The organism is Alcaligenes sp. Lyrl_28, assembly GCF_051948705.1.
GTDB classification, from domain to species: Bacteria; Pseudomonadota; Gammaproteobacteria; order Burkholderiales; family Burkholderiaceae_B; genus Alcaligenes; species Alcaligenes ammonioxydans.
The window spans coordinates 229,475-286,081 of record NZ_JAYJLG010000003.1; the positions used below are offsets into that span (position 1 = coordinate 229,475).

53 protein-coding genes (2 of these 53 only partly in view) are annotated in these 56,607 nt (G+C 57.5%); 25 read left to right on the forward strand and 28 right to left on the reverse strand.

The annotated features are described in order from the left end of the window. The 3 genes in view from VF694_RS08805 to VF694_RS08815 are tightly spaced (at most 44 nt apart) and all read right to left on the reverse strand, a layout consistent with a single transcriptional unit that may run on beyond the window. Positions 1-265 carry the 5' portion of an NUDIX hydrolase gene (locus VF694_RS08805; protein ID WP_440164120.1) on the reverse strand. Its footprint begins 149 nt before the window's first position, so 265 of the gene's 414 nt are visible here — the first part of the coding sequence; its start codon is at positions 263-265; its stop codon lies off the left edge, out of view. Positions 266-309: 44 nt separating this feature from the next. Beyond that, entirely contained in the window at positions 310-699 is a 390-nt protein-coding gene (locus tag VF694_RS08810; RefSeq protein WP_440164122.1) for a YbaN family protein, read from the reverse strand. A 3-nt stretch (positions 700-702) separates the two neighbouring features. Beyond that, on the reverse strand, positions 703-1,293 hold the full coding sequence (locus tag VF694_RS08815) for a peroxidase-related enzyme (RefSeq protein ID WP_003801546.1): 591 nt from the start codon (positions 1,291-1,293) through the stop codon (positions 703-705). 177 nt (positions 1,294-1,470) lie between these two features. Between VF694_RS08815 and argG the strand changes: the two genes are divergently transcribed. After that, positions 1,471-2,805 carry an argininosuccinate synthase gene (argG, locus tag VF694_RS08820; protein ID WP_003801544.1) on the forward strand — a complete coding sequence of 445 codons (1,335 nt, stop codon included), beginning with the start codon at positions 1,471-1,473 and terminating at the stop codon, positions 2,803-2,805. 263 nt (positions 2,806-3,068) lie between these two features. Here argG and VF694_RS08825 read toward each other — a convergent pair whose 3' ends face one another. The 6 genes from VF694_RS08825 to VF694_RS08850 form a co-directional block, all read right to left on the reverse strand. After that, positions 3,069-3,902 (reverse strand): phosphodiesterase, encoded by an 834-nt coding sequence (locus VF694_RS08825; protein WP_240208826.1) that lies wholly within the window; start codon positions 3,900-3,902, stop codon positions 3,069-3,071. Positions 3,903-3,991: 89 nt separating this feature from the next. Next, on the reverse strand, positions 3,992-5,056 hold the full coding sequence (locus VF694_RS08830; protein WP_440164123.1) for an ABC transporter ATP-binding protein: 1,065 nt from the start codon (positions 5,054-5,056) through the stop codon (positions 3,992-3,994). Then, a complete protein-coding gene (locus VF694_RS08835; RefSeq protein ID WP_440164125.1) occupies positions 5,046-5,858 on the reverse strand; it encodes an ABC transporter permease in 813 nt (270 codons plus the stop codon). The genes VF694_RS08830 and VF694_RS08835 overlap by 11 nt, the downstream gene beginning before the upstream one ends. An 8-nt stretch (positions 5,859-5,866) precedes the next feature. Then, positions 5,867-6,673, reverse strand: a complete 807-nt coding sequence (locus tag VF694_RS08840) for an ABC transporter permease (protein WP_301607157.1) — start codon at positions 6,671-6,673, stop codon at positions 5,867-5,869. A gap of 22 nt (positions 6,674-6,695) precedes the next feature. Further along, on the reverse strand, positions 6,696-7,703 hold the full coding sequence (locus tag VF694_RS08845; protein WP_415302355.1) for an ABC transporter substrate-binding protein: 1,008 nt from the start codon (positions 7,701-7,703) through the stop codon (positions 6,696-6,698). 105 nt (positions 7,704-7,808) lie between these two features. Then, a complete protein-coding gene (locus VF694_RS08850) occupies positions 7,809-8,873 on the reverse strand; it encodes a LacI family DNA-binding transcriptional regulator (protein WP_240208825.1) in 1,065 nt (354 codons plus the stop codon). Between the two features lie 204 nt (positions 8,874-9,077). On the opposite strand from VF694_RS08850, the gene VF694_RS08855 reads away from it, so the two are divergent. The 7 genes from VF694_RS08855 (at position 9,078) to VF694_RS08885 (ending at position 18,051) form a co-directional block, all read left to right on the forward strand. Further along, positions 9,078-9,830: a type 1 glutamine amidotransferase gene (locus VF694_RS08855; protein WP_003801529.1), complete on the forward strand. Its 753-nt coding sequence runs from the start codon at positions 9,078-9,080 to the stop codon at positions 9,828-9,830. A 76-nt stretch (positions 9,831-9,906) separates the two neighbouring features. After that, positions 9,907-10,002: a K(+)-transporting ATPase subunit F gene (gene kdpF, locus VF694_RS08860; RefSeq protein ID WP_100214825.1), complete on the forward strand. Its 96-nt coding sequence runs from the start codon at positions 9,907-9,909 to the stop codon at positions 10,000-10,002. 137 nt (positions 10,003-10,139) lie between these two features. Next, on the forward strand, positions 10,140-11,843 hold the full coding sequence (kdpA, locus tag VF694_RS08865) for a potassium-transporting ATPase subunit KdpA (RefSeq protein WP_240208824.1): 1,704 nt from the start codon (positions 10,140-10,142) through the stop codon (positions 11,841-11,843). A 12-nt stretch (positions 11,844-11,855) separates the two neighbouring features. Beyond that, on the forward strand, positions 11,856-12,530 hold the full coding sequence (gene kdpC, locus VF694_RS08870; RefSeq protein WP_440164128.1) for a potassium-transporting ATPase subunit KdpC: 675 nt from the start codon (positions 11,856-11,858) through the stop codon (positions 12,528-12,530). 38 nt (positions 12,531-12,568) lie between these two features. After that, complete coding sequence (kdpB, locus tag VF694_RS08875; protein WP_440164325.1) at positions 12,569-14,629, forward strand: potassium-transporting ATPase subunit KdpB; 2,061 nt, start codon at positions 12,569-12,571, stop codon at positions 14,627-14,629. Between the two features lie 45 nt (positions 14,630-14,674). Then, on the forward strand, positions 14,675-17,344 hold the full coding sequence (locus tag VF694_RS08880; RefSeq protein ID WP_440164131.1) for a DUF4118 domain-containing protein: 2,670 nt from the start codon (positions 14,675-14,677) through the stop codon (positions 17,342-17,344). After that, positions 17,341-18,051, forward strand: a complete 711-nt coding sequence (locus VF694_RS08885; RefSeq protein ID WP_440164133.1) for a response regulator — start codon at positions 17,341-17,343, stop codon at positions 18,049-18,051. Before VF694_RS08880 ends, VF694_RS08885 begins: the two co-directional genes overlap by 4 nt. 66 nt (positions 18,052-18,117) lie before the next feature. Here the strand turns inward: VF694_RS08885 and argF are convergent, their stop codons facing one another. Next, positions 18,118-19,059, reverse strand: a complete 942-nt coding sequence (gene argF, locus VF694_RS08890) for an ornithine carbamoyltransferase (RefSeq protein ID WP_039943281.1) — start codon at positions 19,057-19,059, stop codon at positions 18,118-18,120. 252 nt (positions 19,060-19,311) lie between these two features. Here argF and VF694_RS08895 point away from each other — a divergent pair, with 252 nt between their 5' ends. Next, positions 19,312-19,626, forward strand: coding sequence for a DUF3579 domain-containing protein (locus VF694_RS08895; protein WP_003801512.1), 315 nt, complete (start codon positions 19,312-19,314; stop codon positions 19,624-19,626). 58 nt (positions 19,627-19,684) lie between these two features. On the opposite strand, the gene VF694_RS08900 is transcribed toward VF694_RS08895, so the two are convergent. From VF694_RS08900 to VF694_RS08945, 10 genes are all read right to left on the reverse strand, one after another. Beyond that, positions 19,685-20,626 carry a 2-hydroxyacid dehydrogenase gene (locus VF694_RS08900; RefSeq protein WP_039943280.1) on the reverse strand — a complete coding sequence of 314 codons (942 nt, stop codon included), beginning with the start codon at positions 20,624-20,626 and terminating at the stop codon, positions 19,685-19,687. 156 nt (positions 20,627-20,782) lie between these two features. Next, a complete protein-coding gene (gene rpsT, locus VF694_RS08905) occupies positions 20,783-21,046 on the reverse strand; it encodes a 30S ribosomal protein S20 (protein WP_003801510.1) in 264 nt (87 codons plus the stop codon). Positions 21,047-21,102: 56 nt separating this feature from the next. Further along, a complete protein-coding gene (gene murJ / locus VF694_RS08910) occupies positions 21,103-22,656 on the reverse strand; it encodes a murein biosynthesis integral membrane protein MurJ (protein ID WP_003801509.1) in 1,554 nt (517 codons plus the stop codon). Between the two features lie 18 nt (positions 22,657-22,674). Next, complete coding sequence (locus VF694_RS08915; RefSeq protein ID WP_003801508.1) at positions 22,675-23,439, reverse strand: 3-hydroxyacyl-CoA dehydrogenase; 765 nt, start codon at positions 23,437-23,439, stop codon at positions 22,675-22,677. A gap of 57 nt (positions 23,440-23,496) precedes the next feature. After that, positions 23,497-24,153, reverse strand: coding sequence for an adenylate kinase (adk, locus tag VF694_RS08920; protein WP_003801506.1), 657 nt, complete (start codon positions 24,151-24,153; stop codon positions 23,497-23,499). 99 nt (positions 24,154-24,252) lie between these two features. Next, complete coding sequence (kdsB, locus tag VF694_RS08925; RefSeq protein ID WP_059317770.1) at positions 24,253-25,017, reverse strand: 3-deoxy-manno-octulosonate cytidylyltransferase; 765 nt, start codon at positions 25,015-25,017, stop codon at positions 24,253-24,255. A 1-nt stretch (position 25,018) separates the two neighbouring features. Beyond that, entirely contained in the window at positions 25,019-25,204 is a 186-nt protein-coding gene (locus VF694_RS08930; protein WP_426345692.1) for a Trm112 family protein, read from the reverse strand. Then, positions 25,204-26,283, reverse strand: coding sequence for a tetraacyldisaccharide 4'-kinase (lpxK, locus tag VF694_RS08935; protein WP_059317769.1), 1,080 nt, complete (start codon positions 26,281-26,283; stop codon positions 25,204-25,206). The genes VF694_RS08930 and lpxK overlap by 1 nt, the downstream gene beginning before the upstream one ends. Then, a complete protein-coding gene (locus VF694_RS08940; protein WP_440164137.1) occupies positions 26,280-26,684 on the reverse strand; it encodes an ExbD/TolR family protein in 405 nt (134 codons plus the stop codon). Before VF694_RS08940 ends, lpxK begins: the two co-directional genes overlap by 4 nt. Continuing rightward, positions 26,684-27,289 (reverse strand): MotA/TolQ/ExbB proton channel family protein, encoded by a 606-nt coding sequence (locus tag VF694_RS08945; protein WP_003801496.1) that lies wholly within the window; start codon positions 27,287-27,289, stop codon positions 26,684-26,686. Before VF694_RS08945 ends, VF694_RS08940 begins: the two co-directional genes overlap by 1 nt. A 426-nt stretch (positions 27,290-27,715) precedes the next feature. On the opposite strand from VF694_RS08945, the gene xseA reads away from it, so the two are divergent. Together xseA and sodB are read left to right on the forward strand one after the other, a co-directional pair. Next, on the forward strand, positions 27,716-29,062 hold the full coding sequence (gene xseA / locus VF694_RS08950) for an exodeoxyribonuclease VII large subunit (RefSeq protein ID WP_039943276.1): 1,347 nt from the start codon (positions 27,716-27,718) through the stop codon (positions 29,060-29,062). 54 nt (positions 29,063-29,116) lie between these two features. After that, positions 29,117-29,695: a superoxide dismutase [Fe] gene (gene sodB / locus VF694_RS08955; RefSeq protein WP_003801491.1), complete on the forward strand. Its 579-nt coding sequence runs from the start codon at positions 29,117-29,119 to the stop codon at positions 29,693-29,695. A 136-nt stretch (positions 29,696-29,831) separates the two neighbouring features. Here the strand turns inward: sodB and bfr are convergent, their stop codons facing one another. After that, entirely contained in the window at positions 29,832-30,296 is a 465-nt protein-coding gene (gene bfr, locus VF694_RS08960; protein ID WP_003801489.1) for a bacterioferritin, read from the reverse strand. Positions 30,297-30,612: 316 nt separating this feature from the next. On the opposite strand from bfr, the gene pcaF reads away from it, so the two are divergent. After that, a complete protein-coding gene (gene pcaF / locus VF694_RS08965) occupies positions 30,613-31,818 on the forward strand; it encodes a 3-oxoadipyl-CoA thiolase (protein WP_003801486.1) in 1,206 nt (401 codons plus the stop codon). Position 31,819: 1 nt separating this feature from the next. Here the strand turns inward: pcaF and VF694_RS08970 are convergent, their stop codons facing one another. Both VF694_RS08970 and VF694_RS08975 read right to left on the reverse strand, forming a co-directional pair. After that, complete coding sequence (locus tag VF694_RS08970; RefSeq protein ID WP_059317768.1) at positions 31,820-32,290, reverse strand: DUF192 domain-containing protein; 471 nt, start codon at positions 32,288-32,290, stop codon at positions 31,820-31,822. A gap of 46 nt (positions 32,291-32,336) precedes the next feature. After that, the gene (locus VF694_RS08975; RefSeq protein ID WP_003801483.1) at positions 32,337-32,582 is read right to left on the reverse strand and encodes a cold-shock protein; all 246 of its coding nucleotides are present in this window, start codon (positions 32,580-32,582) and stop codon (positions 32,337-32,339) included. A 163-nt stretch (positions 32,583-32,745) separates the two neighbouring features. Between VF694_RS08975 and clpS the strand changes: the two genes are divergently transcribed. The 11 genes from clpS (at position 32,746) to VF694_RS09030 (ending at position 47,953) form a co-directional block, all read left to right on the forward strand. Beyond that, on the forward strand, positions 32,746-33,069 hold the full coding sequence (gene clpS / locus VF694_RS08980) for an ATP-dependent Clp protease adapter ClpS (protein ID WP_003801481.1): 324 nt from the start codon (positions 32,746-32,748) through the stop codon (positions 33,067-33,069). Between the two features lie 93 nt (positions 33,070-33,162). Continuing rightward, positions 33,163-35,484, forward strand: coding sequence for an ATP-dependent Clp protease ATP-binding subunit ClpA (gene clpA / locus VF694_RS08985; protein WP_003801478.1), 2,322 nt, complete (start codon positions 33,163-33,165; stop codon positions 35,482-35,484). A 3-nt stretch (positions 35,485-35,487) separates the two neighbouring features. Beyond that, a complete protein-coding gene (locus tag VF694_RS08990) occupies positions 35,488-36,777 on the forward strand; it encodes a paraquat-inducible protein A (protein WP_415302264.1) in 1,290 nt (429 codons plus the stop codon). A 10-nt stretch (positions 36,778-36,787) separates the two neighbouring features. After that, a complete protein-coding gene (locus VF694_RS08995) occupies positions 36,788-38,440 on the forward strand; it encodes a PqiB family protein (RefSeq protein ID WP_301607179.1) in 1,653 nt (550 codons plus the stop codon). Continuing rightward, positions 38,437-39,051 carry a PqiC family protein gene (locus tag VF694_RS09000; RefSeq protein ID WP_440164140.1) on the forward strand — a complete coding sequence of 205 codons (615 nt, stop codon included), beginning with the start codon at positions 38,437-38,439 and terminating at the stop codon, positions 39,049-39,051. The genes VF694_RS08995 and VF694_RS09000 overlap by 4 nt, the downstream gene beginning before the upstream one ends. A 111-nt stretch (positions 39,052-39,162) precedes the next feature. Further along, entirely contained in the window at positions 39,163-42,936 is a 3,774-nt protein-coding gene (putA, locus tag VF694_RS09005; protein ID WP_440164142.1) for a trifunctional transcriptional regulator/proline dehydrogenase/L-glutamate gamma-semialdehyde dehydrogenase, read from the forward strand. Positions 42,937-43,076: 140 nt separating this feature from the next. Next, entirely contained in the window at positions 43,077-44,222 is a 1,146-nt protein-coding gene (locus VF694_RS09010; RefSeq protein ID WP_039943347.1) for a branched-chain amino acid ABC transporter substrate-binding protein, read from the forward strand. 128 nt (positions 44,223-44,350) lie between these two features. Continuing rightward, positions 44,351-45,283: a branched-chain amino acid ABC transporter permease gene (locus tag VF694_RS09015; protein ID WP_003801466.1), complete on the forward strand. Its 933-nt coding sequence runs from the start codon at positions 44,351-44,353 to the stop codon at positions 45,281-45,283. Positions 45,284-45,402: 119 nt separating this feature from the next. Further along, a complete protein-coding gene (locus VF694_RS09020; RefSeq protein ID WP_230406319.1) occupies positions 45,403-46,386 on the forward strand; it encodes an ABC transporter permease subunit in 984 nt (327 codons plus the stop codon). Beyond that, the gene (locus VF694_RS09025; protein ID WP_003801463.1) at positions 46,383-47,219 is read left to right on the forward strand and encodes an ABC transporter ATP-binding protein; all 837 of its coding nucleotides are present in this window, start codon (positions 46,383-46,385) and stop codon (positions 47,217-47,219) included. Before VF694_RS09020 ends, VF694_RS09025 begins: the two co-directional genes overlap by 4 nt. Further along, positions 47,216-47,953 (forward strand): ABC transporter ATP-binding protein, encoded by a 738-nt coding sequence (locus tag VF694_RS09030; protein ID WP_131071556.1) that lies wholly within the window; start codon positions 47,216-47,218, stop codon positions 47,951-47,953. Before VF694_RS09025 ends, VF694_RS09030 begins: the two co-directional genes overlap by 4 nt. 180 nt (positions 47,954-48,133) lie before the next feature. On the opposite strand, the gene VF694_RS09035 is transcribed toward VF694_RS09030, so the two are convergent. Next, on the reverse strand, positions 48,134-49,837 hold the full coding sequence (locus VF694_RS09035; RefSeq protein WP_301607186.1) for a DUF262 domain-containing protein: 1,704 nt from the start codon (positions 49,835-49,837) through the stop codon (positions 48,134-48,136). Between the two features lie 321 nt (positions 49,838-50,158). Beyond that, entirely contained in the window at positions 50,159-50,848 is a 690-nt protein-coding gene (locus tag VF694_RS09040; RefSeq protein WP_039943272.1) for a VIT1/CCC1 transporter family protein, read from the reverse strand. Positions 50,849-51,327: 479 nt separating this feature from the next. On the opposite strand from VF694_RS09040, the gene VF694_RS09045 reads away from it, so the two are divergent. Continuing rightward, entirely contained in the window at positions 51,328-52,005 is a 678-nt protein-coding gene (locus VF694_RS09045) for a type 1 glutamine amidotransferase domain-containing protein (RefSeq protein ID WP_131071557.1), read from the forward strand. Between the two features lie 392 nt (positions 52,006-52,397). Then, on the forward strand, positions 52,398-54,149 hold the full coding sequence (locus VF694_RS09050) for a diguanylate cyclase (protein ID WP_440164146.1): 1,752 nt from the start codon (positions 52,398-52,400) through the stop codon (positions 54,147-54,149). 193 nt (positions 54,150-54,342) lie between these two features. On the opposite strand, the gene rlmF is transcribed toward VF694_RS09050, so the two are convergent. The 3 genes from rlmF to coaBC form a co-directional block, all read right to left on the reverse strand. Further along, entirely contained in the window at positions 54,343-55,338 is a 996-nt protein-coding gene (gene rlmF, locus VF694_RS09055; RefSeq protein WP_301607190.1) for a 23S rRNA (adenine(1618)-N(6))-methyltransferase RlmF, read from the reverse strand. Between the two features lie 139 nt (positions 55,339-55,477). Beyond that, positions 55,478-55,939, reverse strand: a complete 462-nt coding sequence (dut, locus tag VF694_RS09060; protein ID WP_219235936.1) for a dUTP diphosphatase — start codon at positions 55,937-55,939, stop codon at positions 55,478-55,480. Between the two features lie 71 nt (positions 55,940-56,010). Further along, positions 56,011-56,607 carry the 3' portion of a bifunctional phosphopantothenoylcysteine decarboxylase/phosphopantothenate--cysteine ligase CoaBC gene (gene coaBC / locus VF694_RS09065; RefSeq protein WP_131071561.1) on the reverse strand. It continues 588 nt past the right edge of the window, so 597 of the gene's 1,185 nt are visible here — the last part of the coding sequence; its start codon lies off the right edge, out of view; its stop codon occupies positions 56,011-56,013.

Genomic DNA, 56,607 nt, shown 5'->3' on the forward strand with positions numbered 1-56,607 from the left:
ACACATGGGCATGAACTATATGGCCGGGCTCGTTGGCGGCGGGGCTTTCAAAGTACGCCTCATAGCGGGCCTGCGCAGTTTCCTGTGCTGTCAGCCCAAGCTCTTCCTCCAGTTCGCGCTGCAAGGCTTGTAAAGGTGTCTCACCAGCCTCCAGCTTGCCACCCGCCTGCATGTAATAGGCGCTGCCACGTTTGCGGACCAGCAGGATTTGTCCGGCAGGATTGGTGATATAGGCCGCGGCCAGCAAGATGACAGGAGGAGACATGGAATCTTCAAGCAAAAAAGGAAGCCAGGATCGGTTCAAGCAGGCTATTTTTGCACAGGGTCTGAAGACGTGTCATCCAGGGTTTTGCTGCGGAGCAGATAACGGGTGGCAAAAATGCCGGGAATCAGCAAACCCAGACGGTACCAGCCCAAGTGGCTGGTCAACCACGCGGACACTGCCAGCGACAGCCACAAGATGATCAATGCTCGACGCTTGGCCTGGCGTGTCAGCCCCTGGCCGTTCTCCCAGTTGCGCAGGTAAGGGCCAAGATGGCGCTGATGCAGCAGCCATTGGTGAAAACGTGGGGAGCTACGCGAAAAGCACCAGGCGGCCAGCAGGACAAATGGCGTGGTGGGCAGCAAAGGCAAAATAGCGCCGGCAATGGCCAGCGCCACACAAATCCACCCGGCGCACAACAGGGCGTAGCGCATCATTGTTTAGCGTGGCACACGGCCCAGCATATAAAACTCGTCATTGCAGCGCATGGACATGAAATTGGCCATGCGATTGCTCAAACCGAAAAAAGCACTGATGCCGGCAATGTCCCAGGCGTCTTCGTCGCTAAACCCGTGCTCGTGCAGCGCCTGGAAGTCGGCCTCGTCAATATCCTGGGCGTTTTGCGAGACTTTCAGAGCGAAAGCCAGCATTGCTTTTTGGCGAGCGCTAATGTCGGCCTTGCGCCAGTTGACGGCAACCTGGTCTGCCACCAGCGGGTTTTTGGCGCGGATACGTAAAATCGCGCCGTGGGCGATCACACAGTAATGGCATTGATTGGCCGCCGAGGTGGCCACCACAATCATTTCCCGATCAGCCTGGCTCAGGCCGCTGGGTTTTTCCATCAAGGCGTCATGATAGGCAAAAAAGGCACGGAACTCGTCAGGCCGATGAGCCAGGGCCAGAAACACATTGGGTATGAAGCCGGATTTTTCCTGCACTGCTTCAATACGGCTGCGAATATCGTCGGGCATTTCGGCCAGGGCAGGGACGGGGTAGCGGCTGATGGCAGCGTGAGCGGGTGTCTCGGGCATGGCAGGTCTCCAGGTAAAAAAGCGTGTTCTAGTTCATCGGGTAATTAAATCCAGCTACGCAAAGGTGTCCAGGGTCGGTCAAGGCGATATAATGACATATTGATCCGGCCGCGGGCAGGGCTCTTGTCGAGAGCCTGACAGGCGGAACTGTACTTGCACACCACTACTGACGCGATAATGACAACCATCCTTGAATCTCTTCCAGTCGGCCAGAAGGTCGGCATTGCCTTTTCCGGTGGCCTGGACACCAGCGCTGCCCTTTTGTGGATGCGCAATAAGGGCGCCATCCCTTACGCCTACACCGCCAATCTGGGTCAGCCCGACGAGCCCGATTACGATGCCATCCCTCGCAAGGCCAAGGAATACGGCGCCACCTTGGCCCGCTTGGTGGATTGCCGTCAGCAACTGGTGGCCGAAGGGATTGCCGCTTTGCAGTGCAACGCTTTTCATATCACCACGGGCGGTGTCACCTACTTCAACACCACGCCTATTGGCCGCGCTGTAACCGGTACCATGCTGGTGGCCGCCATGAAAGAGGACGATGTTCATATCTGGGGCGATGGCAGCACCTACAAGGGCAACGACATTGAGCGTTTCTACCGCTACGGTTTGTTGACCAACCCCGAACTGAAGATTTACAAGCCTTGGCTGGACCAGACCTTTATTGATGAGCTGGGTGGCCGTGCCGAGATGTCCGAGTACATGCAGGAAAACGGTTTCGACTACAAGATGTCGGCCGAGAAAGCCTACTCCACCGATTCCAACATGCTGGGTGCCACGCATGAGGCCAAGGATCTGGAGTACCTGAATGCCGGCATCAATATCGTCAAACCCATTATGGGTGTCGCGTTCTGGCGTGACGATGTGGCCGTGCCTGCTGAACAAGTGCGTGTGCGCTTTGAGGAAGGTCAGCCTGTTGCTCTGAACGGTGTGGAATTCTCCGACCCTGTGGAACTGATGCTGGAAGCGAACCGCATCGGCGGCCGTCATGGTCTGGGCATGAGCGACCAGATCGAAAACCGCATCATCGAAGCCAAGAGCCGTGGCATTTACGAAGCCCCCGGCATGGCTTTGCTGCACATTGCTTACGAGCGTCTGGTAACGGGTATTCACAACGAAGACACCATTGAACAGTACCGCATCAACGGTCTGCGTTTGGGTCGTCTGTTGTACCAAGGCCGTTGGTTCGACCCACAAGCCATCATGCTGCGTGAAACCGCTCAGCGCTGGGTGGCTCGTGCGGTGACGGGCGAAGTGACGCTGGAACTGCGCCGCGGTAATGACTACTCCATCTTGGATACCGTCTCGCCTAACCTGACCTACAAGGCCGAGCGTCTGAGCATGGAAAAAGTGGATAGCATGTTCTCGCCACGCGACCGTATCGGTCAGTTGACCATGCGCAATCTGGACATCGTGGACACACGCGACAAGCTGTTCACCTACACACAAGCTGGCCTGTTGGCTCCTGCGGCCGGTTCGGCTGTGCCTCAGCTGAAAGACAGCAAGAAGTAAGACCTGCCTTGCAGATCGGGGTGTCTCTGAACGGAGCGCCCTGGTTTGAGGCAGCGCCAACAAAATACCCCAATCCCTGTTGGATCAGGCATTGGGGTATTTTTGTGCATGCGGCGAGTCCCGGTGTGTCTGGTAACGATCCTGTTTAAGCGTTTCAGCGTTTGCTGATCGCGCCGGACCAATGGGTTGCATCTATCTATCCTCAACCGGGGTTGAGGAGGGCAGCAAGGCCGCGCTACCCAGAGAAAGTGCTGCGCAGCGAATCAGTCGATGAGTTTGCCACTGGGTTCATGGAAGGCGAAGGGGCCGTCGAACTGGCCCACCGTAGCGGTGTGAGTGACAATCTGCCCGTGGCTATCGAGGGCGTGGACGGCATAGCCCGGCGGCTCCAGCGTCCAGGCAGAGGCGGCATCATCAGCCAGGTCCAGACACACCTGATGCGCGACTGAAGGGGCCGTGCTGGCTATTGTTCCACCAAAACGGATCTGGATACTACGATGCAAATGCCCGCTGATGACCCGTTCGACCTGCGTGTGCTGACGAACAATCGCTTCCAGTTGCGCAGCGCCCTGCAGCAGGCCAATCCTGTCCATATGACCGATCAGGGTGTTGAACGGCGGGTGGTGCAGGGCAATGACAGTGGGACGTGTAGCGTGCTTTGCCAGTTCAGCAGCCAGCCAATCCAGTTGCGCCTGATCCAGGCTGCCTGCGCTGGCTCCCGCGACGGCACTGTCCAGCGCCAGCAGTCTGAGCCCTCCAATATCGACGCCGTAGCAAACCGGCCCGGTTTTGCCCAAATACGTATGGTCGGGGAAGCTTTCCCGTAGTTGCTGCCGGTCATCATGATTGCCTGGCAGCAGGTAGACGGGAATCGAGTCCAGCGGCGCGAGTAATCTGCGCAGTTGCGCATATTCCCGGGCTCGCCCAAAGTCAGTCAGATCGCCTGTCAGCACGATGGCATCCGGTCTTTGAGGCAGCGCCAGAGCATGGTCGATGGCAGCCTGCAAATAGGGGGCGGTATTGAGTCGTCCGTAGGCCAGTCGGCCTTCTTCCCGTATATGCGGGTCGGTCATTTGAATCAGTAGGGTGTTGAGCATCGGTATCAGGTCGCGCTGTGCGCTCCGTGTTGTTATCAGGTGGGGGCCCAAGGGAACCAGGCCTGGGCTGACCGGAAGGTGTGACTGCCTCAGGACATCGGCACCGAGCCAGGTATCAGCGAGTCCGGGTTGAGCTGAATACCCACTGTGCTGCCGAGCACGGCGGCATGGTCACGATCTACCTCGGCAATCAGGGGAGCTTGTCCGGCGACCTCCAGGGTCAGCTGGACCCGCCCGCCCATAAAACTGCGTTGCTGAACACGCGCCCGTGCCCAGCCAGCCGGTGCCTCCATGCACACACGGATGTCCTCTGGGCGTAATAGTAATTCCTGTGACCCGCGTAAAGCCTCGGGGCAGGCCAGGTGCAGGTCTGCCAGCCGCACATCGTTATGAAACAGGCTTTGTGCGTTACGTTGCAGGACGTTGACGCGCCCCAGGAAAGTGGCGACAAACGGATGGGCGGGATGCCGGTACAGGCTTTCTCCGTCGCCAATTTGAATAATGCGGCCTTCGTGCATGACGGCCAGCCGGTCAGCAATGGCAAAGGCTTCCTGTTGATCGTGGGTGACGTGAATGGCGGTAATGCGCAGGCGTCGCAGCAGCTCGGCCAGTTCATCGCGCAACGAGACTTTCAGCTTGGCATCCAGGGCAGCCAGGGGCTCGTCCAGGAGCAGGACACGGGGTTGATTGGCGATGGCGCGGGCGATCGCAACCCGTTGTCGCTGTCCACCGGACAGGGCAGAAGGCAGGCGTTTTTCCAGACCATTCAGGCGCATCAGATCGACCAGTTCGCCTACCCGTTGCTGGCGCTCCGCTAGGGCCATGCCTTTGATTTTCGGGCCATAGCCGATGTTTGCCTCAACCGTCATGGCCGGAAACAGGGCGTAATGTTGAAACACCATGCCGACTTCGCGTTTTTCAATCGGCAGATGGGTAACGTCCTGTCCGTCGAACAGGATGCGGCTACCGGCATCGGGCATTTCCAGACCGGCGATCAGCCGCAGCAAGGTGGTCTTGCCGCAGCCCGAGGGGCCCAGCAGCGCCATGACTTCACCCGGGGCGATATCCAGGGTGCTGGGGTGCAAACCCCGTGTGCCATCCGCATAGGTTTTGGCGCATTGTTCAATGCGCACGGGTACGTGTTTAGTTTCCATATTGTTTCTCCAGCAAGCGCGCCAGGGCTTGCAGTGCCCAGAGCACGGGCAAGATGACAAGCATAAAAATCAGCGTATAGGCCGAACCCACTTCGATGCGCATGGAGGCGTAGCTGTCGGCCAAGCCCACTGGCAAGGTACGTGTCAGGGGGGTGTGGAGCATCCAGGTCAGGTTGAACTCCCCCAGCGACAGGGTGAAAACCATCAGGCTGCCGGCGACAACGGCGGGCAAGATGGCGGGAAGTAAAATCCCGAAAAAGATTTGAGTGAAACTGGCCCCCAGGGATCGGGCTGCTTCCTCCAGATCAACCAGGCTGCGTTTTTGCAGGGCGGCGGTGGTGGTGCGCACCATAAACGGCAGGGTAAATACAATGTGACCGACCAGAATGAACCAGAAGCTCTGGCGAAAGCCTTGCAGTGAACCGTAAGCCAGTAGCAGGGCAAGGGCGGAGGCCATGCCGGGCACGGCCACGGGCAAGGTCAGCAGCTCCTCGAAACTGCGAGCCAGGCGGGAGCGGCTACGGGCCAGTGCATAGGCGCAAGGCAGTCCCAGTAGGATGGCCGCCAGGACACAGAGCAGGGCCAGTTGCAGCGATAGCCAGACCGTACCGCCGTAGTTTGCCCAGACTTGTTCGAGCCATTTCAGCGTCAGGCCGCTTTTCAGACCGATGCGGTAGTTGTTGACCAGTCCTGCCATGACCGAAACCAGGATGGGGCCCAGCAGGAACAGGATGGTCAGGCCGGTAAGCGCCAGGAGCAGGGGAGCGGGCCGCTGAGGATGGGATAGCATTTTTGTGCTCATGAATGTCCTCACACCACCACCGCGGGGTCGCGCACCACGCGCCGGGCCAGCCACAAGGTAAACCATGTCAGCAGCCCCAACGATATGGACAAGCTGGCAGCCAAGGTGAAATTCGCATAGTTGGTAAATTCGTTGTAGATCGTGATGGGCAAGACTTCGTAGCGGCTGGACAAGGTGAAGGCCGTCCCGAAGGCACCCATGGAAGTGGCAAATACGATGGCGCCGCAGGACAGCGACGTTGGCGCCAGCTCCGGTATCCAGACGTCCCGGACAATATCCCAGCGTGTGGCACCACAGGAGCGGGCCGCTTCCTCCAGATTGCGGTCTATGGATTGGGCCGCGGCGGTGTAGGTGGCAATGGCGCGAGGCAGGGAAAAGTACAGATAAGCCAGAAACAGACCCAGCAGGCTATAGGCAAACGTGATCCGCCCCAACCCCAGATCCTGGGTGATCTGGGCCAGCAGCCCCTGGCGACCACCCAGCAAGATGATGAAAAAACCCACGATGACGCCGGGAAAAGAGAGGGGAAGCGTCATCAAGGCGAGCAGCAGGCGTTTGGCAGGCACGCGGTGGCGGGCCATCACGATGCCAACGATGGCGCCGAGCACCAAGGTGGCCAGGGTCACCAGAGCGGACAGGAGCAGCGTTTGCAGCAGGGCCTGCAAGTACCGTCCCGATGTCAACACGACCCAGTAGGTGTCTATGCCTTCCTGAGCGGGCAATGCCAGAAGCTGTATCGCCGGCAACAGCCAGAACGCGGCAAAAAAAGCGACGGCAGGTGCCGAGCACAGGGGCAGCAGGTAGGTGGCTTGCATACGCTAACTCCGTCTGGACCGCTTAGCGGACCTCAGCCAGGTAACGCTCAGCAAAAGGCTTCTGACCTTGTGCCATGCGTGCGTAGTTAACGGCCTTGGCGCGCGCGTAGTCGCTGTCAGGCAGGAAGCGTGACTGTGCCTGCTCGCTGATGGCACTGCTGCGAATCGGGCGCAGGAAGGCATTGGCCCAGATAGCCTGGCCTTGCTCGGAGAGCACGAAATCCAGTACTTTGCGTCCCTGTTCGGCATGTGGGGCGTTCTTGACCAGCGACATGACGTACGGCACCACAATCGTGCCTTCCTGGGGAATGACGAATGCTACATCTTCCCCGTCTTTATATTGTGCGCGGTAGGCGCTGAAATCATAGTCCAGCAAGATGGGGATCTCGCCGGAAATCAGGCGAGCATAAGCGGTTTGCTTGGGGACGATGGGATTGTTCTGTTGCAGGGCCTTGAACCAGTTGATGGCGGGGTCAAAGTTGTCCATATTGCCGCCCAGGGCCTCGTTGATCGCAACGGCGCCGACATAGCCCACGAAGGCAGAGGAAGGGTCCAGATAGCCCACCAGACCTTTGTATTCTGGCTTGAGCAGATCGTTCCAGGACGTGGGCACTGGTACATCGCCCAAGGCCGATTTATTGACCATGATGCCCATGGTGCCCGAATGAATCGCGAACCAATGCCCTTGCGGATCTTTCAATCCTTCCGGAATCTGTTCCCAGCCTTCGGGTTTATAGGCTTGGGTCACGCCGTCTTTCTGGGCCTGGATGGCAAAGGTGATGCCCAGATACGTGACGTCAGCGACCGGATTGGCGGATTCGGCCAGTAGTTGAGCCAGTGACTGGCCGGAGTTCTTGTTATCGGGCGGCACGGTAATGCCGGTATGTTGCTTGATGGCTTCGATCTGGCTGGCCCAATCGGCCCATTCAGGGGGACAGTTGTAGCAAATGGCGGTCTGCGCGGCGACTGCGCTTCCCATTGTCATCAGGGCCAGGGGCAGTGCCACGCGGCAAGCCAATGTGCTCAGCATATGTTTCATGGTTGATCACTCCAGTTAGTAAGTGGTGTCAGGCAAAAGCCGGGAATGGCTTGAACGCAGGGGTGGTGGGAAAGAGTCCCACAGAGGAAAGGGGCCTCATCCTGTATGGGCCCTTGGTGAGCAAGGGGCAGGGGCGCAGGACTCGCCCCGGTCGAAGGTGTAGGGCAGCAGAACCGAGGCCTGCGCGGAAACTGTTTTTTGCTGGGCCACTGCCTCCAGCAGCAGGCCGATGCATTGGCGACCAATTTCTTCATTGGGCTGTGCGATGGTGGCCGGACGCGGAAACAGTTCAGCCCCTAGCGCAATGCCATCAAAGCCGATCACGCTGATATCGTTGGGAACCTGCAGGCCAATCTGTTGTGCCGTGCGCAGACAGCGAATGGCAATCAGATCATTGGAGCCAATCAAGGCCGTGGGACGTTCGGGCTGGCGCAAAAGTCGGGCGACGCTGGCAAGATGCACACCGTCAGAATGTGGCGTTTGCTCCTCTTCGCCCTGATCCATGAACGGCACTTCCAGCAGTGGCATGGGCGCCAGACCCGCCTTGTCCATTCCTTTTAGATAGCCATGGCTGCGTTGCTGGGCGCGATCAGACACATGCAGATGACCGCTTACCATGGCAATGCGGCGATGGCCCAGTGTGGCCAGATGGCGGATCAATTCAATCATGGCCTGCTCGCCGTTGACGGTGACGCAAGGATGCTCGGGGTGCTGGTTGTAAGCCAGTACGTAGGGACAGCGAGTCTTGCCCAGTCGCACTAAAGCAGGGGAATGAGCCGGGTTGGAGACCACCAGCACAATGCCTTCCACATTGCTGGCCAGGAGCAAGGCGACTGCCTGGGATTCACGTTCAAGGTGGTAGTCGGTAAAGAAGGGCAAGATGGCATAGCCGCCGCGGGCTGCCGTATCGGCGATGCCTTTCAAACACTCGGCAAAAACGGGGTTGAGCAAGGTAGGCAAGACGACGCCGATGACCCGACTGCGTTGGCTGCGCAGACTGCGTGCCGAGGCATTGGGCTCATACCCCAGCGCGTCGATCGCGGCTTGCACGCGAAGGCGGGTCTTTTCGCCCACCTTTTCTGGCTCATTGAGCACGCGCGATACCGTGGCAACCGATACCTGGGCTGCTCTGGCGACATCCAGTATTCCTACATTGGCCATGACACCCAGCCGTCAAAATGAAAACGATTACATTTGAGCAAAGGCATATGTCAGGCAAATGACGAACTGTGTTTTTGTTTGCAGCAGACATCCCCTTGATGCCACTTATACGAGCCTGATCGCAAACAGATCCTGGTCTTGATACGGCCAGTTCTACAGTGAGTTCTCCTGAACAACAGGCCTGCGCGGTCAGGCATTCACGTCATGAAACCCATTCTTGTTTTGCAGCACGAGGCAACGCAAGGGCCGGGAGTGCTGCTGGATCATCTGGAGAGCCATGGTCTTCCCCATCACTTGTGCATGTCGCCGCTGGAGGGCGGGGCGCCGGTATCCGCTCGTGATTACAGCGGGGTGGTCGTGCTGGGCAGTGATCGCAGTGTCCATGATTGTTTGCCCTGGATAGAGCAGGAGCACGAACTATTGCAGGACGCGGTTCGGCGCCATGTTCCGGTTCTGGGCCATTGCTTTGGGGCGCAACTGCTGGCTCGTTGCCTTGGGGCTCAAGTGCAGCGCAACCCATATCCGAACATAGGTTGGGGCCAGGTTTGGAGCAGCCCTTACGCGCAGCGTGTCATGGGCCTGCCCAAGCGTGCCATGCTGTTTAACTGGCATTACGACACCTTCCAGATTCCCTCGGGGGCCAGCCGGACTTTATACGGTCCTCATTGCTTGAATAAAGGTTTCTGCCTGGGTCCGCATTGGGCCTTTCAAGGCCATCTGGAAGTGACCGCCGATAGCATCCGACAGTGGTGCGACCACGGCCGCCACGAGCTGGAGCAGGTATACGGTCCTGCGGCTCAGGATGCACAACATATCTTGTGGGGCCTGGATCAGCATTTAAGCCCCTTGCACCTTATTGCCAGACAGGCCTATCAACGCTGGACAGACCAGTTGATGGAGCGTGCCGGCCTCGCCCTGGTCCAAATCCATATGCCGTCTTTATACGTGGGCCAGTAAACACTGCTCTGAATTTATGCCGTCACTCCTAGACTGTCTCTGTCTGCTGCAAGTCAGCATTGATCGGGAGTTCAGGATGACAGCGTCCTTTTTTACGGTTCTGGCAGCAGGGGTATCGCTGGGGCTGTTTATCTATTTGTTCTATGCCTTGCTCAAGGCCGAAAACTTCTAAGTTCAGGTTGGCAAGTGTTCATTGTTTGGAACAGGTGTGCATATGAGTGATTTTTTATTCTTAGCGGTGCTGTTCGCATTCTTTGCGATGGCGACCGGATTTGTGCTCGGTCTTGAAAAACTGTAAGAGGGGCTGTCATGCTGGACGATTTGATGCAGTTCCTGGTGGTTCTGGCCGTCTCTACGGTCTTGTTAGTGGTGGTGGGCAAGTGGATTGCCCATTTTTTCTGTAGCCCGAAGCACAGTTTGATTGAGCGTGGCACGTATCGGGTGTTGGGGGTGAACCCGGACGAGAAGATGTGCTGGAAGCGATATGCGCTGGCGCTGTTGTTAAGCAATGCCGCCATGTTGCTTTTGGGATATGTTCTTTTGCGGGTGCAGGGCGGGATACCGGGAGACAGCCTGCAGCGTGTGGCCCAGTCTCCTGACCTGGCTTTTAATACGGCCATCTCCTTTACGACCAATACCAACTGGCAGGCGTATTCGGGGGAGTCCAGTCTGTCCAATTTTTCCCAGATGGCGGCCATCACCTTTCTGATGATGATCAGTGCCACAACAGGTCTGGCGGCGGCAGGCGGTTTCATCCGTGGTTTAAGCCGGAAAAGTTCGGCTGATATTGGCAACTACTGGGTGGACTTCACTCGTTCTTTGTATCGCCTGCTCTTGCCGTGCAGCTTCTTGCTGGCCTTGCTTTATATCTGGCAGGGTATGCCGCAGACACTGGCGTCTGATGTCGTGGTCAACACGCTGGAAGGGCTTAAGCAGCAGATTATTCTGGGGCCAGTGGCCAGCCTTGAAAGCATCAAGCATGTGGGAACCAATGGGGGCGGTTTTTTTGGCATGAATGCGGCCCATCCTTTTGAAAATCCCACCCCGCTGACCAATACCATTCACATGCTCAGCATGTTGCTGGTTCCCTCGTCCCTGACCTATGCCTTTGGCACCATGCTGAGCCGCCGTCGCCAGGGTTGGGCATTTTTTGCCGCTTTTCTGGTGATGTTCGTGGGCTTTCTGGCCCTGATTTATAGCGCCGAACAGGCAGGCAATCCTTTGCTGACTTCCCTGGGGGTGGACCAAACACAAAGCAGAACGCAGGGTGGAGGCAACCTGGAGGGTAAGGAGCTGCGTTTCGGGGTGGCGCAAAGCAGTCTGTTTGCCACAGTGACCACGGCCGCGACCACTGGCTCGGTCGATGCCATGCATTCGTCGCTGACACCTTTGGGTGGTCTGGTGCCGATTGCCCAAATGATGCTGAACAATGTGTTTGGCGGGATCGGGGTGGGCTTTATCAGTCTGGTCAGCTACGCCATTTTGACGGTCTTTCTGGTGGGGATGATGATAGGGCGCAGCCCCGAGTTTCTGGGCAAGAAGATTGAGGCGCGGGAGATGAAGTACGTGATGCTGGCCATGTTGGCGCATGCCTTCAGCATCCTGGGCTTTACCGCTTTGGCCAGCCTGCAGCCCTCGACCCTGGACAGTCTGTCCAATATGGGCCCGCATGGCTTTAGCGAGGTGCTCTACGCCTACACCTCGGGCACGGCCAATAACGGTTCAGCCTTCGCAGGCTTTAATGCGAACACTCCTTTCTTCAATACGACGATAGGGCTGGCGATGCTGGTTGGGCGGTATCTGACCTTGCTGCCCTTGCTGGCTTTGGCCGGTGTGCTGGCCGCCAAGAAAGCGGTTCCTGCGGGTCCAGGCACCTTGTCGACGGCTACCCCCTTATTTACGGGTCTGTTGATTTTTGTGGTTCTGGTGGTGGGCGGGTTGACGTTCCTGCCTGCATTGGCGCTGGGCCCGATTGTGGAGCACCTGTTGATGCTCGATGGCATTACTTTTTGAGGATTGACCGTCATGTCTACCCATCACTTTTTGGTTTCGACACTGGCTGCCCCGACGATGAGAAGCTTGTTGCGGCCGGTATTGGTGTCTGCTGTGTTTTTTATGCTGTTGACGGGCATTGCCTACCCCTTGGCCACGACCTTTATCGGCACCGCCCTGTTCCCGGATCAGGCAAAGGGCAGCCTGATTCAACGTGATGGCCAGGTCGTAGGCTCCCGCCAGATTGGCCAGTACTTCAGCCAGCCCGCGTATTTTCACGGCCGCCCCAGCGCGACTGTGGGAGTGGACCCGGCAGATCCTTCCCAAAGTATTGCCCAACCCTATAACGCCGCGGCCAGCGGGGCTGGCAATCAGGGCGTGTTAAGCAGCAGTTTGCTGGATGCTGTGGCGGAGCGCAGCAAGGCCTATCGCCTGATGAACGGTTTGGCAGAGGATGCACCCGTGCCGGTGGATGCCGTGACGGCGTCGGCATCGGGGCTGGATCCCCATATCTCGGTAGCCAATGCCCGTTTGCAGGCCGCTCGAATTGCCAGGATGCGGGACATGCCGCTGGCTCAGGTCCAGGTCTTGATCGATCGCTACACCCAGGCCCGTCAATGGGGAGTGCTGGGCGAGCTGCGTGTGCAGGTCTTGGAGCTTAATCTGGCACTGGACAGGGTCAAGCCTGTTCAGCCCGCCGTGCGTTAGGAACAGGTGTCATTATGTCTATTACTGATCTGAAAGCCATGCAAGAGGCGGGACATTCATCGTCATTGCGCGCCATACCGTGGGGAACGGTGTGCAAGGAAGCCTTCAAAAAACTCTCGCCCCGGGCGCAATTCAAAAACCCGGTGATGTGCGTGGTGTATCTGGGCAGCATTGTGACCAGCTTGCTGGGCATGCAGGCTCTGCTGGGCCAGGGTGAGGCTCCGGCCGGATTCATCTGGTCGGTGTCGGCCTGGTTGTGGTTTACGGTCCTGTTTGCCAATGCGGCCGAGGCCGTAGCGGAAGGGCGGGGCAAGGCGCAAGCCGATGCATTGCGTTCCACCCGCAAGCGGGTCATGGCCAGGGTATTGAAAGAACCCGCGCGCGATAGCCGTGCCTGGCCGGTCCCCAGCGACGAGCTGCTGCCGGGCGCTTACGTGTTGGTTGAGGCAGGCGAGATTATCCCCGCCGATGGGGAGATTTTGCAGGGTGCCGCCTCGGTGGACGAGTCTGCCATTACAGGTGAGTCGGCGCCGGTGATCCGTGAGTCCGGGGGAGACTTCTGTTCCGTCACGGGCGGTACCCGGGTGCTGTCAGACTGGATCGTGATGCGGGTGACCGCCAAACCGGGTGAGGCCTTTCTGGATCGCATGATAGCAATGGTGGAGGGGGCCAGGCGTGGCAAAACCCCCAACGAGATTGCTTTGACGATTTTACTGGTGGCCTTGACGCTGATCTTCTTGCTGGTGTGCGTCACCTTGTTGCCTTTTTCCAGCTTTGCGACGGTGCTGACCGGACACGGTTCACCTGTCACGATGACAGCCCTGATTGCTTTGTTGGTGTGCCTGATTCCCACCACCATCGGCGCCTTGCTGTCGGCAGTGGGGGTTGCTGGCATGAGCCGCATGATGCAAGCCAATGTGCTGGCGAGTTCTGGCCGCGCTATCGAGGCAGCCGGGGATGTGGATGTTTTGCTGCTGGACAAGACCGGCACGATCACGCTGGGCAACCGGGAAGCCTGGGCGTTTCTGCCCGCGCCGCAGGTGTCTGAGCAGGCTCTGGCCGATGCCGCCCAATTGGCCTCGCTGGCGGACGAGACTCCCGAGGGGCGCTCCATTGTGGTCTTGGCCAAGCAACAGTTTCATTTGCGAGGCCGTGAGCTGCATGGCGCGCGAACCATTGCCTTTAGCGCCCATACCCGCATGAGTGGAATTGATATTGACGGTCGTCAGATCCGAAAAGGCGCGGCGAGCACGATGCGCGCTCACATTGAATCGTTGGGAGGTATTTTTCCGTCTGAACTGGATGGTCTGGTCAATGAGCTGGCGCGACGGGGCAGCACGCCGCTGGTGGTGACCGAAGGCAATAAAGCGCTGGGCGTGGTGGAGCTGAAAGACATCGTCAAAGGCGGGATCAAGGAGCGGTTTGCTGAGCTGCGGGCTATGGGGATCAAGACCATCATGATTACCGGGGACAACCCGTTGACGGCTGCGGCCATCGCGGCCGAGGCCGGGGTGGATGACTATCTGGCCGAAGCCACGCCGGAGGACAAGCTGCAGTTGATCCGGCGTTATCAGGATGAAGGGCGACTGGTTGCCATGACGGGTGACGGGACCAATGATGCTCCTGCGCTGGCCCAGGCTGATGTGGCTGTGGCGATGAACAGTGGCACGCAGGCGGCCAAAGAGGCGGGCAATATGGTCGATCTGGACAGCAATCCCACCAAGCTGTTGCGAGTGGTGGAAGTGGGCAAACAGATGATTATGACCCGCGGCGCCTTGACGACTTTCAGTATCGCAAATGATCTGGCCAAGTACTTTGCGATTATTCCCGCGGCTTTTGTAGTCACTTATCCCGCTCTGGGTGCCTTGAATGTGATGCAGTTGCACAGCCCGGCCACTGCCATTATGTCTGCAGTCATTTTCAATGCCCTGATAATCATCGCTCTGATTCCCTTGGCCTTGCGGGGGGTGAAATACCGTGCCGAACCGGCCAGCCGTTTACTCAAGCGAAACCTCTTGATTTACGGCCTGGGCGGGCTGATCGCTCCGTTTGTCGGCATCAAGTTGATTGATCTGCTGCTGACGCCGTTTTTTGGATAAGAGCGTAAGATCATTACCAGTTTTCTGCAGGGAGTACACAGACCCATGTCGCTTGAAGATAGGCCGGACCCGGATGAGCTGTTGCAGGTGGTTGGCGAGGACCCGCACCAGCCTCGCCGGGGGCAGCTCAAGATCTTCTTTGGAGCGTGCGCCGGTGTGGGGAAAACCTACGCCATGCTCAAGGAAGCGCATCAGCGTCAGTCCGAGGGAGTGTCCGTTGCGATTGGTATTGTGGAGACGCATGGCCGTCAGGAAACACAGACGTTGCTGCAGGGGCTGCCCGTACTGGCGCGCAAGGAGTATCAGCGTCAGGGACGGGTGGTCACCGAGTTTGATCTGGATGCGGCCCTTGTGTCGGGGTATCAGTTGCTGCTGGTCGATGAGCTGGCCCATTCCAATCTTGAGGGTAGCCGTCATGCCAAACGATGGCAGGATGTGGAAGAGCTGCTGGATGCGGGAATCGCTGTGTATACCGCGTTGAATGTGCAACATCTGGACAGCTTGAATGAGGTGGTGGGGGGCATTGTCGGGGTGCGGGTTCGGGAGACCGTTCCAGACCGGATATTTGATCGTGCGGCCGATGTGCTGCTGGTGGATCTGCCCCCGGATGATCTGTTGGCTCGCTTGAATGCCGGCAAAGTGTATCTGGCGGACTCGGTGGCCCAGGCGCGTCAACACTTCTTTCGTCGGGGCAATCTGATTGCCTTGCGTGAACTGGCCTTGCGTCGCGTGGCGGACCGGGTCAATGCCGATGTGCATGTCTACCGAATCTCCCATGCCATACGAACCGTCTGGCCTACTCGTGAACTGTTAATGGTGTGCGTCAGTGCGGACAGTGCCCAGGAAGCGCTGATTCGGGAGGGGGCGCGGCTGGCCCAGCAATGGCAAACGCCCTGGATCGTGCTGCATGTGGACACGCCATCGGAAAGCGGTCAGATCAAGGCGCAGGAAGCGCTGGTGCGCCTGGCGGCCAGTGCGCAGCATGCCGGCGCTGAGTTTGCCAATATTGCCGGTCAGGATGTGGCTCATACCGTCCTGGCCTACGCACGGCAACGCAATGCCACCAAGTTGATTCTGGGTAACTCCTCGGCACGTTCGCGCTGGCCCTGGCGGCCTGCCTTGTCGGAGCGGCTGGCGCGTAGCAACCCCGAGATTGGCCTGCTGCTCGTGCGTGTGGATACGGTTCAGCGACCTATCCGCCCCCTTGAGCTGGAGACCCCCATGGCGCAGGGCAAAGCCCTGTCGATTGCCTCCATCATCTGTGTGGTGACGACCTTGCTGGCGGAGCAGTTGTTGCCGTTTTTTGAACTCTCCAATGTGATCATGCTGTTTTTGATCACGGTGGTCTTTACCGCCTTGCGCTTGGGACGGTTGGCCGGTGTGTGGGCCTCGCTGTTGTCGGTGGCCTTCTTTGATTTTTTCTTTGTGGAACCCCGCTATTCGTTTTCGGTTACGGATACCCAGTATGTCTTCACGTTTGGCGTGATGTTGGTGGTGGCCTTGATTATTGGTCAGCTGGCAGCCCGTTTGCAGGCCGAGGCACGAGCGGCGCGCGATGGCGAGCGCCGGGCGGCCGCGTTGACGCGTGTCAGTCGGGATCTGGCCGGGGCGCTGGCATTGGAGCAGGTGCTGGCCGTGTGCCGCGATACCCTGGAGCCTTTGTTTGAGATGCCGATGGTGCTGGTTGTGCCGGATCAGCATAATCAGCTGGTCGCAACTCGCCATACGAGCTTTGTGGAGCTTTCAGTCGCGCAATGGGTGTTCGACCACATGGAAGCGGCGGGCAAGGGAACTGAAACCCTGAATGGGGCCAGTGCCTTGTACTTGCCCTTGAAAGGCCCGATGGCCCCGCGTGGTGTGCTGGTGGTACAGTCTGGCGCGGCAGCTTCGTTACGAACACCCGATGGGCGGCGCTTGCTGGATGCGTGCTGCTTTATATTGGCGCAAGCTCTTGAACGCATTCACTATGTGGCCATCGCCCAAGACACGGTGCTGCGCATGGAGGGGGAGAAAATGCGCAATACCTTGCTGTCGGCCGTCTCGCATGATTTACGTACGCCCTTGACTGTGATCCGGGGTCTGGCTGAAACCCTGGAGCAACCCAAGGGCCTGGGTGAAACAGAACAGCGCGATATTGCGAGGGCCATACGTGTGGAGTCTGATGAGTTGCGTCGTCAGGTGTCCAACTTGCTGGACCTGGCCCGTATGCAAAATGAAGGAGTCAAACTGCACAAGGAGTGGCATGCCTTGGGCGATATTGTGGGGATTGCGCTTGCCCGTTGCGCGGCCGCCTTGCAGCCTCGTCAGGTCGTGACCGAGTTCGCTGCGGACCTGCCGTTAGTCGAAGTCGATGGTGTCATGTTGGAGAGGGTAGTGACGAATCTGCTGGATAATGCCGCCAAGTACACGCCCGATACCAGCACGATCTGGCTGAGGGGGGTGTGGGCGGGTCAGTCCATGTATTTGCTGATCAGCGATGATGGTCCCGGTTTGCCACCAGGGGATCCCGAGCGATTGTTTGATACTTTCACACGGGGACAGAAAGAATCCTCCGTGGCGGGGGTGGGCTTGGGGCTGGGACTGTGTCGAACGATTATTGCTGCACATGGTGGTACGATCAGCGCCAGGCCGCGCTTGCCGCAGGGGGTGGTCTTTGAGATTCGCCTGCCCTGGAAAGCGGCCCCCCGTATGGAGAGTGACGAGCTACCGACATGAACAAAGCCCAGATACTGATCGTGGAGGATGAATCCAATATCCGTCGTTTCGTACGGATTGCCCTGGAGCAGGAGGGCATGGCCGTGATCGAAGCCAGCACCTTGGCGCAAGCGCGTATGGACGCGGCAACCCGTCGTCCCGACTTGATGATTGTGGATTTGGGTCTGCCAGACGGAGACGGCAAGGACTTGATTCGCGATCTGCGCGGCTGGGTCTATTCTCCGATTCTGGTCCTGTCTGCCCGGGATCGAGAAGAAGAGAAGGTGGCGGCCCTGAATGCCGGCGCGGATGACTATCTGGCCAAACCCTTTGGCGTGCCGGAGCTGTTGGCCCGTATACGCGCTTTGTTGCGGCGCTCCCAATTGGTGGTGCCAAACGTGCAGGTAGCCTCCTCGCGGGTCCGCTTTGGAGGGGTGCAGGTCGATCTGGCGTCTCATGAGGTGACGCGGGATGGGCAGGCCGTGCATTTGACGCCTATTGAGTTTCGTCTCCTGACGGCCCTGATTCGGGGGCATGGCAAGGTATTGACGCATCAACATTTGTTGCACGAAACCTGGGGGCCTGCTTACTCAGACCGGCCGCATTATCTGCGGGTGTACATGATGCAGTTGCGTCAAAAGCTGGAGCAGGATGCCGCACAGCCCAAGTATCTGCTGACGGAACTGCAGGTGGGGTATCGCTTGGCGGGTCTGGACGTTCAGGCGTAAAAAGAAAAAGGGGATACAACGTATCCCCTTTTGCATTGTTGAGCCGTTGGCGTGGCTCTGTGGTGTTCAGGCTTGCTGGCGTCCCAGAATCAGGAACTCCATCAATGCTTTCTGAACATGCAGGCGGTTTTCAGCTTCATCCCAGACCACACTTTGTGGGCCGTCGATGACTTCGCCGGTGACTTCCTCGCCGCGATGAGCGGGCAGGCAATGCATAAAGAGGGCGCTCGGGTCCGCTACATCCATCATCTCCTGATCCACACACCAGTCTGCAAAGGCTTTGCGACGCTCTTCGTTCTCGTCTTCGTAACCCATGCTGGTCCACACGTCCGTGGTAACCAGGTGCGCGCCCTTGCAGGCTTCCAAGGGATCGTCGAATTCGCGCAGAATGCTGGAGTCCGGGTTGCCGGTGCGATCCGACTCCAGGTGGTAGCCGTTAGGGGCCGACACATGCAGCGTGAAGCCCAGAATTTCTGCCGCTTGCAGCCAGGTATACGCCATATTGTTGGCGTCTCCGATCCAGGCCACGGTCTTGCCCTTGATATCGCCGCGATGCTCGATAAAGGTAAAGATGTCGGCCAGAATCTGGCAAGGGTGAAACTCGTTAGTCAGTCCATTGATGACCGGCACTCGCGAGTGGGAGGCAAAGCGTTCCAGGCGGGTCTGCTCGAAGGTGCGGATCATGACGATATCGACCATGCGCGAAACCACGCGTGCGGTATCTTCAATGGGTTCGGAGCGGCCCAGCTGCGAGTCAGTGGTGGTCAAATGAATGACCGAGCCGCCCAGTTGATACATGCCGGCTTCAAACGAGACACGGGTACGGGTGCTGGCTTTTTCAAAAACCATCGCCAAGGTGCGGTCGTGCAATGTGTGGTGCGGCTGATAGCGTTTGAACTTGTCTTTGATCAGGCGTGCGCGTTCCAGCACATATAAAATTTCGTCGTGAGAAAAGTCGCGAAATTGCAGAAAGTGCCGAAGCGGTCCTGCTTGCACGATGGCATCCATAAGAAAATCCTGCGGATAAAGAAAGCCATCTTAACCTGTCCGGCTATTTAGAGCAAAGTCGGACCCTGACGGGGGCAGGACGGGGGTGGGCGTTTGGATAGAAAGGGCAGGGCAAAGTAATGCTTGGCAATAAATTGTCAAGTGGCTAATTTATTGAATCCCGGGCTTTGCGCGGCTGCGATCGGATACAATGCGGAGCGACAAAGGAAAAAGTGCAGCCGACCTGTACTGCACGGTGAGCGATTAATTGTTATGACAGAGCCAGTGAAGCAACTTGTAATCCATGGTGTGACCCGGCAGGATCAGCGTTTTCGTCCCAGCGACTGGGCAGAACGCTTGGCCGGTGTAATGTCCCAGTTTCGCCCGGCTGGGGCGATGGGTGGCCATTTGACCTACTCGCCCTATGTGGTGCCGCGGCTGATTGACGGCGTGCGCTGCGTGGTGGTGGATGCTCGTCTGCGAGAGCTCGAGCCTTTGGCCTGGAAATTCGTCTGTGGCTTTGCGCAAGACAATAATTTGAAAATCAGCGGTATCGATCCCGAGAATATGGACCCTGTTGAGTCCTGATCCTGATTTTGCGCAGTCTGCTCAGTCGCCCCCGTTAAACGGCAGGCGACTTGTTTTTTTATAGTGTCAGCGGCGTCAGTACCTTGCCCGTTTTCTGAAACTGCAAGATGTTTTCCAGTGTCAGCGAGAGCATGGCTTCGCGTGTTTCCCGGGTGGCGCTGGCGGTGTGCGGCGCCAGGACAACCTGGTTCAGATCGCGCAAGGCCGCAGGAACCTGGGGTTCCTTTTCGAAGACATCCAGCCCTGCCGCGCCCAGCCGTCCCTGTTGCAAGGCGGCAATCAATGCCGTTTCATCGACGACACTGCCTCGGGCAATATTGACCAGAATCCCGTGCGGGCCCAGGGCGTTCAGGACGTCGACATTGATCAGTCCCCGTGTTTCATCACCGCCCACGGCGGCGATCACCAGGAAATCTGCCCAATAGGCCAGTTCGATCAGGGACGGTTCATAGTGCCAGGGCACATCGTGGCGCGGACGGCGGTTGTGATAGCGCAGCTCCATATCAAAGCCGCCGGCTCGGCGGGCAATAGTCTGTCCAATGCGGCCTAGCCCCACAATACCCAGTTTCTTGCCGCTCACTCGCGTGCCCAGCCCGAAGCCATTTGGTCGGTCCCAGTGGCCAGCGCGCACATAGCGATCGGATTCAGTGACGCGGCGAGCCGCGTCCAGCAGCAAGGCCCAGGCCATATCGGCCACGCAGTCGTTCAGAACGTCGGGGGTGGTGCTGACTTGAATCCCGCGCTGCCTGGCCGCCTGGACGTCGATAGAGTCGTAGCCTACCCCTACACTGCAAATTGCTTGCAACGCAGGCAGGCGCTCCATCAAGGAAGCGGGGGTGGCGGTGACAGCGCTGGTTAACAATACCTGGACGCGTGCAATCTGCTCGTCAGAGAGCTGATTCAGGTCTTGAAGGGAGATGCGCTCGAAATGACGGTCGATATCGTCAAAATAGGGGTGCTGGGCCAAAGATGCCAGTTGCAGCACGATGGGACGTGTCATGGGGACTCGCTCATGAAAACGCAAATCCATAACTTAGCATGATTGGCCTGCACGTTCAGGCAATGGTTTTGTGGCTAATAAAAAAGGGGTGCTAAGCACCCCTTTTTAACTGGTTTTTAGGCCAGGGCCGATTAAACCATTAAAAATCTTCAGCAATCAGGCCAGTGCCTTGATAGCAGCAGACAGGCGGCTCTTGTGGCGGGCAGCCTTGTTCTTGTGAATGATGTTCTTGTCGGCAACGCGATCAATGATGCTGGTCGCTTTGCGGAATACTTCGTTAGCAGCAGTTTTGTCGCCTGCTTCGATAGCCTGGCGAACGCGCTTGATAGCGGTACGCAGCATGGAACGGATGCTGGCGTTGTGTTTGTTGCGAGCCACTGCTTGGCGGGCGCGCTTGCGTGCTTGTGCGGTATTAGCCATTTTTAATAAAGCCTAAGTTTTAAAGTTTAATCGGCAAAGACAAATATTCTAGGATACTAAGTGCGCTTTGTAAAGTAAGAGGGCCGAATGCCCACGATAAACAACATACCGAAATAGGAAATGCCGCTGGCAGCCAACACCCCACTCAGAGCCAGTACACGCAGCCAGGGGCTTGCCCCCAGACTGATCCAGTCGATGTGGCGGTCTGCCAGCACGAGGATCGCGGCCAAGGCGAGCAAGGCCGGAATGATTCTCAGGAAAAAACGCAACCAGTCGGGATGGGGCTGGTAAATGCCGCGTTTGCGCAGCATCACCAGTAAGGTCAGGGCGTTGACGGTGGCCCCCAGTCCGATGGACAGCGCCAGTCCCGCATGGGCGAAGGCAGGTACCAGCACAAGATTGAAGAGCTGGGTAATGATGAGAACGGCAATGGCGATACGGACGGGAGTGCGGATATCCTGGCGAGCGTAAAAGCCGGGTGCCAGGATTTTGATGGCCAGCAGGCCGACCAGACCGACTGAATACGCTCCCACCGCCAGGCGGGTCTGAGCGACGTCGGCAGCGGCAAAGGCCCCGTAGTGAAACAGGGTGGCCACCAGACCATCCGAGAGCAAGGCCATGCCCAGTGCAGCAGGCAGACCCAGCAACAGGACCAGGCGCAGGCCCCAGTCAAGCAGGGCGCTGTAGTTCTTGTCATCCTGACCGGCATGGGCGGCAGACAGCTTGGGCAACAGGACGGTACCCAGCGCCACCCCGAGCAGTGCGGTGGGAAACTCCATCAGGCGATCGGCAAAGGATAGCCAGGTGACGCTGCCCGACTGCAGCCAGGTAGCAATATTGGTATTGATCAGCAAGGATATCTGCGCCACAGATACCCCCAGGATGGCGGGCAGCATCTGTTTGAGAATGCGTTGCACGATGGGGTCGCGGCGTGCTTCTCCCAGCCGTAGCGAAAATCGTGGCAGCAGTCCCAGGCGAGCCAGGGCGGCCCACTGCACCAGCAGTTGGGCCAGACCACCGGCCATCACCCCGATAGCCAGGGCATAAATGGGGGTTTCCATGTGTTGGGCCAGAAACAGACTGGCGCCAATCATGGACAGATTCAGCAAGATAGGCGTGAAGGCAGGAATCGCAAAGCGACTCCAGGTATTGAGTACGGCAGAAGCAAACGCCACCAGCGACATGCAGATGATGTAAGGGAACATCAAGCGGGTCATGGTGATGGCGGCGCCAAATTCGGTGTGCCGCTCGGGCGAGGTCAAGCCACTGGCCATGGCGCTGACGACCCACGGCGCCGCCACTATACCGATGATGGTCACCAGCATTACGGCAAAGGTCAACAGCAGCGCAACGCGGTCCAGCAATTGCTGGACCTTGTCCTGCTCGTGCTCTTTGCGTACCTGCCCCAGGATGGGAACGAAAGCCTGCGAAAACGCGCCTTCCGCAAACAAACGCCGCAGCAGGTTGGGAATGCGAAAGGCTACCCAGAACGCATCGGTAAGCGGGCCCGCCCCAAAGGCGCGGGCAATCAGAATATCGCGTGCCAGTCCGGTAATGCGCGAGAGCAGTGTCAGGCCACTAATCGTGGCCGCCGAGCGAAACAAACCCATTGGAGCCGATGCAGAAAGTTATTTTGGTGCCATACGAATGGCGCCATCCAGACGGATGGTCTCGCCATTGAGCATTTCATTATTGATGATGCTCTGCACCAGTTGGGAGAAATCTTCAGGGCGACCCAGACGTGATGGGAAAGGGATGCTGGCTGCCAGGGAGTCCTGAACTTCCTGGGGCATGGCAAACATCATGGGGGTGCCAAAGATGCCGGGAGCAATCGTCATGACACGAATACCGGTCTGGGCCAGATCGCGAGCCAGGGGCAGGGTCAAGCCCACGACGCCGGCTTTGGAGGCACCGTAAGCGGCTTGTCCGATCTGCCCGTCGTAGGCGGCAACCGAAGCCGTATTGATCAGCACGCCACGCTCGCCCGAGGCTTCGGGGGTATTGCTGCTCATGGCAGCGGCGGCTAGACGACACATATTGAAGGTGCCGACCAGGTTGATCATGACGGTTTTCTGAAACAGCTCCAGCGTGTGTGGGCCATTACGTCCTACGGTGCGCGAGGCAGGGGCCACGCCAGCACAGTTGACCAAACCGAACAGGGGGCGGGCACTGTCCTGGCAAGCCAGATCCACGACGGCCTGGGCGTCTTGCTCCGAGGTGACGTCACAATGCAGGTAATCTTGGCCCAGCTCTTGGGCCAGCGCCTGCCCGGCTTCATCCTGAATGTCGGCAATCACCACACGCGCACCGTGTTCCACCAGCATGCGCACAGTGCCTGCGCCCAGACCGGATGCGCCGCCCGTCACGATAAAAGTCTTGTTATTGATTTGCATGAGCTTGTCTCCCTTGAATAATGAACAACCGGCCCTGGGGGCCGGTTGAATATTGGCTTAGCTTGCCAGGGCGTCCAGGATACGCTGGCGAATCTCATCGACGCTGCCCACGCCGGAAATCTTGCGATAGGCCGGAGCGTGTGGGTCGCCGGTGGCTGACCATTGCGAGTAGTAATCGACCAGAGGGCGGGTCTGCTCGCGATAGACAGACAAGCGGTGGCGGACGGTTTCCTCACGATCATCGTCGCGCTGAAGCAAGGGTTCACCGGTCACATCGTCCACGCCGGGGGTCTTGGGCGGATTGAAGGTGACGTGGTAGCTACGACCGCTGGCTGCATGGATGCGGCGGCCACTCATGCGTTCGATAATGCTCTCTTCGGGCACGTCGATCTCGATCACGAAGTCCAGTTTGACCTGGGCATCTTTCAAGGCGTCGGCCTGGGGGATCGTGCGAGGGAAACCGTCAAACAGGTAGCCGGGCTCACAGTCTGCTTCTTTCAGACGGTCGCGAACCAGCCCGATGATGATGTCATCGGAGACCAGGCCGCCGGCGTCCATGATTTTTTTGGCTTCTACACCCAGCGGGGATTGGGCTTTGACAGCGGCACGCAACATATCGCCCGTGGAAATTTGTGGAATACCAAATTTCTCGGTAATGAAAGCAGCTTGAGTGCCTTTGCCGGCACCAGGGGGCCCGAGCAGTATGAGTCGCATGAATTCCTCCAGGAAATGCGTCGATCCGATTCTCGCTTGATGATGCGTTGCAGCATATTTAGCGCATTTTTTATTCGGAAAGCGCAGAAAAAAGATCTTTTATAACCGATTTGCGAAGTGAGCGCGTACTCTTTCCAGGTCTTGCTCGGTGTCCACGCCTGCAGCAGGAATCTCCCGAAGGCGGTGAACCATAATCTGGAAGCCATTTTCCAGGGCTCTGAGCTGCTCCAGAGACTCAAAATGCTCCAGCGGCCCACGCGGCAACTGGGCGTATTGCTGCAAGAAGCGATTTCGGTAGGCGTACAGGCCGATATGGTGCAATGCGGGAAGCTCGTCGGCCAATATCCGGTCTCCCTGGGCCAGGGCATCACGCGCCCAGGGAATGGGGGCGCGAGAGAAATACAGAGCGCGGTCGTTGAGGTCGCACACGACTTTGACGGCATTGGGATTGAACAGCGTCTCGGCGTTGGTGATCGGAGCCGCCAAGGTGGCAATGTCAGCCTGTCCGCTGCGGGCCAGAAGCTGGGCAGCCGCATTGATATGCTCAGGCTGGATCAGTGGTTCATCCCCTTGCACATTGACCACGATTTCGTCTTCGGCCAGGTCCAGCAGTCTTGCCGCCTGGGCCAGTCTGTCGGTGCCAGTGGGGTGTTCGGCATCGGTCAGCAGGGCATGGAAACCATGGGCCTGAACCGCCTCCAGCACCTGCGGCGAGTCGGTCGCGACCCAGACTTGACGCGCCGCGCTTTGCGCTGCCTGTTGAGCACAACGCACGATCATGGGTTGGCCTGCAATATCGGCCAGCGGTTTGTTGGGCAGGCGGGTTGAGCCCAGGCGGGCCGGGATGATGACGGAAAAGGTCATATCAGCGGCTGGCAGGTACCTGCGCGTCTAGTTGACGAGCTTCGTTGATCAGCATGGTGGGAATGCCGTCCACAATGGGGAAGGCCAGTTTGTCGGCCTTGCAGACCAGTTCTTGCTGTTCGCGGTCGTGGCGCAGCGGGCCTTTGCACAAGGGGCAGACCAGCACTTCGAGTAGGCGAGCTTCCATTATTGAACTCCGGGTAATGAGGGTGAGGTTGAGCGCCGTTCGCGCAGCAGGCTATCCAGTTCAGCAATCCAGTCTGGGCGTGAGAACACGGGCTGGACATCGACAACCCACAGCCGTGGGTCATTCAGGTGCTGGCATTTTACGGCGTCTTTGCGCGTAATGAGTACTGGCCCTTCATGCAGGCCCTGAAAGTCCTGTGCTTGCAAGGCGGCATGGTCGGGCAGGGGGAAAGTCCGGCTTAATTGCAGACCACAGGCGCGCAGCATGGTGAAAAAGCGGGCAGGCTGGCCGATCGCTGCCAGCGCTTGCAGATCCTGATGGCGGTACTCTGTTAGCCAGGCGGCCCAGTCCATGCGACGACCTGAGGCGAGATGCTCCACTTGATAGGGACGCAGGCTCATGGTCAGGGACCGGCCTGACTCAGGAGCTTGAGGCATAGCGGGCGGGGGCTGGTCGGCCACAACCTGGCTGATCAGCCAGTCTGCCTGGTGCAGACGCTCGGGGCCTTCGCGCAGAGGGCCGGCCGGTAGCAGCAAGCCGTTCCCGACACCGCGAGCATCCTGGACCACGACTTCCATATCGCGTTGCAGGGCAAGATGTTGCAGGCCGTCGTCCGAAATAATCAGATCGACGGCAGGGAAAGTCTGGAGCAAAGCCTGGGTGGCCAGAGCGCGGCGAGGATGAACGGCGATCGGTGCCTGGGTCTGGGTGGCGAGCAGAGCCGGTTCGTCACCAAATTGCGTTGCGGCTAATTGACCTTGACCAACGCGAGGGGCCGGGCCGATGTCTACGCCATACCCGCGGCTGACAATACCGGGTGTCCATCCCAAAGCGCGCAATTGTTCGGTCAGGGCCATCACGACGGGTGTCTTGCCAGCACCGCCCACGATGATATTACCCACGACTATCACCGGCACCGGACTGCGGTAAGAGGCGTGAGGATCGTTCTCATAACGCTGCCGCTTGCGTCGGACAAAAAAACCGGTCAAGACGGACAGTGGACGCATTAAAACGCTGAACCAGCCTTTCTTCTGCCACTGGCGATGCAGCCAGTTGGTCAGGCGCACGCGCACACTCATGGCGCCTGGGTGGCAAAGTGAATACGGTGGATGCCCGCTTCACGAGCGGCCTCCATGGCCTGGACTACCGTAAAGTGCGGAGCCTGTGCATCGGCCAGAATCAGCAGACTGGTGTTTTGATCCCTTTTCTCGCCCGTCAGGGCTTGGCGAAGTGGAGCGCCGCTACTGGCATCCAGCCACAGGCCGTTCAGGGCATACCGTCCGTCCTGGCTGATGGCCAGTAAAAGTTCGGCTTCCTGGGACACCTGGGCCTGAGCCTGGGGCAGGGAGACATCCAGTTGGCGGTAGCGAACAAACGTGCTGGTGGCGGCCAGAAAAATCAGCACCACCAGCAGGACATCAATCAGAGGCACCAGATTCAGCTCCAGGGTGTCTTGATCTTGTGCTCGGCGAAAGCGCATCAGCCAGCCCTCTGAATTAGCAGGCGGTTCAGTGCGCCAGCCTCACATTCCAGACAATGCAGCAGGTAGTCTGCACGGCTACGGAAGTAGCGATGAAAGATCATGGCTGGAACAGCAATCAGAATCCCTAAAGCGGTGTTGTAGAGCGCAACGGAGATGCCGCGAGCGATCAGACTGGGGTCGGCACCGCTGGGGTCGTAGGCGGCAAAAATGTCGATCATGCCGATCACGGTACCAAAAAGACCCAGCAACGGGGCGATCACGGCCAAGGTGCCCAGTGCCGGGATGTACTTGTTCAACTGGTAGCTGACCTCTCTGCCTTGCGCCTCGACCGCCGCCTCGCGCACAGCGGCAGGCTGATGCCGGTTGCTCAGCACAGTAGCCAGCACACGGCCCAAGGGGGAGTTGTCATACAGTCGGGCTAAGGACTCGTCCTGTATGCGGTTTTGGGCGGTCAGCTCAGTGATCTGGCGGGCCAGGCCGTCCGGTAAGATACGTTTGCTGCGCAGGGCCAGCAGGCGTTCCAGGATCAGTCCCAGGGCTAGAATAGAGCAGGCCAGCAAGAACCAGACGGGCCAGCCGGCGGCATGGATCAAAGTAAGCACAGGTGGAGTTTCCGGTCACGAAGTAAACCAGTGCTTATTGTAGAGCCCCCGTTTGGATTGCGGGAATGTTCCGGTGTGACCGGAGTACACTTTAGGATCTTTTCTTCCCCCGACGCAGGGACGCCGCTGATGTATGTGAAGTCATAGATGGAGTTCTAAAACTATCCACAAAAACTGTGGATAATTCTGTGTATAAAATGTCCCATAGTGGCTCGGGCGGTGGTTTAGAGGTTCCCTGGCTAATTTTCGACCATCTGTATTTTTTCTAAAATGTCTTTTGTTTTCAATGACTTATTGGATTTCCATAAAGTTTCGCATCAAGTGTTGAACGGAAGCTATTGTCTTGGCGTCTATTTGACAAACACATGACAGTTGTGGATACGAATCGGTGGAAAAGTGGTTTGGGGCGAAACAAAAATAAAGAATATGATGCATTATCAAGAATCTAGAGCGCCTGTCGTGTGGACAGTGGCACAGTTGAACCGCCGCGTCAGTCAACTGCTCGATGAGCATATGCCAGTGGTGTGGGTTAGTGGCGAAGTGTCCAACTTTACTCAGGCTGCTTCCGGACACTGGTACTTCTCCATCAAGGACGACAAGGCCGCCGTGCGTGCGGTGATGTTTCGGGGGCGGGCCCAGGCTGTGGGTTTTGTGCCGCGGGCGGGTGAACGGTTCGAGTTTCGTTGCTCAGTCACCTTGTATGAGGCACGTGGGGACTTTCAGGTTCAGGTCGAGGGGATGCGGCGCGCCGGCTTGGGTGACTTGCATGAGGCGTTCTTGCGTCTGAAAAGCCAATTGCAAAGTGAGGGGCTGTTTGAGCCGGAGCGCAAGCGCCCGATCGCCAGCTTGCCGCGCAGCATCGGCATCATCACCTCACTGGCGGCTGCCGCGCTGCGGGATGTATTAACCGCGCTGGAGCGACGCGCTCCGCATGTACGCATTATTATTTACCCGGCGCCCGTACAGGGTGCTGACGCGCCAGGCCGGTTGCGGCAGGCGCTGGAAACGGCCATTGAGCGCTCCGAGGTTGATACGCTGCTATTGGTGCGAGGTGGTGGCAGCCTGGAGGATCTTTGGGCGTTTAACGATGAGGGGCTGGCGCGTTTGATTGCTGCCAGTCCCATCCCTGTGATTAGCGGGGTGGGGCACGAGACAGACTTTACGATTGCTGATTTTGTGGCGGACCTGCGCGCGCCCACCCCGACGGCCGCGGCTGAGCTGGCCTGTCTGGGTCGCGATCAACTGCTCGAGCAGGTGTTCGCCCGCCTGGGGGCCTTAAGTCATGGCGTGCAGCGTCACCTGGATCGTGCCTCTTTGCGCCTGGATCGCGCCGTTGCCAAGCTGGTCTCTCCGCATCAGCGGCTGGTTCAACAGCAACAGCGGCTGGATCACTTGACACAAAGGCTGCAGCGAGTGGCCCGAGGAGCTCCCGAGGCGGCGGCGTTGCGTCTGGCTACGCTTAAGGCGCGGCTGGTGCGCAGCATTCCTCAGGTAGCTGCACGAGAGCAAAGTCTGAACTTGCTTTTCCAGCGGCTGGAAAAAAGCCTGGCTCATGCCCTGATTCTGCGTCGCCAGCGTCTGGCGGCGGCCCAGCAAACGCTTCAGGCCTTGTCGCCTCGCCTTATCATCAATCGTGGATATGCCATAGTCAGGGATAGCGAGGGGAAAGTTGTAAAAAATGCGTTAGACTTAAAGATTGGTGAACGACTCGATGTCGAGTTGAGTCGCGGTCATGTGACGGTGGATGTGGTGCGCACGCACGATCTGCTTTAGGCTGCGTCGTCCTTGTTGGATACCAAACACGGTTTTTTTTTAGAAGGAATTGAAATGGCATTCACTCTTCCAGCTCTTCCATACGAACTCAACGCCCTTGAGCCACACATCTCCAAAGAAACCTTGGAGTATCACTACGGTAAGCATCATCAGGCTTACGTCACCAACCTGAACAATCTGGTTGCTGGCACCGAATTCGAAAATGCTTCCCTGGAAGATGTGGTCAAGAAATCCTCCGGTGGCGTGTTCAACAACGCTGCTCAGGTCTGGAACCACACTTTCTACTGGAACAGCCTGGCTCCCAATGGCGGCGGCGCTCCTACCGGTAAGCTGGCTGACGCCATCAATGCAAAATGGGGCAGCTTCGATGCCTTCAAAGAAGCCTTTACCAAGTCTGCTGTTGGCAACTTCGGTTCGGGCTGGACCTGGTTGGTCAAAAAGGCCGACGGTTCCCTGGATATCGTCAACACCAGCAACGCTGGCACGACCCTGACCTCCGATGATGTTGCCTTGATCACCTGTGACGTCTGGGAACACGCTTACTACATCGACTACCGCAACGCCCGTCCCAAGTACCTGGAAATTTTCTGGAACCTGGTGAACTGGGATTTTGCGGCCAAGAACCTGGGCTAAACGCTTTAGGGAAGGGCAGTGCTCATCAGAGGACTGCCCACTAATAAAAAACCGCCAAGCGCATGCTGGCGGTTTTTTTTGGCCTTGAGACTGCTCAGGAAAGCGCGGCTTGAGCCTGGCAGGGGTCTGCTGGTTTTTACATCTGTGATTGCTGATAATTTTCCAGGCCGACTTTCTCTATCAAGCCCAATTGTTTTTCCAGCCAATAGGCGTGGTCTTCTTCTGTGTCACGCAGTTGAGCCAGAATGATGTCGCGCGTCACGAAGTCGCTGGCGGATTCGGCCAGTTCAATCCCTTTGCGCAATGCGGCACGCACTTCGTATTCCAGATCCAGGTCTTTGCGCAGCATGCTCACTACGTCATGCCCGGGCTCAAACGCGGTAGGTCGCATGTCAGGAATGCCGTCGAGCATCAGAATCCGGCGGATCAGGGCGTCGGCATGCTGGGTTTCTTCTTCCATTTCATGGTTCATTCGCTCGTAGAGCCGGGTAAAGCCCAGATGTTCATAAAACCGGGAATGGATAAAGTATTGGTCGCGTGCTGCCAGTTCGCCGCGTAGCAATTGATTCAAATAATTGATGACTTCGGGGTTGCCTAGCATGATGATGAGCCTGTAGGGGGTGTCGACGTGGCAAGTATGCCATGCGCAACGAAATTGCGGGACGTGTGCCGGGGCCGCGGAGCAAGGTGACCAGACAGCCTGTCACGGGGTCTTGTGGCGGGTCGGTCTGGCAAGGGGGGCGTAGTTGGCTGGTCGGGGCATCGGAAGTCACTCTGTTAAAATGACCACGGTGTGGACAGCCGCAGGGACGGGGAAAATACCCGTGATGCTCAGGCGCTACTATCAAAACAGTAGATTTGGAGCGTTCTGTAGAGGGCGCTCACCTCATTTTATTCCAGTTATCAGGGTGATTTTCATGACTCAGGACGCCTTTATTTGTGACGCAATTCGTACGCCTTTCGGACGTTATGGTGGTTCGCTGTCCGCTGTGAGGGCGGATGACCTGGGCGCAGTGCCCATCGCAGCCCTGATGAAGCGCAATCCGCAAGTCGATTGGAGCAAGCTCGATGACGTGATGTACGGTTGCGCCAATCAAGCCGGTGAAGACAATCGTAACGTTGCGCGCATGTCTGCGCTGTTGGCTGGTTTGCCCGTGGACGTGCCCGGTGTGACCCTGAACCGTCTGTGTGGCTCGGGCCTGGACGCGATTGGTTCGGCCGCTCGCGCGATTCGCGCCGGCGATGCCTCCTTCATCCTGGCCGGTGGTGTGGAAAGCATGAGCCGTGCTCCCTTTGTCGTGGGCAAGGCGGAAACAGCTTTTTCCCGCAGCGCAGGAATGTACGACACCACGATCGGCTGGCGTTTCATCAACAAGGCCATGAAAGAGCAGTACGGGGTGGATTCCATGCCCGAAACGGCTGAGAATGTGGCGCAGCAGTTCAACGTGTCGCGTGAAGACCAGGACCTGTTTGCGCTCAACAGTCAGTTGCGTGCGGCCGCTGCTCAGGAGGCCGGCATTCTGGCTGAGGAAATTACGCCTGTAATTATTCCGCAGCGCAAAGGCGATGCCATTGTGGTGGACAAGGATGAGCATCCCCGTGCTACGACGCTGGAGTCTCTGGCTCGTTTGAAACCTGTCGTGCGTGCCGATGGTACCGTCACCGCTGGCAATGCGTCTGGGGTGAACGATGGGGCCTGCGCACTGTTGGTTGCCAACAAGGCAAGCGTGCAGGCGCATGGTCTGACACCTCGGGCGCGTGTTGTGGCCATGGCGTTTGCCGGCGTGGAGCCCCGCATCATGGGTATTGGCCCCGCTCCTGCCAGCCAGAAAGTCCTGGCCCTGGCCGGACTGACCTTGGATCAAATGGATGTGATTGAATTGAACGAGGCCTTTGCCGCGCAGGGTCTGGCGGTCACGCGCATGCTGGGCCTGGCCGACAATGATCCGCGCGTGAACCCGAATGGGGGCGCAATTGCGTTGGGCCACCCGCTGGGTGCCAGTGGCGCGCGTTTGGCGATTGCAGCTATCAATCAACTGCATCGTACTGGTGGCCGCTACGCCCTGTGCACCATGTGTATTGGCGTCGGTCAGGGCGTGGCTTTGATTCTTGAGCGCGTCTAAGCTAGGGTTTTAGAGCAGGCAGGCCGGTGATCTTCTCACCGGCCTTTTTATTGGCCTGCTTAAACCAGCCCTGCTCCATCTCCAGGGCGTAGCGTACGGGTTGCACCGGGCAGTGGGATTGAAGATCAAAGGGTTGCATGGCCTCGATATTGCTAATGGTGCCGTCATCCGTAATGAAGGCAATATCCAGCGGCAAAGGCGTATTCTTCATCCAGAAGCAAGGCATTCCGGTTTGTTCGAATACAAATAACATGCCGTGATCGGGGGGCAGGCTTTCTCGATGCATCAAACCTTGTGCACGCGTCTCATCGCGATCAACCACTTCGGCCTGGATCTGTTTGGAACCCAGTTTCAGTGTCAGGGTGGGAAGAGTCTCATTTGCCAGGGCCGGGGCGCTGATGCAAAACGCGGCCAGAAGACAGGCAAAAAAAACAGGGCGCGCAGGCCCCGTAGTCGTCGTGCGATACTGCATGTGTGTTGCGAACCTGCTTTTGTTAGAATCGAGAGCGCAAGAAATCTTAAGGCGAAGTAATATTAAGTGCCTGCTTGCCTTTGGGGCCTTGGGCAACTTCATACAGAACTTTCTGGCCTTCTTTCAACGTCTTGAACCCGTTCATCTGAATGGATGAAAAATGAGCGAAGAGATCTTCGCCGCCGTTATCGGGTGTAATAAACCCAAAGCCTTTGGCGTCATTGAACCACTTAACGGTCCCGGATAGTTTTTGATTGTCTCCAGTGCCTGCGGTGGTGGTAGTTTCCGACATGCTTGCTGCCTCTCAACTTAGTGTATGGTTGATACTTTTTGCGGCCCCTCCCTGGGCCTGTGATCGCGGTACTCCATTTTTTTGTGAAGTTGACACGATCAGTCGGATGATGCTGAATTTTGTTCCCCCCAGTCAACCTATGGAAAGCACCTAGTTCTGTATTATGGCCATTGAGATCGATAAGCAAGGCGCCACAACGGTAGAGCGCCAATCCGCGCGGCTTGCCCCACCACCCATGTATCAGGTCATCTTGCTCAATGATGACTACACGCCCATGGAGTTTGTGGTGAATGTACTGGAGCGGGTGTTTGCCAAAACCCCGGAGCAGGCCGAACAGCTTATGCTTAAAGTACATTACGAAGGTCGGGCTGTCTGTGGGGTGTATCCGCGCGACATCGCGGCCACCAAGGTGGAAATTGTGCGACAACTGGCGCAGTCGCGACAGCACCCTTTGCAGTGCGTGATGGAACCGGTGCCTGATGCTTGACCATTTAATGGTTTACCGTATTGTTCAGATCAGGCAAATTAGTCATAGAATAGCCTTAACCCCTAGTTTTACTCTTGCCGTGTAGGAGGAAGCATGATCTCCGAAGAACTTGAAGTCAGTCTACACATGGCCTTTGTCGAGGCTCGTGCCGCGCGCCATGAATTCATCACGGTAGAGCATCTGCTGTTGTCCCTGCTCGATAACGCCTCCACGCTGGAAGTGTTGAAAGCATGTGCTGCCGATATTGATGCACTGCGCCAGAACCTGCGTAAATTCATCAACGAAAATACGCCCACTTTTCCTGGCGAGGGCGAGGTCGACACCCAGCCCACGTTGGGCTTTCAGCGTGTGATTCAGCGTGCCATCATGCACGTATCGTCCAGTAACTCCGGTAAAAATGTGGTGTCCGGAGCGAATGTGCTGGTGGCGATGTATGGGGAAAAAGATTCGCACGCGGTGTATTACCTGCAGCAGCAAGGTGTCACGCGTCTGGATGTCGTCAATTTCCTCTCCCACGGCATTACCAAGGCCAATCCGGAGCCTGCCGCTCCCGAGCCACCCAAACCGGCCGCCGCTTCGGAAACCGATACTCGTTCGGATGCCCAGAAGTCGCCGCTGGATCTGTACGCCACCGACCTGAACACCGAAGCCAGCCTGGGTCGTATTGACCCTCTGATTGGCCGCGAGAAGGAAGTGGAGCGTGTCATCCAGGTGCTGTGCCGTCGCCGCAAGAATAATCCCTTGCTGGTGGGCGAGGCCGGCGTGGGCAAGACCGCAATTGCCGAAGGCCTGGCCTTGCGTATTCAGCGTGGCGATGTGCCGGACATTCTTAGCCAGGCACGTGTGTATGCGCTGGATATGGGGGCCTTGCTGGCTGGCACCAAGTACCGTGGCGACTTTGAGCAACGTCTGAAAGCCGTGCTCAAGCAGCTCAAGGAAACGGCCCAGTCCATTTTGTTTATCGACGAGATCCATACCTTGATCGGCGCTGGCTCGGCGTCGGGTGGTACGCTGGATGCGTCCAATCTGCTCAAGCCTGCCTTGTCTTCTGGTCAGCTCAAGTGTCTGGGGGCGACGACCTATTCGGAGTACCGCGGTATTTTCGAAAAAGACCACGCCCTGTCGCGTCGTTTTCAGAAAATCGATGTGGCCGAGCCGACGGTTGAGCAGACCATCCAGATTTTGCGTGGACTGAAAGCCAACTTCGAAGAGCATCACGGCGTGCGCTATTCGGCGGCTGCCCTGACTGCGGCTGCAGAGTTGTCTGCACGCTACATCAATGACCGCTTTTTGCCGGATAAGGCCATTGATGTGATCGACGAAGCCGGAGCCGCGCAGCGTTTGTTGCCGCGCTCCAAGCAGAAGAAAGTTATTGGCAAGGCCGATATCCAGGCAACGGTCTCGCGCATTGCCCGCATTCCGCCTCAGACCGTATCCAGCGACGATCGCAATAAGCTGGCAACCTTGGCACGCGATCTGAAATCGGTGGTGTTCGGTCAGGACATGGCGATTGATGCCCTGGCTGCCGCCATCAAGATGGCCCGTTCTGGCCTGGGGTTGCCCGACAAGCCTATCGGTTCCTTCCTGTTTTCCGGACCGACCGGTGTGGGTAAGACTGAAGTGGCTCGTCAATTGGCCTTTGTGCTGGGCGTGGAGTTGCTGCGCTTTGACATGTCCGAGTACATGGAGCGTCACACCGTATCGCGTCTGATTGGTGCGCCTCCCGGCTATGTGGGGTTTGATCAGGGTGGTTTGCTGACTGAAGCGGTCACCAAGCAGCCCCACTGTGTGCTCTTGCTGGACGAAATCGAGAAAGCGCACCCGGATGTCTATAACATCCTGCTGCAGGTGATGGATCACGGTACGCTAACGGATAACAATGGCCGCAAGGCAGATTTCCGCAACGTTATCTTGATCATGACCACCAATGCGGGGGCCGAGGCCCTGAACAAGACCAGTATCGGGTTTACTCAGGCTCAGCGCTCGGGCGATGAAATGCAGGATATCAAGCGTCATTTCTCGCCAGAGTTCCGCAACCGTCTGGATGCCATTATTGGCTTTAAGCCATTGTCGCGCGATATTATCCTGCGCGTGGTGGACAAGTTCCTGATGCAACTGGAAAACCAGCTTCACGAGAAGCGGGTGGAAGTGACCTTCTCGGATGCCTTGCGCGATCATCTGGCTGCCAAGGGCTTTGATCCTGCCATGGGTGCTCGCCCCATGCATCGGCTTATTCAGGACACCATCCGTCGCGCCCTGGCTGACGAGCTCTTGTTTGGCCGTCTGGTCGATGGGGGGCAGGTCGAGGTCGATCTGGACGAGAACGGTGAAGTGGTACTGGAATATCCTTCTTCAGGACCTGATGAGCCCGGCAGCAAGGCTTCTTCGCGTCCCGAGCCGGAATTAGTCGACTAAGCCGTGAGGGCATCGCGCCCCTTGATCGTCTGTACGCATTGTGACACCGTACACGAGCGAGTCCCCGTTCAAGGAGCGGGGCTCGCTCGTTGTGTACGTTGCGATACCGAACTGTACCGCCACAGCCGCTTTTCACCACGTGAATGGCAAGCGCTGGTTTTGGCAGTTTTCATTCTTTTTCTGATTGCCAACCTGTTTCCTGTCGTCCATCTGAGCATGGCGGGAAAAACGGTGGCTCCCACCTTTCCCAAGGCCTTGTTGCTGATCTGGCAGCAAGGGTATTGGGGCTTGTCCGTGATGGCCGGGCTGGTGGGGTTCTGGCTGCCCTTGTTCCAGTTGATCTTTCAATTTTGGGCCTTGGACCTGATCGCCCGTGAAAAACCGTTGCCCGCGGATTTCGGAGTGGGGCTAAGAGCCTTGAGTCATCTTGAGCACTGGTCCATGACAGCCGTGTTGTTCCTGGGGCTGATCGTGGCTATCGTGAAGTTTGCCGGAATAGGGCATTTGACGGTGGCGCCGGGCTTGTATGCATTTTTTGCCCTGACCTTTTTGCTGACCGGCCTGAGCCGTATTACGGCAGGCCGACTTTGGCGTTGGGCCGAGGATCGTGATCTGGTTCCGATTGCAACCCGCCAGGACTTGAAAGCGTATCCGGCCTGGAGCGCCTGCACCCATTGCGGGTTTGTCCAGTCCAGTCAGAACTCACGTTGTGGCCGTTGTGCAGCGCCCGTTCACAAACGCAAACCCAATAGCCGTGCGCGGGTGGCGGCGCTGGTGCTGACGGCCTGTGTCTTTTACATTCCGGCCAACGTCCTGCCTGTCATGGAACTGCGCAGCATTATGGGCACGAGTGCCCACACTATTTTGGGTGGGGTGATCCAGCTTTGGCAATTGGGCTCCTGGGACTTGGCCCTGATTGTTTTTATTGCCAGTATTGTCGTTCCCATTACCAAGCTCTTGGCCCTGGTGATTCTGCTGATAGGACGGCGCTGGCGAGGCAATGAGGTGCAGCGGCAACGCAACCGCATTTACGATATGGTCGAGCTGATCGGGCAGTGGTCCATGCTGGACGTATTCGTCGTGGTGCTCATGGCAGCCTTGGCGAACTTTCCGGGCTTATCGCAGATCATTCCCGGCGCGGGGGCCTTGAGTTTTGGCATTGTTGTTGTCTTGACCATGCTGGCCGCGTTAAGTTATGACCCTCGCCAGGGCTGGGATCTGGACCCTCGAGAAGAATTACTCATAGAACCGCGACCAAAGCCGTCTCCGCCTGGTACCCAGGCGACTTCCTGAAGGAAACAAGGTGCAAGAATCAAAAACACATCAGCCTGACGGCCAGACCGAGCCAGCACAACCTAAACTGATTCCCTCCAAGCAATCCCGATTCTCCTGGATCTGGATCTTGCCCATTGCTGCGGCGCTGGTCGGTGCCTCATTGGTGCTGCGTAACTGGATGCTGACCGGACCTCGCATCACGATCAGTTTTGAGTCGGCCGAAGGGCTGGCCGTGGACCAGACCAAGCTGCGTTATCGCGAAGTGGATGTGGGGACAATCTCGGACATTCAGGTATCACCAGACCGAAAAGGGGTGCTGGTGACGGCGCAATTGGAGCGCGACGGCTCGGAATTCATTACTCAGGAAGGAACACGCTTTTGGGTGGTGCGTCCTCGCCTGGGCTTGAGTGGCGTGTCGGGGTTGGGCACCTTGCTGTCGGGGGTATACATCGGTGTGGATGCCCCTTTTGAGGTCGACAAGAAGGCCGAGCAGCTGGATTTTGTAGGTCTGGAAAGTCCGCCCGAGGTGACCAGTGGCCGGGCAGGAAAACGCTATGTGTTGACCGCGCCCGAACTGGGTTCGCTGGATTTGGGCTCACCGCTGTACTACAAGGGCATCCAGGTGGGGCAGGTCAGCAGCTATGAACTGAATGAGGACGGCAATGGGGTGCGCATACAGGTATTCGTGGACGCTCCTAATGATAAGTTCGTGACGCAGGGATCACGCTTCTGGAATGTTAGCGGTGTCAATATGTCCTTGGATTCCACCGGCTTCAATGTGCGTACGCATTCGCTGGTTTCGGCGCTGGCCGGGGGCCTGGCGTTTGATCAGATGGAAGGCGAACCCTTGGAGGTGGCGAAGGCGGACACTCAATACGAGCTGTTTCCTACGCAGGAGCGCGCCATGGCCGAGCCCGATGGCCCGGCCGTCGAGCTGCGTTTCCATTTCCATCAGTCCGTGCGTGGCTTGGTGCCCGGCTCCAAGGTGGAGTTCCGGGGGCTGGAGCTGGGGCAGGTCTATGATGTGGATCTGGAGTTTGACTTTGAGCGCAAACGTTTCTTTGCCCTGGTGAAAGCGCGTATTTATCCGCAGCGCTTCGGTCATCTGTATGAACAGGTGGTGGAGAATCGTCCGGACGACAAGGACCCGGTCAGCGCCTTGTTCAAACCGATGGTTGAACGTGGTCTGCGTGCCCAATTGCGGCCGGCCAGCCTGATTACCGGCCAGCAATATATTGCTCTGGAGTTCTTTGACAAAGCGCCTGCCGCGGAATTGGATGACACCACCAAACCCCTGGTAGTACCCGTTATTGCTGGCGATTTTGATCGCCTGCAAGAGCAGGTCAGCGATATTGTCACCAAGATTGCGGCGGTTCCTTTTGACCAGATTGGCAAGAATCTGCAAAGCGGGTTGACCGAGCTGGGACAAGTGCTCAAGCAGTTGGACAAGACCACCGTACCGCAACTGAATGGAGCCCTTAAATCCATGGATGCGGCTGTTCAGAAGCTGGGTGCCATGCTCGATTCGGATTCCGCCTTCAATGCCTCTGTCGATCAAACGCTAAGTGAGCTCAAGCGCTCCTTGCGATCCTTGCGTGATTTAAGCGATACCTTGCAAAGCCAGCCCTCTGCCGTATTGCGAGGTCGTTCCCCTGACGTGTTGCCGGAGCCCGCGCCATGATGTCCCGTTTACTGATTCCTGTGGCGATTGCCAGTTTGCTCACCGCCTGTGCCTCGAGCACGCCAACTTATTACACCTTGCAGGCCCCAGAGGCAGTTCCGGCAGACAAGGCGGTTTCCGCACAGTCCTGGAAAGGGTTTCAGTTGCGACGCCTGGATGTACCGGCGCAGTTGGACCGTCGTTCTCTGGTGCTGACGCAAGCGACAGGGGGGCAGGTCAAGCTGCTGAACGATAGCCAGTGGGCATCGCCTTTGCCCGATGAAATGTTCTTGGCGCTGGTGTCCGGTCTGCAAAATCGCCTGGGTGTGCCCCAGTTGGCCAGCGCAGCAACCAACACGCCCCGTTGGCAGATTGATGTCCTGGTTCAACGTTTTGATTCGGTGTATGGCGAGCGTGCCACCTTGGAACTGAGTTGGACCTTGACGCCCCTGGGTTTTGAGGCACCCATTCGGCAGTGCCGCTGGCTCGATTCCGAGCCTGCCACTGGCATTACTGAATTAGTGACGGCCCACCGTCAATTGCAGCAGCGTTGGGCGGATGCATTGGCTGCTCAGATGCAAGGTAAACCTATCCCGGTTAACCTGGGCAAGTCTATGCTGTGCGCCGCATAAGATAAAAGGTTAACCCGTTCTGTTGCGGGTTAACCTGAATACAGATTTAGGTTAACCGTCAGTATTATTTCGGCATATCGCAGTCAATACAGCGTAACCGGGATAAGAAGCATGGCCAGCACAACCTTAGGGATTAAAGTCGATATAGAGCTGCGCGAGCGTTTGCGGCGTGCGGCGGATCAATTGCAATGCACTCCGCATTGGCTGCATAAACAAGCGCTGCTGTCGTATATCGAAGGGATAGAACGAGGTGTGCTGCCCAGTGAGCTGGCTCTGTTAAGTGGGGGCGATGCGGAACTGGCCGAAGATGGCGTCGTCATGCCGGCCATTCCTTTCTATGGTTTTGCCCAAGATGTGCAACCCCAAAGTGTCCTGCGTGCCGCGATTACCGCGGCGTACCGCCGTCCTGAAACCGACTGCCTGCCCTTGCTGCTTAGCGCAGCGCGTTCATCGCAAAGTGCCCGCGCCCAGGAACTGGCAGCGCGTCTGGTCAAGGCGTTGCGTGCCAAGCGTCGTGGCGGCGGGGTCGAAGGTCTGATCCAGGAGTTCTCTCTGTCCAGTCAGGAAGGGGTGGCGCTGATGTGTCTGGCCGAAGCCCTGCTGCGCATCCCCGATCGTGCCACCCGTGACGCTCTGATTCGCGACAAGATCAGCCATGGCGATTGGCGTGCGCACGTTGGCGAGTCACCCTCCTTGTTTGTGAACGCCGCCACCTGGGGCTTGATGTTGACCGGCCGGCTGGTCAACATCAATAGCGAAAAGAACTTGTCCTCTGCGTTGACTCGCATGATCGGTAAAGGTGGCGAACCCCTGATTCGCAAAGGCGTGGACGTTGCCATGCGCATGATGGGCGAGCAGTTTGTGACTGGGCAAACCATTGCGTCGGCCCTGGCCAATAGTCGAAAGTTTGAGGAACAGGGTTTCCGGTATTCCTACGACATGCTGGGCGAGGCCGCCACCACGGCGGAGGACGCCCAGCGCTACTACCAGGCCTATGAGCAGGCGATCCACGCGATTGGCCGGGCCAGTCAGGGACGTGGGATTTACGAAGGGCCTGGTATTTCCATCAAGTTGTCAGCCTTGCATCCGCGTTATAGCCGGGCCCAGCGCGATCGTGTCATGCGCGAGCTCTATCCGCGCCTATTGTCCCTGGCGCAACTGGCTCATCACTACGATGTGGGTCTGAACATAGACGCGGAAGAGGCAGATCGTCTTGAAGTCTCTCTGGATTTGCTGGACAAGCTGTGTTTTGATCCTTCGCTGGCCGGTTGGAATGGCATTGGCTTTGTGGTGCAGGCTTATCAGAAGCGCGCACCTTTTGTGATTGATTACCTGATTGATCTGGCCCGTCGCAGTGGCCATCGCCTGATGCTGCGTCTGGTCAAAGGCGCTTACTGGGATTCGGAGATCAAGCGTGCCCAGGTCGATGGACTGGAAGATTATCCCGTTTACACGCGCAAGGTTCACACGGATGTGTCCTATCTGGCCTGCGCCCGCAAGCTTTTACAGGCCCCCGACGCTGTATACCCGCAGTTTGCAACGCACAATGCGCAAACGCTGGCGGCAATCTATGTGATGGCAGGCCAGAATTATTACACGGGTCAGTATGAGTTCCAGTGCCTGCACGGCATGGGTGAGGACTTGTATGAGGAAGTGGTTGGCCCGATCAAAGAGGGTAAGTTGAACCGTCCATGTCGTATTTACGCCCCGGTCGGCTCCCACGAAACCTTATTGGCCTATCTGGTGCGTCGTCTGCTGGAAAATGGCGCCAATACCTCCTTTGTGAACCAGATCGGCAACGCGGATGTGGATCTGGATAAACTGATTGCCGATCCCGTGGCCCAGGCCTTGAGCCTGCAACCATTGGGGCGTCCCCACGACAAGATTCCCCTGCCGCGCCAGCTTTACTGGAGTGCCGAGCAGCGCTTGAATTCGGCCGGTTTGGACCTGAGCAATGAGCATCGCCTGGGTTCGCTGGCTGCCACCTTGATGCAAACAGCTGCCTTGCCGCGCCAGGCTCAGCCTGTATTGGGTCAGGGCAATCCGGTCTGGGACGAAACCAAAGCGATATGGGTGCGCAATCCGGCCAATCATCAGGACGTGGTGGGGCAGGTCATGTATGCCACTTCGCAGGATGTGGAGCAGGCTCTGGAGGCTGCCAGTCATTATGCGCCGATCTGGCAGGCAACGCCGGTGCAGGAGCGCGCCGCCGCTTTGCAGCAGGCGGCTCAATTGCTGGAAGACAATATGCAGGATTTGATGGGCTTGCTGGTGCGTGAAGCCGGGAAGTCCTACGCCAATGCGATTGCCGAGGTGCGCGAAGCGGTAGATTTTCTGCGCTACTACGCCGGACAGGTGCTGCGTGACTTCGATAACGATGAGTATCGTCCTGTAGGCGTGGTGCTGTGCATCAGCCCCTGGAATTTCCCCTTGGCTATTTTTCTGGGGCAGGTATCGGCGGCCTTGGCCGCCGGTAACGTGGTTCTGGCCAAACCGGCCGAACAAACTTGCCTGATTGCGGCGGCGGCTGTAGAGCTGCTGCATAAGGCGGGGATTGCTCCCGGTGCCTTGCAGCTCTTGCCCGGTGATGGCCCATCCGTAGGTGCCCCATTGGCCGCCAGCGACAAGGTTAACGCTGTCATGTTTACAGGGTCGACGGCGGTAGCCCTGAGCTTGAATCGTCAATTAGTCCAGCGCCTGACGGCCGACGGGCAGGCAGTACCGCTGATTGCCGAAACCGGTGGCCTGAACGCCATGGTGGTCGACAGTTCTGCTCTGGCCGAGCAGGTTGTGTTTGATGTGCTGAATTCGGCCTTTGACTCGGCAGGCCAGCGTTGTTCGGCTTTACGCTTGTTGTGTATTCAGGAAGATGTGGCCGACCGCGTGCTGAACATGCTCAACGGGGCCATGCAGGAACTGAGCGTGGGCAATCCGGATCTGCTCAGTACCGACGTAGGCCCCGTCATTGACGAGGAGGCCCGTGCCGGTATCGAAGAGCACATTACGGCGATGCGTGAAGCAGGCTTCCGTGTTACCCAAAGCGAGCAAAGCCGCAGCCTGACCGGTACCTTTGTATTGCCGACGATTATCGAGATTGAGCAGGTCAAGGATCTGGAGCGCGAAATCTTTGGCCCGGTACTGCATGTGATGCGCTTTAAGCGTAGCGAGCTGGATGGCCTGATCGACCAGATCAACGAGCGTGGTTACGGCCTGACTTTTGGTGTTCACACCCGGCTGGACGAAACCGTAGAGCGCGTAGTCTCACGCATTCGGGCGGGTAATGTGTATGTGAACCGCAATATGGTGGGGGCGGTGGTCGGCGTGCAGCCCTTTGGTGGCGAAGGCTTGTCCGGTACCGGCCCCAAAGCGGGTGGCCCTTTGTATCTGCGCCGTCTGCTCAGTCGCTGTCCCCAAAACCTGCCTTTGCAGAGCTGGCAGCAGCACGGTATGGTCTTGCCCGGTCCCACCGGCGAATCCAATCTGTACCAGCTCCACCCGCGTGGGCGTGTGCTGTGCATGCCTGTGAGTGCGCAGGGCTGGCAGGCGCAGCGTGAGGCTTGCACTCGCAGTGGTAATCAGCCCGTCTTGCTGGATCGTCTGGGTCTGGGAGCGTGGCAGGATGCGCCTGCCGAACAAATTGCCATGTCCGATTTGGGTGAGGCAGATTATGATGCTGTTTTATTTGAAGGCGACAGTGACGAACTTCGACTGGTACTGGGTTACGTGGCTGAGCGCCCCGGTCCGATTGTCGGGGTTCAGGGCTTGTTGACACAGGAATTGGAGGGGGGCGCAACCTACGTGGTCGAGCGTTTGCTGCGTGAAGTCTCAGTCAGTACCAATACAGCGGCAGCTGGGGGTAATGCCAGTTTGATGATGGTTGGTTGATCTGGCAGGCACCTGTTTTTATGCACACGTTTGGTCGCACATTTCACCTGGAGCGGCGGCCCTGCGTTCTTTCTCACGGCACGGGCCCACTTGTAGTGCGGCTATATTAAAAAACGAAGGAGAACAATATGCAGTCCATCATGAGCTTTAAATTGGCCTTGGTATCGACAGCGGTTTTTGGGGCACTGGCAGCAGGTCCGGCGTTGGCCGCTGACAAGGTCATCAAGCTGGGTTTTGCCGCCCCCTTGACGGGCCCTCAGGCGCACTACGGTGAAGACATGCGCAATGGCCTGGTGCTGGCGCTGGAAGAGGCCAATGCCCAGAACATTGAAATTGATGGCGCGACCGCCCGTTTCGAGTTGGTCGCCAAAGATGACCAGGCTGACCCGCGCACGGCAGTTCAGGTCGCCCAGCAGATTGTGGACGAGGGTGTGGATGGCGTGTTGGGACACTTCAACTCGGGCACCACCATTCCTGCCTCGCGTGTGTACAACGACGCGGGTATCCCCCAGATCGCCATGGCCACCTCGCCCGAGTACACCCAGCAGGGTTACGACAATACCTTCCGCATGATGACCAGCGACACTCAGCAGGGCGCTGCCGTGGGTCAGTTCATCGTCAAGGATCTGGCCGCCAAGAAAGTGGCCCTGATCGACGACCGTACCGCGTATGGCCAGGGTCTGACGGATCAGGTGGCCCGTGCCGTGGAAAAAGCAGGTGGTCAGATTGTGGCGCGTGAGTACACCACGGACAAAGCCAACGACTTTACCTCCATTCTGACCAACATCAAGTCCAAGCAGCCTGACGCCATCTTCTTTGGTGGTTTGGATGCGCAGTCCGGCCCCATGAAGCGTCAGATGCAAACGCTGGATATCAAAGCGCCACTGGTATCCGGTGAAATGACCCGCAGTGACACCTTCTTGCGTCTGGCAGGCGGGGCGGCCAACGGGACCTACGCCTCTCTGGCTGGTGTGCCTTTGTCCACCATGGCTGCTGGCGAGAAGTTTGCCAAGGACTATCAGGCGCGCTTTAAGGCAGAGCCGGGTGTCTACGCGCCTTACGCGTATGACGGTGCCTGGAACATGATTACGGCCATGAAAGAAGCCGGTTCGTCCAAGGCTGAAGACTATCTGCCCAAGCTGGCTGCTCTGAAACGGAATGGTGCGACCAGCAATAACATCGCCTACGACCAGAACGGTGATCTGAAAGAAATTGCCGTCACCATCTACGAGGTCAAAGATGGCCAGTGGACGATGGTGAAAACCATGGTCAGCCAGGCGAACTAAGCCTTTCTGAGCCTGCAGTTTGAGCCCCTCGGGGCTCATCTTTACCGTGGCCTGTGTCTGGCAGGCCCACGCTCCCTGTTCTATCGTCATGCGCCGGGGCAGGGGGCAATGACCACGAGTCCCAATCTATGGAAATCCTGATACAACAACTAATAAATGGCCTGACCGTGGGCAGTGTCTACGCCCTGGTGGCGCTCGGCTACACCATGGTGTACGGAATTATTGGCCTGATTAATTTTGCGCATGGTGACGTCGTCATGGTTGGGGCGATGCTGGCCACGACAGTGGTGTTGTCGCTGGTAGGCGCAGACCCGGCAGGCTTGTCTGCCTGGCTGATGGTCGGCTTGGCTTTGTTGGCCGCCATCCCTGTTTGCATGGGCATAGGCTGGACCGCCGAACGTTATGCCTATCGGCCCTTGCGTCGTGCGCCTCGTTTGGCGGCGCTGATTACCGCCATTGGTGTGTCCTTTATTGTGCAGAACTTGGCCATGATGATCTGGGGCCGCAATTATCTGAGTTTTCCGCACATTATTGAGCCCATGGTTTTCCAGGTGGGCGATGCGCGCATCAGCTTGCTGCAAATTCTGATTATTGTCGGTGCCGCCGCGATCATGTCCGGTCTGATGGTACTGGTGCATCGTACCCGTTTGGGCACTGCCATGCGCGCCACTGCCCAGAACCGGGAAGTGGCGGGCTTGATGGGGGTGAACATCAACACGGTGATTTCCGCCGCTTTTGTCATCGGTTCGGCCCTGGCTGCCGTGGCCGGTGTGATGATCGTCACTTATTACGGGGTGGCTCAATACACCATGGGCTTTATGCTGGGACTGAAAGCGTTTACCGCCGCCGTTCTGGGTGGCATTGGCAATTTGGGCGGCGCCATGCTGGGTGGCTTGCTGCTGGGCCTGATCGAAGCCTTGGGTGCCGGTTACATCGGTGACCTGACCAACGGCGTCTTTGGCAGCAACTATCAGGATGTGTTCTCGTTCATCGTGCTGATCCTGGTGCTGATTTTCCGTCCCTCGGGCCTGTTGGGTGAGCGTGTGGGAGATCGCGCATGAGTCTGAATCAAACATGGGGTGGATCGGGTTCGAAGCCGCGTCCTGCAACACCCGCCAAAGTCTGGGTCGGCGCGCTGCTGATCGGGGTGGTGCTGGCCATTTTGCCTTTTGTGTTGGGCATGGCCGGTCAGAGCTGGGTCCGTACCCTGAACTTTGCCTTGCTCTATGTGATGCTGGCACTGGGCCTGAACATCGTGGTGGGTTTTGCCGGCCTGCTGGATCTGGGCTATATCGCGTTCTATGCGGTAGGCGCCTATGTCTGGGCTATGTTGGCCTCGCCACATTTTGGATTGCATTTGCCCTTCTGGATGGTGTTGCCAGCCGGTATTGCCCTGGCAGCGGTATTTGGCGTTTTGCTGGGCTTTCCGGTGCTGCGCCTGCGTGGGGACTATCTGGCCATCGTGACTTTGGGGTTTGGTGAGATTATCCGCATCTTCATGAACAATCTGGATGCGCCCATCAACATCACCAACGGCCCGCAAGGGATCAATCGGGTCGATACCTTCAAGATTGGTGATTTCATATTCGGTAAAGCGGAAACCCTGTTTGGCATACGGATAACCGGGCCGGAAAAGTACTATTACCTGCTTTTGCTGATCACCCTGCTGATTGTGTTCATCTGCGTGCGCTTGCAGCACTCCCGTATTGGGCGCGCCTGGGAAGCCATTCGTGAAGATGAAATTGCGGCCAAGGCTATGGGCATCAATACCCGTAACGTCAAACTGCTGGCTTTTGCCATGGGTGCAACCTTTGGTGGCGTGGCCGGCGGTCTGTTTGCTTCCATGCAAGGCTTCGTCAGCCCAGAGAGTTTCAGCCTGACCGAATCGATCGCCGTGCTGTGCATGGTTGTGTTGGGAGGGATGGGACATATCCCTGGAGTGATCGTGGGTGCCTTGCTGCTTTCCGTCTTCCCCGAGTTGCTGCGCTCCGTCGTGGTGCCCTTGCAGCAAAGCGTGTTTGGCGACGTGATTCTGGACCCGGACGGCATCCGTATGCTCCTGTTTGGTTTTGCTCTGGTACTGGTCATGATCTACCGCCCCGAAGGGCTATGGCCCTCCGCGGTGCGCCGTCGTGAGCGCAAAATGAAGCAGGTGCAAGCATGAGTGTGACCATGAACCAACACGTAAAAGAGGGCGAGGTGCTGTTGCAGGCAGAAGGCTTGTCCAAGCGCTTCGGCGGTTTGCAGGCCTTGTCCGATGTCAGTTTCAGCATTCGCAAAGGTGACATTTACGGTCTGATCGGCCCGAACGGCGCAGGTAAAACTACGCTGTTCAACGTGATGACGGGCCTGTATATCCCCGAGTCGGGCCGCTGCACCTTTGCGGGTCGTAATCTGACCGATTGCAAGCCTCATCAAATTGCTGAGTCCGGTTTTGCGCGTACTTTCCAAAACATTCGTTTGTTTGGCAGCTTGTCTGCCCTGGAAAACGTCATGATTGGTCGTCACGTCCGCACCCGCGCAGGCGTGCTGGGTGCGGTGCTGCGTAACCGCGCTACTCGTCAGGAAGAAGAGCAGATCGAGGCCCGTGCCTACGAGTTGCTGGATTACGTGGGCATCGCCCAGCACGCTAACGAGATTGCCCGGTCCTTGTCCTACGGTGACCAGCGCCGCCTGGAAATCGCCCGCGCCTTGGCAACCGATCCCATGTTGCTGGCCCTTGACGAACCGGCCGCTGGGATGAACCCGTCCGAGACCGTCGTCCTGCGCCAGCTGATTGAAAAAATCCGTGGTGACGGCATTACTGTCCTGCTGATCGAACACGATATGAAGCTGGTCATGGGCCTGTGTGACCGAGTCCTGGTGCTGGAATACGGCAAAGTATTGGCCGAAGGTAAACCTGCCGAAGTCCAGCATAACCCGCGTGTGATTGAGGCCTATCTGGGTGCGGGTGCTGCCAAAGAGCTGGGTATTACCGTTGAAGAGGAAAAGGCATGAGCACAGAACCGTTGATGCTGGATATTCGGGGCCTGGACGTGGCTTATGGCGGCATCCGGGCGGTACGCGGCCTGGACCTGCGAGTCGGGCAAGGCGAACTGGTTTGCCTGATTGGTGCTAACGGTGCTGGTAAAAGCACCACCTTGCGGGCTATTACCGGACTGGTTCCGGCGGCTGCCGGTCAGATTCAACACCAGGGCGAGAGCATAGTCGGCCTGCCATCACACCAGCTCGTGCGCCGTGGTGTGGTCATGGTGCCGGAAGGGCGGGGCATCTTTCCTCAACTGACGATTGAGGAAAACCTGGCCATGGGGGCATATACCCGCAAGGATCATCACGAAGTACGCCAGGATATCGAACGTATCTACACCCTGTTTCCGCGACTGGCTGAGCGTAAAAAACAATCGGCCGGGACGTTGTCCGGTGGGGAACAGCAGATGGTGGCCATGGGACGCGCCATGATTTCCCGGCCGTCCTTGCTACTGTTGGATGAACCGTCCATGGGGCTGGCCCCGATCATGGTTGAGCGGATTTTTGAGCTGATCCAGACCATTGCCAAAGAAGGCGTGACGATCTTGCTGATCGAGCAGAATGCGCGCTTGGCATTGGAACTGGGAGATCGGGGCTATGTGATGGAGTCGGGGCGGATTATTCTGGAAGGCCCGGCTGCGCAGTTGCTGCATGACCCCAAGGTACGAGCCGCGTATCTGGGGGAAGAGGATTTTGCTGCGTAAGTAGGATTTAGGATTAGAAAAAAAAGCCAATCAGCTCAGAGCTGATTGGCTTTTTGATTTTTGTGCTGGGTTTTATAAGTAGTGAAGATTAATCTTGAGAGGGCTGCTTTCGACCCGTTGCCGCCATTGAGCTTTCAGGAAAGCTGTTGTTCAACGCTTTTCACTTAGTGGTGGTGTGCATCAGGTCAGCCTTTGCAGGGCCTTTACTATGCTGTCTTTGCGCTTCTCGTAGAACTCGTCAAACGCATCAAATACGTAGGATGTCATTTCTGGTATGAGGTGCCGCCGTCGAAAAGAAGCATCGCGCGTCTTGATCCATTCCTCAAATGGCGTAGCGTTTTTCGACAAATTCTCGGATTCGGTAAGCAATTGCAGGTTAGCGAGCAGGTTGTACTTAGCGATATACGATTGCACTTTGGATTCAGCGTAACCACGTCGTTTTAAGAGTCGAATCTGAAACTCCGACTGAGGGAATATATGGTCCTCGTGGAATACGGCGTCCTTCCAGTCCCGGTCGGGGTAGAGCAGTGACAGAACCAGGTTCGTATAGCGGCCCTGGTAGCGGTAGGTGAGTATGCGCTCGATCTCAGCATCGGTGAGCCTTGGCTCAATTTCCAGAGACTTGTAAAGGTCGTCGGCTGGGAACGGTGTATCGGGGCCTGCATCTTTCAACAACTCCCGAAGGCGGTTCAGCGTGGTGTCCGACGATCCGCCAAAAGCGTTCTTCAGGGTCGAGAAGATAAACCACTGTCGAATGGCGATTTGGGCCTCGGCGTCCTCGACCTTTGAGGACATGTCGAAGGTCCGGTTGCCCCGCTTAAGCAGGTAAAGGGCAATCGGCAGCAGTGCCAGAGGGGCAACGACGTTTTTGGAGTTGAAACCAAAGCGGGAGATCAGCCGCACGGTTGTTGTCAGGGCCTCCTTGATGTCGCCCCAATTTTCCTCGATCTTCCGCAAATTACTCCGAGAGAAGTTCTTCACCCTATATTGGATGGGTAGGTCTTCAGTCAGGTACAGACAAGCCTTCAGTACGAAGTCCTTGCCGAATCCGTAGCCGGTCCCGATGTCGTTGAGTGAGTCGGTGAACTCATGGATTTCTTTTCGGGCATCCAGTGTCTCCCACTTCGCTGTCGCTGTGGCGAGCAGCAGATCCGAGTATTCTAGCGGCTGGCCCGCCGAGTTCGCCCGGACAAACACCTGCAATACCTTGTCGTAATCTTGAGATTTCTCCTGGTAGTAGTTGCCCACCAGGGTTGTGTGGATTCGGTTGTGCAGACGGCCGATCAGCCTGTTGGCGTTATCACGCAGGTCTTCCGGTAGCTCAGCCAGCTTCGATTTCATGTCGGCCTTCGCGTCTTCAGCGTCCTCGAAGTCGAGGATGCGGCCCACGGGATACCAAAGCTGCGGGGCTTTGCCACTAGGATCGCCGCTCTCACGGAAGGCGAAACCGTAGGTCAACTCCTCCGGGTTGTCCTCGTTCGGCGTCGGAGGCTTTAGCAGATTGAGATAGAGGCTGGTCTGGCGCCAACGGTAGTAGAAGTAACGGTACGAACCCTTCAGGCCGATCAGGAGTGATGTGATGCGTTGCTGGCCGTCGAGGACGAGAGTAACGTCCCTGGTGATCCCCGCCATGTTCGCCAGTGGGTTGTGCGACGACTCGCCGTCGAAGTCTCGGATGAATTCGTAGATCGGCCACTCGTCTTTATTCTTTTGCTCTAACTTCCAGTACAGGAACGAACCGATGGGGAAGTCCGCCATAATCGAATCGAACAGCCGTTCGATGCGGTCGGTCCCCCACACGAATTCCCGCTGAATGGCCGGCAGGTAAATATCCCGATTTACCTGCCGGATGATGTCGCTGACCCTAACGGGTATATATTCCAATTAGCCTCTCCTTGCCTAACTTTGTTTTCTGGCAACATCTCCGTCGCGTAACATTGGAATGCCTGAGAATTTGCCCAACAAGTGTCTTTTTAGAAAAACAAAACATGAGCAAGATGGGATAGTAAGGCAGGAATAGCTGTAGTCAACAGCCTTAGGGGTAGATGCGATCAATCTGGCATACAGTAGGCCTCTCTTGTCTTGATGAACGCAATCCGCATTGGATGGCCAGCGACTGCTCAAGGCCGAAAGCTGCCTTGATGAGCTGAACGTTATCGTTCTACTGGGGATATCCATCTGGCATTGTCAAAGAAGGTCCTGCAATTAAGCAGCCACACCAAACAAAGCACCGACGCCAGCCGTTAGCCCCATCGCCAATGCCCCCCAGAAGGTCACGCGGGCGGTCGAGACGAATAGCGGAGCGCCACCTGCCTTGGCGGCGATCAAGCCTAGAAGGGCGAGAAAGAGCAGCGAGCTGCCTGCGACATACCACATGAGTGCAGCCGTCGGCAGCAGCAGAACCACCAGCAAAGGCAGCAGGGCACCTGCGGCAAATGTCGCAGCCGAGGCCAGTGCGGCCTGTACCGGTTTGGCCGCCAAGGTCTCTGATATGCCAAGCTCGTCTCGCGCATGGGCCCCGAGTGCGTCGTGGGCCATTAGCTGGGTCGCGACATGTGACGCCAGATTTTCATCCAGGCCCCGATTGATATAAATGGCTGTGAGTTCGGCATGTTCCTGCTCAGGGTTCTTCGCCAGTTCTGCTTTCTCGCGGGCCAGATCTGCGCTCTCTGTATCGGCTTGTGAACTGACTGATACATACTCACCGGCCGCCATGGACATGGCACCAGCGACCAGGCTGGCAACGCCTGCAACAAGAATGCTCTTGGCACTTGCTCCTGTGGCCGCCACCCCCAAGACCAAGCTGGCTGTCGAGACAATCCCGTCATTCGCCCCTAAAACAGCGGCTCGAAGCCAGCCTGTACGGTGCGTCTTGTGTCTTTCAGTATGTCTCATAGATAGCCCCAGATTGGTGTGTGGTTGCGTACGGTGCCGGTCGTATGACGTATGGCCTGTTTAAGTGAAGCATGAAGCGCGCGCTGTCAGTCCCGGCATCTAATTAACCATCATCAGGATCAACAGTCATGCGATATTGACGCCAGTATGGTTGTCTGCGTGCCGTTCTTCGCGTGAAACCGTGGTGAATCTACATGCCCCCCTGCACCACTTATTTACAAGCAAAGCATACACAAGTCTGTGAAAACTGCGGCAAGACATGATCCTGTTGGTGGGCTAGCGCGTGGGCGAGCGAATGAATGTGGTAGGGGAGTGAGTCGGGGGTATCACTCAGCACCGTCGGTGACAGCCACTTCGGGCCATGATTGGCATGCTCAGCGGCAGCGGTTTTGGTAAGCTGGTACTTGGCATCACCAGTGAGTAAGGTCCTGCTGGCGCGATTGCTTGTTTCTCTGTCCTCCATTCAAAGAAGGTGCTCCATGAAGATTTTGATGATTCTGACTTCGCACGATCAACTGGGCAACACAGGTCAAAAAACGGGTTTCTGGCTGGAGGAGTTCGCTGCGCCTTATTACGTCTTTAAGGACGCGGGGGCGCAGATCACGGTCGCGTCGCCACAGGGTGGGCAGGTGCCACTGGACCCCAAGAGCGACGATCCTGCGGCGCAGACCGATGACACACGCCGTTTCAAGGAAGATCCCGCCGCCCAGGCCTTGCTTGGCAACACGCATAAACTGAAGGAGGTTGCCGCCGCCGACTTTGATGCTGTGTTTTATCCCGGTGGCCATGGGCCATTGTGGGACTTGGCCGAAGACCCCTTATCCATTGCGCTGATCGAAACCATGCTGGGCGCCGGCAAGCCGGTCGCTGCGGTCTGCCATGCACCCGGCGTATTGCGTCGTGTCAAGGCGCCTGATGGCACGCCGCTGGTTCGGGGTAAATCCGTCACCGGTTTTGCCAATAGCGAGGAAGAGGCTGTCGGCCTGACCGATGTTGTGCCATTTCTGGTGGAAGACATGTTGAAAGAGAACGGCGGTAATTACAGCAAAGGCGGTGACTGGCAACCCTATGTGGCCAGCGATGGCTTGCTGATCACCGGTCAGAACCCGGCCTCGTCCAAACCGGCCGCCCAGGCCTTGCTGAAGCTCTTGGGCTGACCCAGCCTAGCCAACGATGCTGTGCGCAGCATCGTTGCTGCGGTGGTTCTTGCGCCTGGTAGGGCCGAGGTACGTTCAATTGTTCTGGCAGCCATGGTGTTTGGACGTTGAGACAGCTAAAAGTGCTTGGGTGGTCAGTTGTACCTTTAACTGCTCACGGCGATCGCGCTACTGCGGGCCGTTGCGGCGGCAGGCCTGAATATCCAGTGCGCTCGTGGTTGCGCCAGCCTCACGCTTATGAGACCGGCCATGTGTGTGGCCCTGCAACTCAAGTTGTATGCCCTTTGCCTGACACTGAGGGGCAATGAGCAGCAATGCATCCAAATGGCGTGACAAAGCAGCTGAAAACGTCGCTCGAGGCTACAATGTAAAATTCTTGAAACCTAATCTATATGCTGGGACGCTTCGCGATGCGACGAGTGACACGCAGCTTGCGTCAGCGGCTGATCATGATTTTCGGTGGAGTTTCGCTGCTGTTGGGGCTTGTGTCCTCCGTCGTGATCGAGAATAGAGCCACACAGACCTTAACATCCCTCGGCCAAGACAAGCTGGAAGAAATCTCTCGCTCAATTGCCAGGGTGATGTCCCAGAGTTTGGTAGAACGCCGCCGTGAGATCGATCTTATCAGCCGCTTGCCAACCCTGACTCTTGAGGACTGGCAAACCGAGTCTGTACGGACCATTATTGATGCCGTTAAACAAGGCTATCGGCCTTACGCCTGGATGGGGCTAAGCGACATCAACGGTCGTGTCATTGTGGCCTCCGACGGTCTGCTTGAAGGCGTTGATGTCAGTGCTCGCCCTTGGTTCATCAGGGGTAAAGAACGCTTGTTTACGGGCGACGTTCATGAAGCCCTACTTCTGGCTCGTCATCTTCAGCCCTCCGCATCCCCGTCTGAGCCTCTGCGTTTCATTGACTTTGCCGCCCCGGTCCGCAACAGCCAAGGCGAAATAATTGGAGTCATTGCGACACACGCGCATTGGACGTGGATCGAAGCGGTCATCAAGGAAAGTGTCAGCCAGGAGCATACCAGTCATCAGATTGATGTCTTTCTTGTCGATCGGGCAGGGCAAGTACTGTACACACTTTCAAGAACGCGTGAAGTCGAGCTATTCGGTACCTCATCTGCCAGCGGTGCACTCAACCTCACCTTAACTGAGGACATGTTCAAGGAATACATTTCAGCTCGTGCCGCCATCGTCGGCCCAGGCTCGGAAGACCTTGGATGGTCGATTGTCGTGCGCCAGCCACGCGAGATTGCACTTGCCAGCGTCAGCATCCTGCACCAGCAGATGCTCTGGCTCGGAATCGGTCTTTCCCTGCTGCTGGTCGTGCTGGCTGACCGGGCCGCTGTCCGGTTCAGCAGGCCGTTGCAAGACATTGAAAGAACCGCGTCTCAGATCAACGCGGGCAAAGAGGACGTCAATTTTTCTGTTAAATCCAGTGGAATCCGCGAACTCGACTCCTTGAGCCTGTCGCTTGCTGGCATGACGCATACGCTGATAACGCGCAAAACAGCGCTACAAGACCTGAATCAGTCGCTTGAGTCTCAGGTGCTGGCTCGAACCGCCGACCTGACAGAAGCGAACAGGAAGCTGGAGTCGCTCGCCTCCACAGATGGTTTAACGGGTTTAGCCAATCGACGCCAGTTCGACAAAATCTTGCTGGAAGAAATTGCACGCGCTCGTCGTCATTCTCATCCTCTTGCGCTAATCCTGCTGGACATTGATTTTTTCAAGCATTTCAATGATCGCTATGGTCATCAAGCCGGTGATGACTGCCTGCGAGCTGTGGCGCAGGCCCTCAAGAGGGTGGGCCGACGCTCGAGCGATTTTGTGGCCCGCTACGGGGGTGAAGAGTTCGCGATTATTTTGCCTGAAACTCCATGCGCTAAAGCCCTGGAGCTGGCAAAGGCCGTTTGCACCACCGTGCGATCCTTGGACATCCCGCATTCGGACTCACCCATCGGGTTTGTCACAATCAGTGCGGGCGTCACCTGTCTCGACACACGCGATCCTCAACCCGCGATCACACTTGTGTCGCGTGCTGACGCGGCGCTCTATAAGGCTAAAGTCAGCGGTCGCAATCAAGCATTCCTCGACAATTCTGTCCATTTGGACGGTAGGGGCAAGCCTACGGCCTGAAGGCTTGAGTTGCTGGGTGGTGGGGGATTGACGTCATTGAGCCGGGCAGCCTCCGAGGGCGCGGCGCGTGAGAGTACGGTAGGTCGAAACCGTGTGGACCTAGTGTTCTCGTTGGCGTTGTGTCACCTAAGACTTCCTTAGCAGCGCAAGCGCTGTTTATCTGGCTGTATCTCGTCCAGCGTTTGCTACGAGCCTACTGCCAACGCGCCTTGCGCCAAGCCTCTTGTTCCCCAGCGTCAAGAAACGTCCAGGCTACAAACCGACTTTGCTTTTGACCTTGCGTCATTTCAACTGTCTGTATCTTGAAGGCCTTGGCCTTCCTCAAAGCAGACAAGATTCCAGGTAAGTTCGACGCTTTGGACACCAAGCTGCTGAACCATAGCACTTGCCGGCCTACAATCGTGCTTTCTTCTATCATGCGGCGTATAAAGCGTGCTTCACCACCCTCACACCATAGCTCTGCATGTTGCCCACCGAAATTCAGCACAGGCGCCTGTTGTTTAGGCACCGCCTTGCCCAGTCCGCGCCATTTGCGCTGGCTGCCGCTTAAGGCCTCATCGAGCGATGAATGAAAGGGCGGGTTGCATAGCGTCAGGTCAATGTAGTCATTTGCACCCAGGATGCCTTTAAAAATATGGGCGGGCGATTTCTGTTGACGTAACTTGATGGCAGCCGACAGGCCGGGATTGGCATGAATAATCGTGCGCGCCGATGTTAAGGCACTTGCGTCAATGTCCGTGCCCAGAAACTGCCAGCCATACTCGGCATGACCAATCAAAGGGTAGATGGCATTTGCGCCGACGCCAATATCAAGGACACGCACTGCTTCACCGCGGGGAATGCTCCCCTTATTGCTGTTGGCTAGCACATCGGCCAAGTAGTGCACGTAATCGGCACGCCCAGGAATAGGAGGGCACAGGTAATTGGCCGGGATATCCCAATGTGCTATGCCGTAAAAGCTCTTGAGCAGGGCGCGATTCAGGGCTTTGACGGCATTCGGATCTGCGAAGTTGATGCTTTGATCGCCGTAGGGATTGACGAAAACGAAAGCTGCCAGTTCGGGTGTCTCTTTGATCAGGGTGTCAAAGTCATAACGGCCCTGATGGCGGTTACGCGGATGGAGTTGAGCCGCTGTTTTGTTTGATGTGGCTCGTTCAGCGTTGGAACTACCTGTTTTGTGAGAGGGCATTGAAGTCCGAAAATGGCTTGGGTCAGTCTGAATCGTGGCGCTGGCACGCGTGTAGAGCATCGTGTCAGGGCTGTAAAGGAGCGATGCCTGCTGTTGTGGTCAGGCGGGTGTGCATCGCGTCCTTCTCTCGCCTTAAGGCTTAATGCTTGCCTGTGCTGCCAAAGCCGCCTGTGCCACGTTCTGTCTCAGTAGAGAACTCGCTTACCAACTGCAGCGCAACTTGCACGACTGGCTGGAACATGAGCTGAGCGATACGTTCGCCGGGCTGAATGACATAGTCCTGGTCGCTGTCGTTGGCCAGAATCACCCCGATCTCGCCGTGGTAGTCGGCATCAATCACGCCAATGCCTTGTGCAACCCGCACACCGTGTTTGAGGGACAGGCCCGAGCGTGAGGCGACGATGGCAACCAGACCAGGGTCCATCATATTAATGGCCAGTCCGGTTTTAACCAGTGTGCGGCCGCCTGCGGCCAGGGTGACGGCTTCGCTCAGGCAAGCACGCAGGTCCATGGCAGCAGAGCCGTCCGTGGCGTAGCTGGGGGCTTCAATGGTCGTGCCCAACAGATCATTGACGATGCGAGCTTCAATACGGCGATGCATAGACGGTATCCTGAAAAAAAGAGGCAGCGCATCCGCTTGGCGCTGCCCGCAATCATAAAAGAGAAAAAGCGTTAAAGCCGCTGGGCGATATCTTGTACCAGTTGACGTGCAGCCAGCAGTTTATCCTGGGCAGGCCAGTGCATATGGCCTTGCTCGTCAAATAGCACGAGTTCGGTGTCGTCGGCGTTCATGGCGCGCTGGGCCAGGTTGGCAACCAGCAAAGGCACATTTTTACGCTGGCGCTTGGCCTGGGCGTGCTCGATCAAATTGTCTGTCTCGGCGGCAAAGCCGACGCAGAAAGGACCGTTCTTCAGTGCGGCAACCTCGGCCAGAATATCGGGATTGGGGCTGAATTGCAGGTTTGGTGTGGCTTGTTCAGACGTCTTTTTAATCTTGATGTCGCTGGCATTGCTGACGTACCAGTCGGCCACCGCTGCAACGCTGATGAAGATATCGGCATCATCCACTTGAGACATGACGGTGGCGTGCATTTGGCGGGCCGTTTCCACGTTGATGCGACGCACCTGGTAAGGTGTTTCCAGTGCAACCGGCCCTGAGACCAGCGTGACGTGTGCACCAGCCTCCTGAGCCGCCCGTGCAATGGCGTAGCCCATCTTGCCGGAGGAGCGGTTGCTGATGACGCGCACCGGGTCAATCGGCTCGCTGGT

What these genes read in the sequence shown, in the direction of transcription:
- VF694_RS09015 (WP_003801466.1), top strand. Translation starts at nt 44,351, where the DNA reads ATGGAAATCCTGATACAACAACTAATAAATGGCCTGACCGTGGGCAGT.
- VF694_RS09030 (WP_131071556.1), top strand. Translation starts at nt 47,216, where the DNA reads ATGAGCACAGAACCGTTGATGCTGGATATTCGGGGCCTGGACGTGGCT.
- VF694_RS08855 (WP_003801529.1), top strand. Translation starts at nt 9,078, where the DNA reads ATGAAACCCATTCTTGTTTTGCAGCACGAGGCAACGCAAGGGCCGGGA.
- rlmF (WP_301607190.1), bottom strand. Translation starts at nt 55,338, where the DNA reads ATGCCCTCTCACAAAACAGGTAGTTCCAACGCTGAACGAGCCACATCA.
- kdpC (WP_440164128.1), top strand. Translation starts at nt 11,856, where the DNA reads ATGTCTACCCATCACTTTTTGGTTTCGACACTGGCTGCCCCGACGATG.
- VF694_RS09040 (WP_039943272.1), bottom strand. Translation starts at nt 50,848, where the DNA reads ATGAGACATACTGAAAGACACAAGACGCACCGTACAGGCTGGCTTCGA.
- VF694_RS08810 (WP_440164122.1), bottom strand. Translation starts at nt 699, where the DNA reads ATGATGCGCTACGCCCTGTTGTGCGCCGGGTGGATTTGTGTGGCGCTG.
- putA (WP_440164142.1), top strand. Translation starts at nt 39,163, where the DNA reads ATGGCCAGCACAACCTTAGGGATTAAAGTCGATATAGAGCTGCGCGAG.
- kdpF (WP_100214825.1), top strand. Translation starts at nt 9,907, where the DNA reads ATGACAGCGTCCTTTTTTACGGTTCTGGCAGCAGGGGTATCGCTGGGG.
- lpxK (WP_059317769.1), bottom strand. Translation starts at nt 26,283, where the DNA reads ATGAGTGTGCGCGTGCGCCTGACCAACTGGCTGCATCGCCAGTGGCAG.
- VF694_RS09025 (WP_003801463.1), top strand. Translation starts at nt 46,383, where the DNA reads ATGAGTGTGACCATGAACCAACACGTAAAAGAGGGCGAGGTGCTGTTG.
- VF694_RS08970 (WP_059317768.1), bottom strand. Translation starts at nt 32,290, where the DNA reads ATGCAGTATCGCACGACGACTACGGGGCCTGCGCGCCCTGTTTTTTTT.
- VF694_RS08825 (WP_240208826.1), bottom strand. Translation starts at nt 3,902, where the DNA reads ATGCTCAACACCCTACTGATTCAAATGACCGACCCGCATATACGGGAA.
- pcaF (WP_003801486.1), top strand. Translation starts at nt 30,613, where the DNA reads ATGACTCAGGACGCCTTTATTTGTGACGCAATTCGTACGCCTTTCGGA.
- VF694_RS09000 (WP_440164140.1), top strand. Translation starts at nt 38,437, where the DNA reads ATGATGTCCCGTTTACTGATTCCTGTGGCGATTGCCAGTTTGCTCACC.
- dut (WP_219235936.1), bottom strand. Translation starts at nt 55,939, where the DNA reads ATGCATCGCCGTATTGAAGCTCGCATCGTCAATGATCTGTTGGGCACG.
- VF694_RS08835 (WP_440164125.1), bottom strand. Translation starts at nt 5,858, where the DNA reads ATGAGCACAAAAATGCTATCCCATCCTCAGCGGCCCGCTCCCCTGCTC.
- bfr (WP_003801489.1), bottom strand. Translation starts at nt 30,296, where the DNA reads ATGCTAGGCAACCCCGAAGTCATCAATTATTTGAATCAATTGCTACGC.
- argG (WP_003801544.1), top strand. Translation starts at nt 1,471, where the DNA reads ATGACAACCATCCTTGAATCTCTTCCAGTCGGCCAGAAGGTCGGCATT.
- sodB (WP_003801491.1), top strand. Translation starts at nt 29,117, where the DNA reads ATGGCATTCACTCTTCCAGCTCTTCCATACGAACTCAACGCCCTTGAG.
- VF694_RS08840 (WP_301607157.1), bottom strand. Translation starts at nt 6,673, where the DNA reads ATGCAAGCCACCTACCTGCTGCCCCTGTGCTCGGCACCTGCCGTCGCT.
- VF694_RS08885 (WP_440164133.1), top strand. Translation starts at nt 17,341, where the DNA reads ATGAACAAAGCCCAGATACTGATCGTGGAGGATGAATCCAATATCCGT.
- VF694_RS09010 (WP_039943347.1), top strand. Translation starts at nt 43,077, where the DNA reads ATGAGCTTTAAATTGGCCTTGGTATCGACAGCGGTTTTTGGGGCACTG.
- murJ (WP_003801509.1), bottom strand. Translation starts at nt 22,656, where the DNA reads ATGGGTTTGTTTCGCTCGGCGGCCACGATTAGTGGCCTGACACTGCTC.
- VF694_RS08900 (WP_039943280.1), bottom strand. Translation starts at nt 20,626, where the DNA reads ATGACACGTCCCATCGTGCTGCAACTGGCATCTTTGGCCCAGCACCCC.
- VF694_RS09045 (WP_131071557.1), top strand. Translation starts at nt 51,328, where the DNA reads ATGAAGATTTTGATGATTCTGACTTCGCACGATCAACTGGGCAACACA.
- clpA (WP_003801478.1), top strand. Translation starts at nt 33,163, where the DNA reads ATGATCTCCGAAGAACTTGAAGTCAGTCTACACATGGCCTTTGTCGAG.
- VF694_RS08940 (WP_440164137.1), bottom strand. Translation starts at nt 26,684, where the DNA reads ATGCGCTTTCGCCGAGCACAAGATCAAGACACCCTGGAGCTGAATCTG.
- kdsB (WP_059317770.1), bottom strand. Translation starts at nt 25,017, where the DNA reads ATGACCTTTTCCGTCATCATCCCGGCCCGCCTGGGCTCAACCCGCCTG.
- VF694_RS08880 (WP_440164131.1), top strand. Translation starts at nt 14,675, where the DNA reads ATGTCGCTTGAAGATAGGCCGGACCCGGATGAGCTGTTGCAGGTGGTT.
- argF (WP_039943281.1), bottom strand. Translation starts at nt 19,059, where the DNA reads ATGGATGCCATCGTGCAAGCAGGACCGCTTCGGCACTTTCTGCAATTT.
- adk (WP_003801506.1), bottom strand. Translation starts at nt 24,153, where the DNA reads ATGCGACTCATACTGCTCGGGCCCCCTGGTGCCGGCAAAGGCACTCAA.
- kdpA (WP_240208824.1), top strand. Translation starts at nt 10,140, where the DNA reads ATGCTGGACGATTTGATGCAGTTCCTGGTGGTTCTGGCCGTCTCTACG.
- VF694_RS09020 (WP_230406319.1), top strand. Translation starts at nt 45,403, where the DNA reads ATGGCCGGTCAGAGCTGGGTCCGTACCCTGAACTTTGCCTTGCTCTAT.
- clpS (WP_003801481.1), top strand. Translation starts at nt 32,746, where the DNA reads ATGGCCATTGAGATCGATAAGCAAGGCGCCACAACGGTAGAGCGCCAA.
- VF694_RS08930 (WP_426345692.1), bottom strand. Translation starts at nt 25,204, where the DNA reads ATGGAAGCTCGCCTACTCGAAGTGCTGGTCTGCCCCTTGTGCAAAGGC.
- VF694_RS08915 (WP_003801508.1), bottom strand. Translation starts at nt 23,439, where the DNA reads ATGCAAATCAATAACAAGACTTTTATCGTGACGGGCGGCGCATCCGGT.
- VF694_RS08845 (WP_415302355.1), bottom strand. Translation starts at nt 7,703, where the DNA reads ATGCTGAGCACATTGGCTTGCCGCGTGGCACTGCCCCTGGCCCTGATG.
- VF694_RS08850 (WP_240208825.1), bottom strand. Translation starts at nt 8,873, where the DNA reads ATGGCCAATGTAGGAATACTGGATGTCGCCAGAGCAGCCCAGGTATCG.
- kdpB (WP_440164325.1), top strand. Translation starts at nt 12,569, where the DNA reads ATGCAAGAGGCGGGACATTCATCGTCATTGCGCGCCATACCGTGGGGA.
- VF694_RS09050 (WP_440164146.1), top strand. Translation starts at nt 52,398, where the DNA reads ATGCTGGGACGCTTCGCGATGCGACGAGTGACACGCAGCTTGCGTCAG.
- rpsT (WP_003801510.1), bottom strand. Translation starts at nt 21,046, where the DNA reads ATGGCTAATACCGCACAAGCACGCAAGCGCGCCCGCCAAGCAGTGGCT.
- VF694_RS08830 (WP_440164123.1), bottom strand. Translation starts at nt 5,056, where the DNA reads ATGGAAACTAAACACGTACCCGTGCGCATTGAACAATGCGCCAAAACC.
- VF694_RS08815 (WP_003801546.1), bottom strand. Translation starts at nt 1,293, where the DNA reads ATGCCCGAGACACCCGCTCACGCTGCCATCAGCCGCTACCCCGTCCCT.
- VF694_RS08975 (WP_003801483.1), bottom strand. Translation starts at nt 32,582, where the DNA reads ATGTCGGAAACTACCACCACCGCAGGCACTGGAGACAATCAAAAACTA.
- xseA (WP_039943276.1), top strand. Translation starts at nt 27,716, where the DNA reads ATGATGCATTATCAAGAATCTAGAGCGCCTGTCGTGTGGACAGTGGCA.
- VF694_RS08895 (WP_003801512.1), top strand. Translation starts at nt 19,312, where the DNA reads ATGACAGAGCCAGTGAAGCAACTTGTAATCCATGGTGTGACCCGGCAG.